The sequence below is a fragment of the Priestia sp. P1_B12_1 genome, from assembly GCF_056406695.1.
Window position 1 is genome coordinate 1 of record NZ_JBFTZR010000013.1, and the last position, 57,671, is coordinate 57,671.

Here is a 57,671-nt window from a genome sequence, read left to right on the forward strand (position 1 = left end):
AGTCATAGTTCCTCTTTTGCAGTCATAGTTCCTCTTTTGCTTCTTATTGTGGCTTTCTTTAGAAATAGAGCCAGTATTAAGAAATCTGAGTCCACTCTAGTAGAATGAAATATGTACAAGTTTATCTGCCAAATCAAGCTTTTATATTTATATAAAATGTAGAAAAATTCTTATTTTGTCGTTAGTTAGAGTGAAATTTAAACCTTTCTAAGAAATTTTGTACCATAGTAAACTAAAGCTATACGTCTGTTTGAAGTTTTCATATAAAACAAGATAAAGATGAACACTTTCAAATTAAAAAAGAGCATAATACCTAAAAATGGGGGTGCATTTCAGGCGAGGTAGCTTTTTATTTTGCTTACCTTTTGACTGGACAAATTATAACCTAATACTATATTTTATATATGTACATGTATATATTTCACTTTTATCAACTATTAAAAGCAGCTATGATCAACCACACATGTAAGAAAAGCCCTCAATTAATTTTGAGGGCTTTTCTTCAATTTGTCGACATATAGAGTAAATAATAAAATTAATCAATTTAACGAGATACTTTATTATTTACTTAACGCAATGTACCATACTATGTTTTCATTCTTTATTAGGTAACTTGCTTAAATTAAATAATTTTTTGCATAATCGTCAAACTAGCCAATTCTATGTGAATCTTAATAGAAAATTATAATTACTTTTAAAATTCACTTACACTTAACCCCCTTTCTTTTTGCCATTCAGCGTAAAACACATCTTCATAATTTTTAATCTGTCTTTTCGTCAATTGACTTTTCAACCATGCTTCATCAAATCCTGCTTCTTTAAGATTATTTATTGCTACCCTTCCATCCATAATGAAAGCAATAGGCAAATTTGTTTCTTTATATTGAACATTCAAATCTTTTTTTGTTGGGGGTCCATAATTATGTTTAGGAACAACACTAATTTGTCCATCTGTTTCTAGAATTACATATTCCGCCTCATATAAAGAGAAAAAACCCTGTTGTCTCATAAGATGTTGCAATTGATTTAAATCAAAATTCTCTTTTTTTAATTGTTTATAAAGTATCTCGCCTTTATATATGATCATTGTTGGTTTCCCTTCCAACATGCCTCTAAGACCTATAAATTTTTGTGATAGTTTAGTGACAATATAAATTAAAATTCCCCAAATGAAGACACTGCACAGAACTTCCCATAGTCCTGCTTCTTTCTCCATTACAGCATCTCCTACGATATTCCCTAGAACTAGAGCTGTAATGAAATCAAAGGGAGTTATCTGAGCAAACTCTATTTTCCCTAAAATTTTCAACATAATAAATAAGGCAATAAATCCCCCGACAAGTTCAATTGCCATATCTTTATACATAAAGACACTCCTATTTATAGTTAGTTTTCTTCTCTATCATTTTGTATTAGAAATGTTAATAATAAACCTATCCATTATATGTTTATAAAGAGAATTCGAACAATAAATAGTAACTCGTGCAAACTACCCAGGAGACATCTAACACTTTGAGAGCCATAGATTTTTAGTTACCATGATGGATCTATCAGAAACTACAGAGGTAAAAAATATAGTTGTTGCATTATATAAAATAATCAAAAGTAACTTAAATCAGATTAAATATACTCCTAAAAGGCATAAAAATAGCAGTTTTCTGCAAATGATATAGTGACAACCAAAAATATCAATTGGAGGAAACTGCTCATGACAGAACATAAAACAAAGCTCACGTCCTCTGAAATAGCCTGCACGTGGACTGGCTATCTGAATGATAGTATGTCCAAATGTATACTTGGTTATTTCTTAAAACATATCGAAGATAAAGAAATTAAATCAATTGTTCAAATGGCTTATGATCTTTCATCCGTTCATTTAGAAAAACTTCGTGCTTTATTTCAAACAGAAGAGATCCCTCTTCCTATAGGATTTACAAATGAACACGACGTGAATAAGGATGCTGGTCGTCTGTACACCGATACCTTTATCCTTACATATGTTAATCACATGGCAAAAGTGGGGATGCTAGCATTTAGTGGATTTCTATCCATGAGTGCTCGAAAAGATATACGATTATATTTTAAAGAAGGCCTCCAAGAGGCCTCCAATCTATATGATGGAAGTTCAGATATCGCTCTTTCGAAAGGGTTATTTGTTCGAGCTCCTTATATTGCTTACCCTACTCAACCGGATACTGTAGACAGCAAAAGTTATCTTAGTGGCTTTTCTTTTTTTAGTAAAGAACGTCCGTTGAATGCCATTGAAATATCCCATTTATATATGAATATTCAAACCAATATCATTGGTAGTAAGCTAAGCCTTAGTTTCGCTCAGACATCTCAAAGAGAAAAAATTCAAAATTGGATGTTAAGAGGGGCCCAGATTTCAGAAAAACATGTACAAATCTTTACCCAAGCGCTTCTCGATAATCATATTCAACCTCCTGTACCACATGATATTGCCATTAGTGACTTAACGACACCTGTTTTCTCTGATCGTCTAGCCATGTTTCATATGAGCTTTTTGAGCGCAGCTGGAACAGGTAACTATGCAACTGCAGCAGCTGCAAGTCAGCGAAGTGATCTTGTTGTTAATTATGAAAGGCTGTCGCTTGAAATTGGAAAATATGCAAAAGCTGGAGCTGATATCATGATTCAGCATGAATGGTTGGAACAACCCCCTGGTACAAAAGATAAGGAACAACTTGCTCAGAAAAAAGAATAAAATTATATATGTAAAACAAACTACTCAAGCTGTTCCAAACATCAGCAGAAAAGTAGTAATATGTAAAATGAAAAAAGGAGAAATGGATTTCCATTTCTCCTTTTCTTACACATTTAGTCAGAAGTATCTTCTTATCGGATATTTTTTCCACCAAGTTGTTGTTCCGCCATTTGYACAAGRCGTTTTGTAATCTCTCCACCTACTGATCCATTTGCACGGGCAGTTGTATCAGCACCAAGATTGACACCAAACTCACTAGCRATYTCATATTTCATTTGGTCAATTGCTTGTTGAGCACCATATACTAATAGTTCGTTTGTGTTRCTATTTTTATTGTTTGCCATTATAAACAACTCCTTTATAGTTTATAACGTTAAGACGTGTAAAAAAAGAATGGTTTATTCATAAGATGAGAAGTTATCTTTAAAAGATGCTTAGTTTGTGAAGATATGTTTAAAAAACAGAAAAATTTATAGGAGCTCATGAACTTTCCCTCAATTGTTAGAAAAAAACACCTAATTGAAGTTGAAGATGGCACAGTGCTCATATTCTACAACACATTGTTAAACAAACCATAATACAAGGGCTCTCGTAAAGTTGAACAAGATAGTAAGCACCTTATAAAAAGGTGTTTTTTTCTTAGTAATTAATTTTCTTATTTTTACAATATGTGGTACATTGGTTTAAAAAGGAAAATGAACAGTATGATAGGTCTTATTAGTGTTATTGTGTTATTTAACTTTATTGCGTTTAAAATGAATAAAAGATTGACAGGAAATCAAATTCTTCATATTTGGTTTTTTACAATCGCTCTTCAAAGTAATTTCGACGTTTTTATAGATCTAAAATATCATGGATACTGGTATTTTACAGAAGGGGAAGATTGGAAAGGAATCCTTGTTCATACGGTGTTACTACCACCTGTGAATATGATGTTTCTGAACTGGTACCCTTTTCGACAATCAATTAGTAAAAAGATCTTTTACTTTATTTTTTGGATACTGGCTATCTTGCTTTATGAAATGATGACATTATTGCCTGAGCCTTGGGGTTACTTCCACTATGGTTGGTGGAATTTATGGCACTCAGCTGTTATTGATCCTTTCCTTTTGCTAACCATATTAGGATACTATAAATTCGTGTGTAAAATAGAGGAGAAATCATTATCAAGAAAGCACTAAAGATACATTATATTAGTTGAATTAAAGTTTTTTTAAGACGCTTTGTGTAGATTGTAAATAAGGATTAACTTCTTAAGAATCAAGAAGTTAACCCTCTTAATTTTTTCATTCATCCTGTTGAGTGATCTAATGACGTATGAATCTCTACTTGAAAGTAAATCTTTACTATAAAAAACCAGAACCACTTCTCTAGTGTAAAAAAGATATAAAAATTAATCTAGTTTACGAAACCCTATTTCTTCTAGAGCCTGTTCTAAGGTTGCTCTGGTTTTTATAGATCTAAACTCAATACCTAAACTAACCATTGTTTGAGCAATTTCTGGACGTATTCCTGTTATCATCGTTTTTGTGCCAATCAGCTGTAGAGCTTTCACAATTTGAAAGATATTATTTGCTACCATGGTATCTACGATAAGAACTCCTGAAATATCAAATATTAAATAATGTAATTGAAGCTGGGCACTTTTTGTTAAAGCAGTTTCTATAATGAGTTGAGCACGATTTGTATCAATTTGGCCAACGATAGGCATAACAGCTATTCCTTTAGCAAGAGGGACCATGGGAACCGATAACTCTTCTAGAGCTGTGTAAGCCAATTTCATTTTCTCACTATTATAAGCTTCGAAAATGTCAACGAAGATATGATTAATTTGATCAATAAAAGGATCGATTATTTTACTCACATCTAGCATAGTAATAGGCGCAAATGTTCTTTGTTGGAGTTCTTCTGTAAAGACATCCCATATAACAGTACGAAACAATGTTACCGACTTTAGAGCCTGACTTAAAGAAACTCCATTCTCAACAGCTACTTTTCCTATATCCATAGCCCATCTTGTTACTTTTTGAGAAACTAGTGATTTTTCCTCGAACAAAGCTTCTCCTAAATACCCTATGATTTCTGCTCGCCATTCTAAAATTTCATATGCTTCTCGGTGAATAAGCTTATGTTTATATTCCGAATCTACAAGATCAGAGAAATTCCTGGCTAACGCTTCTTTATTTTCGATGATTTTCTGTCCTATATAAAGCAATTCATCTTTCATGGATTTCATCCCCCCTTTTATCCCTAATATTGATTCTCTATTTAATAATAATTTATATTATACGGTATAAATTAAGCTAACAGCGAGAAAAGAGTTTTTATATATTTTATACTAAATTTTCCGAGGTACATTATGCAATTAAAGGCTATATACTCTATAGTTTTTTCCAGTTGCTATCATGAGATATTTTTTTAGTAATAAATAAATTTATTCAAAGTAATATGCTTGCAGTATGCCATTTTATTCGCATAAAAAGGTATCTGTGTACTGTGAGGACTTTTTATAAAAAATGAGGATAAACGCTTTCAAGAATACTTACAGGTTAGTTTCACATACTAAAAGAAGACTAAATCTGTAAGGAGATAAGTGAATGGGAACCGAACATAATGTAAAATTGAGCGCTTCTGAAATTGCACAACTTTGGTCGTCTTATATGAATAGTAGCATGTGTCATTGTTTATTTACCTATTTTTCAAAAGTAGTAGAAGATACCCAGGTAAAATCTATTCTAGAGATGGGTTTAAAATTAACAGAAGAACATTTACAAAAACTAACTACCATCTTTCATGAAGAAAAATATCCTGTACCACAGGGATTCGTTACAAATGAAGACGTTAACACCTCTGCTCCAAGGCTGTTTTCAGATAGCTTTATGTTGTACATAAGCTATAGTATGGGGACAATGGCTCTTAATTTTTATGCCGTTGCGAAGACGGTATCTGCACGTGCGGATATAGACGCTTACTTTTCAGAGTGTATTCATGAACTCAGTGAATTTGATAGCTTAACTAAGAATTTATTATTGTCAAAAGGTTTATTTATCCGTTCTCCATACTTGAATCATGTGCAAGAAGTGAACCTTGTTAAGGATCAAACGTTTATGTCTGGTTGGTTTGGTGACAAAAGACCTTTATCAGCAATTGAAATTACACATCTATTTATAAATTTACAAAGGAATGCATTAGGGAAAGCAGTAATGATAGGCTTCAGTCAAGTAGCTCAATCCAAGGAAGTAGGAAAATTTATGGTTCGCGGAAAAGAAATTGCACGTAAGCATACAGAGGTGTTTGGTTCTGTATTAAAAGATAATGATTTGCCTGTTCCTATGACGTGGGATAACGAGATAACAAGTTCAAAAATTGCTCCTTTTTCAGACAAATTGATGATGTTTATGACTACAGCTTTAACTGGTCTTAGTATAGGCTTTTATGGCACTGCGATGGCTACAAGTACAAGGAAAGATTTATCTATCCATTATGTTCGTCTATCTGCGGAAATAGCTAAATATGCAGAAGACGGTGCCAATATTATGATAAATAATGCTTGGCTAGAAGAGCCACCTCTTTCCGAAGATCGCGACAAACTAGCAAATACATGAATAAAGAATAAAGGGTTCTAATTTAAGAATCAGCTCCAAAAGCGTCAACTTAAAATCTCCATCCTTTTTAAATTACGTTAATTTAAAAGCTAGATCATTTGCAGAATCAGTTACCAAAATATAATTTATTAGCAGTGAAATAAAATTTATAAAATAATCATATTTTATGTTTCAACTTTGGGCAAATGGGTAAAGTAATATGAAAAAATTCTAATAAAACTAAATAAACAGCAACTTATCATCATCATAAAAAGAGCTCTCTAATCCTCATCTATTAGAGAGCTCTTTTTATAAATTTTTTTATTCAAATTTAAAGAAATCTTCTGGATAGAGGTGGATTTTGCTCTCTATTTTTAACAAACTGCTCTTTTTCATCAACAAGTACTAAGATATTTCCTTCTTTAACTGAGTGACCATAGTATTCAGCTTCACCTTTAGGAAGACCTATTTCGACAAGTGCTCCTGCTAAACCTCCTACTCCCGCGCCCGTTACAGTGCCTGTTAACACGGCTGCAATTGGTCCTGCAGCAACAATAGGCCCTATTCCTGGAATAGCAAATGCAACAGCTCCTGCCAATAAATCTGTTAGCCCACTTAGAGCCCCACCAGTTAAGACACTTGTTGTAATTCCATCCACCACTTCGGTATCTATTTTTTCTGTCACTCTATCTATCTCTCTACTGTCTTGCCCGATGATGGAGATGTCACCTGTAGCGTATCCTTGATTTTCAAGACCTTCTACAGCTGCAATGGCTTCTTGCTCTGACTTGTACACCCCTATAACTCTCTTTGCATTTCGTTTTATTTTCATCTCCTCCTATTTCTTTTATTCATGTTCCCTAGGTATAAATGTTAAAATTTCTACTTATCATAATCACTACTATAGATAGAGCAAGACTAAAAAACTTTCAATGAATAGATTATCTTTTTTTGCGTTAAGTTAAATATGATTTAATGCATCCTCAACGGTTAAAGAAAAAATTAAACAACTTGAGTCCTTATCAGTATAGAACTCAGGCTGCATAGGTAGCTTTCTTAAGACTGTTTATTTGACAGGGGTCACTCCAGGCTGCTTAGAGTTGCTTTTTTACCCCTATCTACTAGACAGTGGTAACTCCAATATTTATTAGACACTAAGTTAGGCTACTATGATGAATAGACTTTTTCGTATTCAATAGGAGAAAGCTAATATAGGTGAATATAAGGGTTTTATATATAAGTTATAGACTGAAAAACAAGCCTTAATTGAACACTTTTATGTATAATAAACATAGTCTAAAAAAGCAATATCAATTAAATTTAATAAAAAATGATAGAGAGAGGATGATTAAATTCTTATTTTTCTTTTAAAATAATTTAATAGTTGAAAGTAGGAAATCTAATGAGAAAAAAAATGAAAATAGGGCTAGGATTTAAAATTACTTGTGGCTATTTAATAGTTATTTTGTGTTTACTTTTGTCTTTCACTATTTTGAAAAATCAAGTTGCCTCTCTCCAAAAAGATCGAAATTATATTATTAATCATGATATTGAAGTCCACGATCTTACTAATCAAATTGAAAAACATTTATTGGACATGGAAACGGGACAGCGAGGATTTATGATTACAGGAGAGTCAAGCTACTTAGAACCTTATAATAGCGCAAAAGCAAAATGGGGAAATGATTATAACCGGCTTTATAACTTATTATCAGATAATCCAAACCAACAAGAAAAGCTAAAAGAAATCAAAGTAACCATTGAGCACTGGATCCAAACAGCTGGTGAACCAACTGTCTTATTAAAAAAGGAAAATAAAACAAAAGAGCTTCAGGAATTCTTTAAAGTAGACCCTGGTCACCAAGATATGAATAAGATGCGGAAACAATTTGATACGTTTCTTACCACTGAGAAGCAATTAACACAAAAGAGAGCTACTCAATTAGATAACCAAAATCGTACAATCGCATTAGCCATATATGGGCTATTTCTTCTCGTTACCTTGCTCTCAATTATACTCGCAATGTTTATTTCTAAATCTATCGTAGGGACCATTAAAGAGGTTACCCAAACTATTAAGAGCATCGCCTCTTCTAAAGGAGAGGTGAAAGGTAGAATTGTCGTCAACACAAACGATGAAATTAAAGAACTTGGTCTGGCTACCAATGAACTTTTAGACAGTGTTGAAAAAAGGGAATGGGTACAAACTAATCTTGCAGATGTTGTTACTATGTATCAAGGAATTTCATCCATTGATACTTTGGCAGAAAGATTTCTTTCCACTGTTGCAAATATGACCCAATCCTCATTTGGTACATTTTATATCCGTCGAGAAATTGAAAAAGATATTCAATTTACTAAGCAAGCTGCCTTTGCGGATTCAGCTGATCATGAAGTAGGAAGAGAAAGTTTCGCACTAGGACAAGGTTTAATTGGGCAATGTGCTTTTGAAAAACGATTGCGTGTTATAAATGATATTCCTACTAATTATCGTCTTATTACTTCGGGTTTAGGAGAAGTTCCACCTCATAGTATTTTAATTGCACCTATCTTATTTGAAGATGAAGTGATTGCGGTAATGGAGTTGGCTTCATTAACTACATTTACCGTTCTGCAACAAGAGCTTATTAATCAGGTGCTTGAAACCTTTGGTTTAACCATCAATAGTGTTATGACACGTATGGAAATCGCTCAATTACTAAAAGAATCCCAAGCGATGACAGAAGAACTGCAAGCCCAATCAGAGGAACTACAAACTCAATCCGAAGAATTGCAAATGCAGTCTGAAGAGTTACGTACCATTAATGAACAATTAGAAGACCGAACAAGAGATGCAGAAGGAAAAGCAAAAGAATTAGAAATAGCAAAACGTGATCTAGAAGCAAAAGCAGAAGAGCTTATGCTTAGTTCAAGTTATAAATCGGAGTTTCTTGCCAATATGTCACATGAATTACGGACACCACTAAATAGTATTTTGATACTTTCTGAAATGTTGGCAGAAAATCTAGCTAAAATTTTATCCGATGATGAGGAAGAATATGCTCGCATCATTCATTCATCAGGGAAAGATCTATTGGCATTAATTAATGATATTTTAGACTTATCAAAAGTAGAGGCTGGAAAATTAGATGTTTTATTAGGCGAAATGAACCTAAGCGAACTCTCGACTCAACTAGAACGTAATTTCGCCCACATTGCAAATCAGAAAAAGGTAAAGTTCGATATTATAAAAGCAAATGACGTACCTGACCTCTTTCATACTGATGAAAAGCGATTTCAACAAATTATAAAGAATTTATTGTCTAATGCATTTAAATTTACAGAGGCTGGTTCTGTTACAGTTCATATTAAGCGAGTAAATGAGAAACATGTCACTAATATGATGCGTAGAATTGATACGGATTGTTGGTTGGAAGTTTCAGTCGCAGATACAGGGATTGGTATCCCAAAAGAGAAACATGGTCTTATTTTTGAAGCGTTCCAACAAGGTGATGGGGCCACAGTTCGTAAATATGGAGGTACAGGCCTTGGTTTATCTATTTGCCACGAATTTGCAAAACTACTAGGTGGATGGATTACAGTAAGCAGTAAAGTTGGAAAAGGAAGTACGTTTAGTCTTTATCTTCCTAGCCTTTTAAATGGCTTAGTAGATTATGAAAAATTGAATGTTGCATATGAAGAAGTAGCTGCCTCTATTATGGCAGAAATAGAAGTAGAAGCAGATAGTCAGCTTGATGAATCTAATTTTGCTAAACAGAACGAAGAAAATGTATTCCATGGGAAACGCGTGTTAATTGTTGACGATGACCAACGCAATATTTTCGCTTTAAAAGCAGCGTTAGCTAAGCAGGGTATGACCATCATAACGGCTGAGAATGGAATTGAATGTCTTGAAATTATGCAAACTAATGAACAAATTGATCTTATTTTAATGGATATTATGATGCCACAAATGGACGGCTATGAAGCGATGCAAAAACTTCGAAAAGACTTACATGTAACAGACGTACCGATTATCGCTTTAACAGCAAAAGCAATGAAGAAAGATCGTGAAAAATGCTTAGAAGCAGGGGCTTCTGACTATATCAGTAAGCCATTAGATTTGAATCAACTCTTTTCCGTAATGCGTGTATGGCTAGTATAGTAAGTGGGGTATGAACACAATGAATAACAAGCAGCTAGACATAGATCATGAAGTAATCCTAGATAGGAAGACAGATTTAGAACTTGATTTATTGCTTAATACGATTTATCAGTTATCTAGTTTTGACTTTCGACAATATGCCAGGTCCTCTATTTATCGTAGAATTCATAACCGAATGAAAATCGATCGAATTCCAACGATTTCTCGTTTACTTGAGAAAGTCATTCATGAAGAAGGCGTTCTAGAGCAATTGTTAAATGACTTCTCAATTAATGTAACAGAAATGTTCCGTGATCCAAGTTTTTTCCAAGCCTTTAGAACAAAAGTGGTACCTATATTACGTGAGTATCCTGAAATTCGCATTTGGCATGCGGGATGTGCCACCGGAGAAGAAGTATTTTCGATGGCTATCTTATTAAAAGAAGAAGGGCTATTAGATAAGACAATACTTTATGCGACAGATATGAATGAAGAGGTTTTAAAAAAGGCGAAGCAAGGAGCTTTCTCCTTACTCAAAATGAAGACCTATACAAAAAACTATCTACAAGCCGGTGGAACACACGCTTTTTCTGAATACTATCAAACCGATCATTTATATGCATACTTCCATTCAGATTTATTAAAGAATATTATCTTTGCCCAACATAATTTGGTAACGGATCAGTCCTTTAATGAATTTCATGTGATTATTTGCCGTAACGTCCTTATTTATTTCACAACGGAATTGCAAAATCAGGTACAACAATTGTTTCTTGAAAGTTTAGGGGTAAAGGGTTTTCTCGGATTAGGTGATAAAGAGACCTTATGCTTTACAAAAACAATGGCAGATTATACTGAATTTGTACCAAAAGAAAAAATCTACCAAAAAAATTAACAAGAACGCAGAATGACCCATTAGGTTCTTCTGCGTTCTTATTTTGCTTATAAGGTATCTATTTGAGAAACTGGTTGTTAACCTCTGTATTAATGAAGGAGAAGAATTTATTTTATTTTTTGTGAATCAGAGAGTGCAAAGCTTATTAAATATAGGGTTATTTATTCCTTACGTAGTTTAAAGCGAGAATAGGTAATAAAAGACGCTTACTTAATAGTTCTTAATTGACTTATAAAGTTGACCTACATTCTCATTACTGCGTGAAAATTACTTACTACAGGTACATCTTTTATTGAGGAATATGTATGCTCAAATTCTAACTATGTTACATTCAATGCAATTAGTACTATATCTTCTCTATTCATTTTCTCTACACATTGTTTTATCTCTATCTTTGATAATCCCAATGATTACATTTTCATTCTAATCTCTTCTTTTCTTGATCAAAATACATTTGCTATTGAATCAAAAATATGATGTTTTACTAGCCCCACATCACTCGCTTTATAGAAAAACTTCTTATTTGTCGTCAACCAGCGTGATTAATAAAACATCGATTTTCAAAAGTTAGTTTTTACCTTTTCTCTAATAGAAGAAACTCGTCAAAAAAAGCCTTTGCTAAAAGCAGCTAAGGCTTCTTTTAAGTTGACAAGGAACTGTATACCTTCACCTTACGGCAAGATGAGAGTTAATTTCTTCTCTTAATCTTTTACTAGCTACCTACTGTGCAGCTTCACTTGTTTACATAGTAAGTAAGAAGGTTAACTCTTTTCATTCCTTGTTCAATAGAAATTTTTCTAGAGTTACGATAGCGCGGTGCTCGTCGTCTCCATCTATAGTAAGGTTAATTTCTTCTCCTTGTCTAACTGCTAAGGCCATAACCCCCATAATACTTTTCCCAACTACCTTTTTTCCATTTTTTACGATATTAATGTCACTGTTAAAAGACGATGCTTTTCCTACAAATTCAGCGCCAGATCGAGCTTGGAGGCCATGTTGAAGAAGTACGATAACCTTTTTTTCTATCATTGATCCTCACCCTACCCTTCGTAATCTATTTATATGTTGTATTAATTTACAGTAAAGAACTTATTTCCCAAAGTTTATACATTTATTATAAGACCCCAGCTTCTCTTCTTTTATGTGTTTTCATAGGAAGAGGAATACGAGTCTCCGTTTTACTATCAAAGAAGTGAATCTTGTTCATGTCTATAGCTAACTTCATTTGTTGACCTGCTTTCACTTCTGTACGAGCATCCACGCGTGAAACAAAATTTTGATTATTAATTTGTGAGTAAAGTATTATTTCAGCACCCATTAATTCAGCCACTTCTACTTTAATATTTACCGTTGTATTTGGCGAAGCATCAATGAAAACTGGCTCATCATGGAAATCTTCTGGACGAACACCTAAAATCATTTCTTCACCTCTGTATCCTTGCTCACGTAATACTTTCATTTTTCCTTCCGGCACTTCAAGACGTACTGGTCCCATTTGGAAGATCCCCTCTTTTAAGGTACCAGTAAAGAAGTTCATCGCAGGAGAACCAATAAATCCTCCAACAAATACATTTGCAGGCTCATCGTAGACTTCTTTAGGTGCACCTACTTGCTGGACAATCCCATCTTTCATGACAACAAGACGTGTTGCCATAGTCATCGCTTCTGTTTGATCATGCGTAACATAAATTGTGGTGGTTTGTAAGCGTTGATGTAATTTGGCAATTTCAGAACGCATTTGGACACGCAATTTTGCATCTAAATTGGATAAAGGCTCATCCATTAAAAATACTTTTGCATCGCGAACAATCGCACGACCTAAAGCAACACGTTGACGTTGTCCACCTGAAAGAGCCTTTGGTTTACGCTCTAAGTATTGTTCTAAACCAAGGATACGAGCTGCTTCTTGTACACGACGATCAATTTCCTCTTTGGGGAATTTACGTAATTTCAGACCGAATGCCATATTGTCATATACGCTCATATGGGGATATAACGCATAGTTTTGGAAGACCATTGCAATATCGCGATCTTTTGGCGCCATGTCGTTGACACGTTTACCATCGATAAAAAAATCACCTTTTGAAATTTCTTCAAGTCCTGCAATCATACGAAGAGTTGTTGACTTACCACAACCAGATGGACCAACGAAGACAATAAATTCTTTATCTTCAATCTGAAGGTTAAAGTCTTTCACTGCTGTTACATCTTTATCGTAAATTTTATAAATATGATTTAAGTTTAATTCAGCCATCATTTTCTCCTTTGTAGAACAGAATTTTCACGCCTGATATTTGTTAGAATTTTTAGATAATTAAAGTTTTAAAAAATGTTGTGATATAAAGCGAGCACACCTTTCAAAATAAAGATGTTTAAATCCGATTCATACCACAACTAACTTTAAAAAATTACGTATTTTTTAATCTCCTCATCACATTTGTGACAGCGTTTCTTCAATATTTCATGTTATTTTCCTATTATAGATTCTAATATTGATCGAATTTAGACTGAGGTCAACTTTCAAATGGCTGGCTCTTTTATCTCTAAAACAGTACTTACGATTTGTTTAGTTTCATGCGATTCTAAAGCTGCTAGAATAACAGATAAAGATTTTGCTCCTTCTTCTCCTGAAACAGCAGGCTCTTTATCTTCTAAAATAGCCGATATAAACTCTTCAATGACATGTGTATTACTTTGACCGCCTTCATCATTCGATTGAATTTTGCCAAGTTCATAATTGACTACTTCCCCCGTAGCATATTGGATAATCAAAGAATATGTTGGATGATCTTCTAAACGAATAATTCCCTTTTCACCATAAATAATAGTGGAGTTATCTTCTTTGCCTACGTAAGCCCAACTTGCTGCAAGGGTACCAATAATACCACTTTCTGTTTTTAACATACATACTGCATTGTCATCGACATTCGCAAAATCTTTGGCACTCGTTTGTACAAATGCACCGACTTCCACGATTTCTTCACCAAGAAGATAACGAAGTAAATCTGTCTTGTGAACGCCTAAATCTCCCATCGCTCCAATAAATGCTTCATCCTTTTTGAAGAACCAGCTCTCTTTTCCATCTACACTCCATTGTTCAGGACCGCCGTGACCAAATGTGGTGCGGAAACTGTATATTCTTCCAATTTCCCCACTCTCAATGAGCTTACGTGCTTTTTGATGAGAGGAAACAAAGCGTTGATTGTGACCAATCATGAGCTTCTTACCACTTTCTTTTGATGCTTGGATCATAGCCTGGGATTCTTCTTTTGATGTAGCCATTGGCTTTTCACACAATACATGAACATCATTGTTTAAAGCTGCAATTGAAATAGGTGCGTGTAAATAGTTCGGTGTACAAACACTTACGGCATCCACCGTACTACTTGTGAGTAATTCCTCATAATTGATATATGCTTTTGCACCATACTGCTCAGCAACTTCAAGGGCACGCTGTTCGTTTATATCGCAAACTGCCACAATTTCTACTTCTTTATTCATTTTATATTCTGGCAAATGACGATGTTGAGCGATACTTCCACAACCGATAATTCCTACTTTTACTGTTTTCATATTCATTCTCCCCTTGTTTCCCTTAATTTTTCACTGCAATTCGTTCAAGTGGTGTTGCGTTTCCGTATATAGGACGTTTTCTGTCAACTGGCTGTGCCCATTTAACACCATTCATAATGACACGTTGAATATCTTTATTGTGATACGTTGGATACGTTTCATGTCCTGGTCTAAAATAAAAGACTTTCCCATTTCCTCGTTTATATGTACAACCACTGCGGAAAACTTCGCCGCCTTCGAACCAACTTGTAAAGATTAATTCATCCGGGGCCGGAATATCAAAATGTTCTCCATACATCTCTTCACGTTCTAGCTCGATATATTCTGAAATCCCTTCTACAATTGGATGACTAGGATCTGTTACCCAAAGACGCTCTTTTTCATCTGCTTCGCGCCACTTTAAATCACAGCTTGTGCCCATTAATGTTTTGAAAATTTTAGAGAAATGACCCGAATGCAGGACAATTAATCCCATTCCATCTAACACACGTTGCTGTACTTTTTTAACGACTACGTCGTCTACTTCATCATGAGCTAAATGTCCCCACCAAATTAGCACATCTGTTTCTTCTAATACAACATCTGTTAAACCATGCTCGACTTCATCTAATGTGGCTGTTTTCGCATTAAATCCTGCTTCTTGTAAAAATCCTGCAATCGCACCGTGAATACCTTCAGGGTAAATGTCTCTTACAACTGGATTTTTTTGTTCATGTCGATTTTCATTCCATACCGTTACGTTTATCATCATAAAAACTCCTTTTATTTTCTTAAAATAACCTCTTCTACTTGCTAATAGGTAGAAGAGGAAAGTTCATTTAAATTTATAACTATCTATAACATAATTAATAAGTTAATCATTTTCTTTTATTCTCATTTTGAAATTTGATAATCCCTTTACTTACTTAATATTCTTACTTTAATTGAGCCCAACTATTATCCATAGCTTTTAAAACGTCTTCTTTAGATTTTTGACCGCCAATATACTCTTGGAGGTTTGCACCGAATTCCTGTTTCACACCATCCGGGAACTTCATCCATTCCCAAGGGAGGGTTTTCCCATCGTTTGAATACTTCATAATTTCATCACCTAATGGTCCTATGCCTTTTGCGTCTATTGTTTTAAAGGCTGGAACATATTTAAAATCTTCTACTAGTGCTCGTTTACCTTCGTCGGATGTAACCATCCAATTTAGGAAGTCTTTTGCTGCTTTTTTATCAGCCTCAGGTGATTTGTTATAAATGACCCAGCTATTAGGTACGTCAATAGCTAGCTTGTCTGTTTCTGCTTTATTATCACTAAGAGGCATTGGCAGAATTCCTAGCTTCATGTTTGGATTAAGTTTATCAAGCATAGGTTGAATCCAGTTCCCTTGCTGAATCATAGCAGCCTCGCCGTTCGCGAACTTTGTTACCTGTGTATTATAATCTGTTGTCAATGAGCCTTTATTTCCATATTTAACAGTCAAATCTAATAGCTTAAGATATTGTTTGAATTCTTTGTTTCCTTCTATTTTAGTCGTACCGTCATTTAACCCTTTAACGAATGCATTTGAATCTTTTTGGTAGGCAAATGGAATATTAATACCATGTTGTCCTAATACCCACCATTCGCCATATCCCACTGAGAAAGGTGTAATGCCAGCAGCCTTTAGCTTTTTAGCTGCTGCTTCTAGCTCTGAAAGTGTTTTTGGTAATTCTTTAATACCTGCTTTTTTAAATAATTCTTTATTATATGTAAATCCATACCCCTCAAGGTTAGCTGGTTGTCCATAAACCTTACCATCTATTGTCATTGGAATTAATGCACTCTCATAAGCATCTTTTACCCAAGGTTGATCTGATAGATCTTCTAGTTTACTTTTCCATGTTTGAGCTTCTTGATAACCTCCATTTGTAAAGAGATCAGGTGGATTGCCTGACGCAAATTTAGCTTTTAATGCTGAAGCACCATCGGCTCCCCCACCTACTGATTCAACATTAAAGGTTACATTTGGATGTTCCTTTGAATATTGGTCTGTTAGGGCTTTTAACTGATCAGCAATTTCAACTTTAACTTGAAAGATGTCAACCACTACTTTTTCGCCTTTACCATTATTGCTAGCTTTATTCCCGGATGCACTCTCGTTCGAACATGCAGTTGACAAGAGAAGAGATGCAGATAGTATACCTGCTGCTAGGGGGAATTTTTTGATTTTAAAAGACATTTTTATTACCTCCACTTTTTATTTAGATATCTCTACGGCGCATTCTTACTTATGAGACAAGCAATAGAGAGTGTAACCTAGACAGATTACTTAATAGACCCACTTGTAATTCCTTTTACAATATGTTTTTGCATGGCAAAGAAAAAGATTAATAATGGAATAATACTGAGCATTAAAGCTGCCAATGCTAAATCCCACTGCTTTGTATATTGACCAAAGAAGAAGAATGTTGCTAATGGAATCGTTCTTAGTTCTGGATCTTGAAGGACAAGGGATGGTAATAAAAAGTCATTCCAAATCCATAAACTGTTTAAGATAACCACAGTGACTGTAATTGGTTTCAGTAATGGAAATACAATTCTCCAGAATACGCCTAGTCTTGAACAGCCGTCAATGATAGCTGCTTCTTCAAGTTCCACTGGAATTCCCTTGATAAAACCGTGGTATAAGAAGATTGTCATGCCTGACCCAAATCCTAAATACATGATGACCAAGCCCCAGACACTATTTAACATCCCTAGACTCCCTGTCACTTTAACTAAAGGGATCATAATAGATTGAAAGGGAATAACCATCGCTGCGACAAACATCATAAAAATGATATTGCTAATTTTCTTTTTAGTTCGAACAAGCATGTATGCAGCCATCGAACAAAAGAAAACAAGAACGATATTACTAACTACAGTAATAAGTAATGAATTTGAGAATACTTTTAAGAAATTCATTTGATGATAGGCATTGACATAGTTTTGAAATTGTAATACAGATGGTAAAGCTGATGTATTGGATAGTATCTCTGCGAATGGCTTCAATGAGTTTGAGACTAAATAATAAAACGGAACTAAAAAGACAAGGCCAAGCACAATGGCCATTATTTCAACAATAAACGTTCTTCCTGTATATCGATTTCCCATTATGATTCGACCTCCTTCTTCTTTGTGTAAGTTACTTGGATGATGGTAATAGCTGCTACTACGAGGAAAAAGATTAATGCTTTTGCTTCTCCAAGACCGTATCGGTTATTCACGAATGCTTCTGTATAAATATTAAGCGCTAACATTTCTGTTGATTTAAATGGACCACCGTTTGTGAGTGATAGGTTGACATCAAAGACTTTAAATGACCAAGAAATCGTTAAGAATAAACAAACGGTTACCGCCGGGGCAACCATCGGCATCGTAATGTGACGAAGGATCTGCCATCTGTTGGCTCCATCAATTTTAGCCGCCTCAATCAATTCCTGAGGTACATTTTGTAGAGCAGCTGTATAAATAAGCATAATATAACCTGCACCTTGCCATACACTCACGATGACAATTCCCCAAAAAGCTGTTTTTGCATCTCCAAGCCAAGGAAGTTCAAAAAGAGAAATTCCTGTTATCTGTCCAATAGATGCAAAACCTTTCACAAAAATAAATTGCCAGACAAAGCCTAGTAAAAGTCCGCCAATTAAGTTCGGCATAAAAAAGACCGTGCGTAACATATTCCGTGTTTTTAGCATCTTTGTTACAAGCAAGGCCAAGATGAAACCTACAATATTCGTTAAAATAATAGCTACTGCTGTATATTTAGTTGTAATCCAAAACGACTGTTGAAACTGCTTATCCTCTGTAAACAAGTATTTAAAGTTATCTAGCCCAACCCAATTGATCGTTCCGTTTACTCCATTCCAATCTGTAAAGGCATAATATACTCCCGTAAAAAATGGAATTAAGACAATGATAGTAAAAGCTAGCAAAGCTGGTCCTACAAATAAAGTGAATAAACCTAGAGATTTCAAATTTTTCTGATTTTTAATATTAAATAATGATTTCTCTTTCAGCATCTTCTGTTTGCCTACAGAACCTACCTCTATGTCTTGCAATTTACTATGGCTATTCATGTAATTGCACCTCCTATGTATTATTTTAACGGGTTAAAGTATTTATGAAACTGCTTACATTGACTTATAGGGTGGAAAATATTGATCTTGTGGAAAGTATCCCCTGACATAAAATCATTAGTTTTATGGATTCTGGTGCAAATATTACTTTGGTAGAAATATAAGCTTCAATATTCTTTTAGTCTATGAGTTACGATGCTACTCCAAATAATTTATGTGGGAATTCAATTTCACTTTGGACAGACTTCACCCCTAGGTGTAGTTGTCCTTTTCAGTATATGCATTGTTTCTATTCCAGAAATAATGGCTTTTGCTGTTCAAAAAGCTTTCAATCCTAGCATTGAGCGAACTCGCTTTTTAATAAAACGATGGTCTTGTTCTACGATATTATTGAGATATTTCATTTGCCTTGGTTGGATGCCTATAGGTATCTTTTTTTCATTCTTTAACTCTTGAATTGTTGCAATGAAAAATATCAGAATTAATTTTCACAATTAACCTTTCAAATGCTTTATTATAAATTTGTTGAATAACATAAGGATGCAGGATATGCTAGACAGGAAAAAGAAATGATATAATATAATAAAATGAAATGAACTAAAAAATGAGGTGTTTAATATGAAATGGGAAGATGTTCAAAAAGCTTTTCCAAATCAGTGGGTACTTATTGAAGCTATTCAAGCGTACACAAATGAGAAAAATGAACGAATTCTTGAGAAAATTACGCCTATTGACAAATATCCAGAGTCAACTGCAGCTATGAAAGATTATCAAGACTTGCATAAGGAAAACCCTTCTCGCGAATTGTACGTTTTACATACAAACCGTGAGCAACCAAAGATTATTGAAAAAACATGGTCAGGAGTACGTAGGATATGATCTCGTTGAAGATAGAAGATGGATTGCTTTTGTCTTCCATTAAAATTACACACAAGGGGAAGACTTTAAAGCTAGATCGAGTTTTGATTGATACAGGATCTGGAGGAACAATTATTTCAACAGATAAAGCAAGTACAATTGGTATCATCCCTGAAGAAGATGATACTATTTATCGTGTTCGAGGCGTAGGAGGTTCTGAGTTTGTTTATTCTAAAACCCTTGATGAAATAAGTATCGACTCATTGATAGTAAACGAATTTGAAACTGAAATCGGCGCTATGAATTATGGATTTGAGTTAGATGGCATTATTGGTCTTGATTTTTTATTAAAAACCAAAGCTATTATTGATCTAGAGAATCATTCCCTTCATAGTAAAGTATAGTTAGATAATCTACGGTACTTATAACGAGCCATCAATAAATACAATAAGCATTTGATCTGATAAGTGGATATAAAGTAACTAGAAAACAACTCCCCTTATAGTAGGGGAGTTGTTTTCTTTTCCAAGACCACAAAGAATGTCATTGATGAAAAATCTCCTATTTGTCGTCACTAACTGTAAATAATAAAAATTTAACAAAATTGAAATACTTTAGTATTTGCCTAATTGACAAAGTGGATTAAATGAGGTTACTTTCTCTGAAAATAGTCACTGACAATATTTTTTCAAAGTTATATGTATATGAATCTACAAATCTGGCTAGACTACTAACGTATTCCCCCCTATTCCAATAAATCTGAAAAACCTTTGTCTATATGGACAAAGGTTTCTTTTTTAATCACCTACATAAAGTTTAGAAATATTGTATGAGCATGTATTAAACTAAACGATTAGTTTCAAGTAGCAAGCTATTTAGCTCAATTGCAAGATGAAAGGGTATTTTGTAAGACGGGTGATCCTAATTTTTCTGTTTTAGAATTTGAAGGGCGCACCTGTATCTTGACGTTTTTCATCTCTTCCGTAACCCAATCGAACTTCCCAGCCCACGTAACGCCATCTTCTTCAGGTGTAGAATATAATTTAAAACGCCAACTAATGTAACCTGGAATGGTTGCAAACCCTTCATATTGATCATACCTACCATAAGTAGAAAGGTGAGGAAGGTGAACAGCCATTATACTAATGTTTGTTCGAGCAAAGCTAGGTGGATTTAATTGTACTTTATATATTAAGGCTGTACCTTTTGCATTTTTTATATTTTTGTCTACAGGTTCTAATATCAAACTACAAGGCATTTTACTGGCATTAGCTTGATATGGATAAGCAAGTACTACAAACAACAAGACTATAATTAAAATAAGTTTTTTCATGTTATTTCCTCACATTTTTTAGTTACTATCCCCTATTGAATACATATTTATTACGATGAAATCAAAGCAGTATTTACTTCAGGAAAACAGAAGGATAGTAACAACCTAACTGGGCAAAAATACAACAAAATATGAATATAGGGTGAATTATATGACTAAAAGGGCAGTTCGTTTACTGCTGATACTTGGTATCTTGGCTTATGGAACAAATTACGGAACTGCATTTGCCAATTTAACAGAAGAAAGAAATCGACCTGAAAAAGCTTGTAGCAAGGAATTTGAAAAGTATCTTAAAAAACTTGATAATAGGGTGCTAAAAGATATTGTTAAAAGTTATAGCTTAGATTTATCCGGGTTTCAGGAATTCACAAACAGAGAATTAAATTTAAAAGTAGGAGATAACATCAATGACCATTCTGACCAGATCTCATTGCAACACTTGTTTGTCGGAGGTAGCATTGGATCAATGAGATTGTTTTTGGAGAATGGTCTAGAAGGAACAAGAGGATATTTTCTTTATAAGAGAGTTGATGGAAATAACGTATTGAAAGAATTAAATAAAATGGGGAACATTTGGGTTGTTATGACAGTTGATGAAAAAAAAGCAGATAAGCTTGAGCTAAAACCTTTTAATTGGGAAAAATGTGCTGATTAAGTAAGAAAAGGGTGTTGAAAGTGACAATGAATATTTGCCATTACAAAGAGAACAATAAGCTGAACTAAAATTAATCGGAGGCGTACATAAATGAAAAAGTACTTATTCTTATTTTCATTAGCTGTTATTCTTTTTGTTTTCAATAGCAATATAAAAGCTAATGCTTTAACTTTTGATCAACTTCCCAACGGGCAAAAATCTAAACAGTGGACTGTTGAAATAGACAAAGTAAAAGATAGTGATCAACGAGATATAAAGTCTAAAAAAGGTGTGTATCAAACTTATAGTATGACCATTAAAAATAATAAAAATGATGCATCTGATGTGAGAATTGAACTTTTTAGAGATGAAGAAAACACGACTACAAAATATGGAATTGTTAATTCAGAAAGAGAAACATTGAATAGAGATGATAAAGAACCTTTTTACTTTGCGAATTTCCCACTTTCTGAAAAGGCCAAAGAGTTAGAAGTAGTAATCACATGGAAAGAAAAAGGCAGCGATAGAAACTATCAAGAACGATTTACGTTTAGTCAAGATTGACGAATAAACAAATCAAAGACCGTCCATAATTTATAAAATTATAGACGGTCTTTTTTATAGATTACTTCGTAAGCTACATATATAACGAATAGGGCTATGAAAGTAATTCCTATTTCTATAAACGATCCGCAGATTATCCCTTCAACGCATATTTGACCATTATAAAAAGATACGCCCATACTTAACGCCCCCATACTTGCCAGTGTTAAAGTATACGTTTAAGTATTCTTTTTTAGTTAATCTAGAACAGCTTCTAAGAAATAAATAAAAAATTGTATGCTAGTGTAGCATACATGGTATTTCTCATAAGTCATTTGTATGTTTTAGTTTTTTTACAATAAAATGTAATAAACATATGTTACTATAAATTATAAAATACAAGTCTGAAAGGAGAAAAGAAAATATGTGATATTCTCCATATCTTTTCTACATCCAATTGAATATAGGAACTAAAGGAGAGAATAGGATATGGACAATAAATCATCTTTTCGTTTTCTTTGGATCGGTCAATCATTAGCCAATTGTGGGGATGTCTTTTATATTGTTGGTCTAATCACGTTGATTTATGATGTAACAGGATTGGCCACCTATATGGCGTTATTCCCTCTTATCAATACACTATCACGTTTCTTAAGCGGGATAGTAGCTCCTTTATTTCTAGATCGCTTTTCACTAAAATGGTTGCTCGTTGCTTCTCAAATGGGTAAGACCACTCTTCTCTTTCTAATAGGTGGGGTGTCCACATTTATGGACGTAGGATCTATCTTTTTTATCCTTTTCACATGTGTAGCATTCGTTGCATTTTTAGATGGGTGGGCAACTCCCGCACGAAATGCGCTTATTCCACAGTTAGTGTCAAAAGATAAATTAGTGAAAGTAAACAGCTTTTTAAGTACCATTGACGAGTTCATTCAATTAGGAGCATGGCCTATTGGGGGAATTCTTATTGTAGTCATGGGGAGTGGAAATTTAATTACACTTACTTTCTTACTCTTTATCATTGCTACGATATTAATGGGTTTCATTAGAGAACCAGAAAGTCTCATACGTCAGAAGGAAGAAACAAAGCAAGACGTAGAACCTTTAACCAGACGTGATAGTTTAAAAGAAGGTTGGACTACTATCTGGAAAACGCCTTCCTTACGTGCTATTACCATAGTTGAATGTATTGAATCCATAGCAAATGTCGTATGGATTGCGGCTATTATGTACGTTTACGTGGACCAGGTACTTCATGCAAATGAACAATGGTGGGGGTATATAAATACGGCTCTTTCGGCTGGACTTATGATTGGTGGGTTTTTAGGATTAAAATACGCTCATATGATTGAAACACATCTTAAGTTCATCATTATAGGTAGTATGTTTCTAGTAAGTCTTACTAACTTTGCGTTTGGTATTAATTCATCATCTTGGTTAGCGCTTTTAATTCCACTGATATACGGATTCCTAAGTGTTATCAAAGCAACTGCTCAGCAAACAATTGTACAAACAGCCAAAATTAGCGCAAAGAGTCTGTCTAAAGTTTATTCAGCTCAAGATGCAATTGTGTTTGGAACATTTGGTCTGTCGACATTGTTATTAGGTTATTTAACAGACATATTTGGGGCTAGATTCCCATTTTTATTATCAGCAGCTTTTCTATTTTTAGCTGCCATCATCTTAGTCATGAATCAACAGCATTTAAAAATAAATAAGTAAGCAATAAAATAACTCTCTGTTGCTTAACAAATAACAGAGAGTTATTTGTTATAGGTTGCTTTGGAAGCTATATATACCAGTCTTAAATTGCATGTTTAACTGTTTTTTTCAGTTAAGTCGGGTAAGTTAGGGGCATCACTGCCCCCGCCTCCCCTAAGAACCGTGCGAGTCCCTTTCAAGACACATCGGCTCAAGCCTCCCATTGTAGTTCCATTTGCTGTCGTATCCTCATCACACACCATATCGGTAAATAAAACGTACGCCGACGTTCCAAATGGAGGTATACATAACAGTACGTTTCTTTCGTCAGAAGATAGCCACAACCTTATGTTCCTACGAGAGACCAACGAAAAGTTAGCTCCCTTTCGGGCCTATCATGGGCTTGTCCGTAAGGACGATAGTATCCATCCAGTTATACAGTTTCCTGCTTTCCTGTTCTCTTTCGAGATAATGGCATTTGCTTTCTCTCGTATCCTTTACCCTCTGCCACATTGTTTGACTTTGCAGTCATCCTACTGTTTACACAGATGACAAAGGGCTTAACAAGTTTCGCATCTTATAGATACGACGAGGTTAGGTGAGTTCTTTACTCCGGGCAAGATACGGGACGCGTAACAGCAGCTTTATGAATCTGCTTTTCCTCTTGCCAATACCCAGGCAAAGCTGTGCACTATCCTGAGCTAACACTTACGAAGCTTACAAACCTTCACTAATGTTCACCATACTCATCTTCCCCTAGCAGTATTCTGGACCATGCATTTGTCCTCTGTTTCCACATTTCCTCATGCAACCGACAGACTCGTTACCAAGAATGCCGTTTCGGATGGAGATCATCTCTGCGTCTAGATGAGTAGCGTTAGCTACACTGTAAGAAAGCGACTTCTTGTCGCACCATAAAACACCTTATAGGCACAAAAACAAGCTTTAGGTTATCTTAAAGCTTGTTTACTTCTCCTTCTTCCTTATGATGATTTCTATGGAGGAGAAGTATTATTTACTAGCCATTATTTTTCTAACCAATTTCAAATTACCTACAAGAATAAGAAAAATGATTGGGTATACTAGAGCCGAATATAGTATTTTCCAGCCGTTATAATAAAAAAAGTCCGTATTAACTACAAACCATTCAAAAGCAACAGAAAAAAGTGTCCAACTTAAAATGTAAAGTACTTTTCTTCCGAAACCTTTATTAGATGGGTAAAAATTCAAAAATAAAAAACTGATAGAGGGAAAATACATAATAACTGCTAAAAGCGATAACCACTGAAACCCTTTTTGAAAATAACCATACAAATTGTAATGCATATCTAACACTAAATCTGTTGTTATTCCATAAGCATAAGCAAAAACACATGTAGCATATATTTCAATAGGAATTAGTCTTTTAGGTACGAAAAATGAGATTAAATTAAAAACTAAAAAGCACAGAAAGACATACATCATTATTAGCCTTCCACCTTTGATTACTAAATAAATTGGATACAATTAGTATGTCTATTTATAAAATTAAAATGTAAATTAGCCAACAACGAATAAGTTTTCACATCCAGAACAAACTATTGAAGATACCATAAGGTGTCATTGGATAAAGTCATGAGAAAAGCCAACCTTTAGGAACTTAAAGGTTGGCTTTTCTGTTTTTCTAGACTGTATATGATATACAAAGGTAGTTAACATAATGAAAATTCCCGGCAACAATCAATTACTTAAAAGTTTCAACTTATTAGACTAAAATATCAATTATCTTTACAGTAGTTTCCGTTTTAAATTCCATACCTATTCTAATATGTATTCATAAGAAAAAGTTTATTGGAGAAAATAATACAAACTATTAGAGTGTGGAGGAAATAAAGTGGAATAGAAAAAACAGATTAGATTGACCTCAGCAGAAATCGCTCAGCTGTGGGCTCAATACCTTAACGATACTGCAAGCGAGTGTATGTTACTTTACTTTTTAGAAAAAGTGGAAGATGGAGAGATTAAACCTATCATTGAGTACGCTACTCAATTATCTAGTACGAATATACAAAAGGTAAGCACTATGTTAATTGAAGAGAGAAACACACTTCCTCAGGGATTTAAAGTTGAAGACGATGTTAATTTAAAAGCTCCTCGACTCTTTTCGGATACATATGTATTACACTTCATTCATCAAATGGCTAAGATTGGTCTGACAGCTTACTCGGCTAGTTTATCTTCAGCAGTAAGAAAGGATATTACAGAGCATTATAAGAGCTGTCTAACTGAAACAATGACCTTATTTGAAATATCAAAAGATATGTTATTAGCAAAAGGAATATATGTCAGATCGCCTTATTTTCCTAACTTAGATCATATTGATCTTGTTGAGGAGAAAAGCTTTATATGGGATTTCCTTGGAGAAAAAAGACCCCTTACAGCCATGGAAGTAAGTAATCTATATGCTAATACTCAAAGGAATTCTCTTGGTGTTGCTACTCTAATGGGTTTTAGTCAAGTAGCCAAATCAAAGGATGTTACACAATTCTTTATTAAGGGCATCGAAATTGCTAAAAAGCATGTTCAATCGTTTACTGGAAAATTAGCAGAGAGTGATATTCCTGTCTCTGTGTCATGGGCTACAGAGGTAACAAATGTGACAACTCATGTTTTCTCGGAGAAATTAATGATGTTTTATATTGCCAGCTTAAATGCACTAGGTATAGGTTTCTATGGTACTGCTGTCGCTCAGAGCCCTAGAATGGATTTAGGAGTCATGTATAACAAAATGTCTTTGCAAGTACAGTTATATTCGGAAGATGGAGCTAATATCATGATTGAAAACAAATGGCTAGAACAGCCTCCACTAGCTAGTGATAGAAAAGAACTTACAAATAAGAATAATCAATCCTAACTTTGAGCAAACTACTCAAGACGTTCTGCAACGTCGGCCAAACATTGATTATCATTCATGAAACAGAAAAAACAACTGAACGGACCCAGTTGTTTTTTCTGTTTTCAAGCTGTATATCATATACAAAGGTAGTTAACATAATGGATTTTCTCAGCATAAAAAACCTCTATGTAAAGTAGGTACTAGAGGTTTTTTTCATGATTTAAACTTCAGAAAGTCCATTTGCAAGAGTTAATAAAAATATAAAAATAGACAATATAGTGAAAAATATTCCATTAGATATAATACTAAACCACATAAAACTTGGTTTTTTAGTTCTTACTCCTAAAATTAGAGAAACAATGAACCCCATATCTATGAACAAATATATCCATACAGTAGTGGTTAAATCGCCAATAGAATTAGGAAATGATCTAGATAAAATAAAAACGATAAAAACAGCTGCTAATAAGCAAAGTGTTAATAAAATAGGCCTAACTTCTTTGTTAATGTTCATTTAAACAACCTCCCAAGCAAAGAAAATAATACCATATAAAACCGCATTATAAAATATGTATACGATATACAAAGTTAGTTAACATAATCACTCTTCCAGAAGACATGAAAAAAGAGAACCCCCAGCCCCAAGGGTTCTAAGAAGTTCTCTTTTATGCAGCTTTTTATACATCCTTGATATAACTACGTTCTGTGGATAGTTGAAAGAAACGAGAAAGCATAAAAAGTGCACCTTTTATACATATGCTGAACCTATAAAAAATAGTATTTATTGAACTTTCTTCTCCATATGTAAATATACTTGACATAGTAAATCTTTAAGGATTAAAAGTGTATCTTCTGATGAATATTTGTATTTGATCATTATTTCTTGGACCATTCCATAAATTTTTTCATAATAGTGAGGGCAATCAACCTTATCCTGATATTCGTTAAGTATTGGATATAGTTTAGACCAATCAAGTGTGTAATTACCTGAATTATTTATAGTTACTTCTACAGATGTAGGCGTTGCCTGGTTCTCACGCAATAAATAATCGCAAGTAACATTTAATACTTCAGCTAACTTCCCTAATTTAACCGATTCAGGATATGCTAAATTAGATTCCCATTTTAAAATTGTTTGTCTCGTTACTTCCAACGTTTCGGCTAGTTGATCTTGGGTTAAATTCATTTCTCTTCGTGCTTTAGCTATCTTTTCTCCTCTATTCATCCATTCCCCTCCTTTCAAGTTAAGATTAATTTTATATCGTACTCATAAAAGGGTAAACCAACCTGACGTTTCTAAAAGCAACTTTAAGTTGCTTTTAGAATTTGCTAACTAGTAATTATAAGTTCGCAAAAGTATACATTTACGAACTTTTCTTTCAAATAGAAAATCTATCATTTTTATCGTTCGTTTAAGTTTTAAATTTAATTACGAACGATCGTTAAAAAATGCACACTTTTTCGAACGTTTTGGTAGAGAAATAAGGAGATACATATAAAACGTTGTAAAATGTAAATTAGATAAACGCCATATTCGTCATCATTAAGTGTAAATGGGAAAATCGTAAAAGTACCAAAGATAAGTTAATATATACTTTAAAAACTTCCTAATTCTAGTAAAGTAAAAAAGGAGTTTTCTACCCTAGCATGGGAACTTAAAGAATGTATTTTTGATTTTTTATGTGCATATTATTCTTCAAATCTGGTCAGACTGATTATGTATTCTCATATTCCTTCGTCATACTTGAAAATCCTTTGCTGATAAGCAAAGGATTCTTTCTTTGTTTCCTTCTTACGTTTAATTATTAATTACTTTAAGAGAACTTACCTTTATTTTATCTAATCATTTTTACATATAAATCCCTACCATATCAGCTTCATAGCGTAATTCCTCTGTTCTAGCAATAAAATTTATTTTGTTAAAATTTTTTGAAAGTTATTACAAATAGAATATTTAGTTTGTAAAATTCACTTTTTTGATTAATAATTAGTCTATCTAATATATAAGAGGTGATGAAAATGGTAACAGAAGGTTTAATTCCAACTACCTTAGTTAAAAACTTAAGTGCATTACCAACACCTTGTAATGATGTTGTCTACTACCCTACTCACTTAACTGTCTTAGGAATTCAAGAGGAATACTCTGTTTTCCAAGCTTCCAGTCGTAAAAGTGGACTAGCTTATATAGCTGTTACTCATCCTGATACAACTAAATTTATATTGGCTGGATCTAGAAATTCAATGTATGAATTATATCAAGTTATTCCTTGGCCTGAATATAAAATATCGAATGGAGAATTTACATTTCACTACAAAACAGCTCCCTCATTACGAACGTTGGAAGATTATTTTAATAATCTTAAGAACCAATAATTTATTATATGAAAGATAGCAGAGGAAAATCTTATTTCAAATGAATATCACTAACAAAGACCGTCTATTATCTATATTGTATAAGGCGGTCTTAACTGTATTTATGCTTTATGATTATGATGAAAAGAAAGACTTTCCGTGAATATAGATAATAGTTAACTTATTTTAGATATTAAAGTCTGTTCTGTTTTTAATACCTAAAAGTTAACTCATTCATTAATCTATTCAGAGCAATTTGTAAAATTTCATACTCTGTATATTCTTTTTTTAGTTTTAAATCTCTTAGCTTTCCTTGGTTCAACAAGTTTTTAATCCGATTGCACAAATCAATTTCAGCATCTAAGAGTTTTACTTCTTTTATGGCTTCTGCTTGTTTAGACATCAAATCAGCTCCTTTTGAATTCACAAAAATATTCTCCTATTCTAAAAAGGAAAATTTCTTTGGGGGTTGAATGAAATTTTTCTGTGGTTCTACTCTTATAAAAGTAGACTTTCTAAAAAGTTATTTATATAAAATGATCTTAATTTAAAAATAATGGCCGATTTACTTTCCTTCATACTACATTTTTACGAACATTATAAAATACAATAAAATTTATATTCTGTTATTTTAGAACCTTGCATATACAAATTGATAAGTTTATCAAGATCTTGGCTACACTGGATTGTTTTTTTATTTAAAAGTCCATGATTCATACCTAAATTCACTAATTCTTTTCTCTTGTTAAGAATACACTCTGATAGATAAATCCTTTGACTTAATTCGCTGATTTTCGTTAACATTGTCTCTTTTCACCTCATTAGTATTTGTTAATCTCTAAAGTATCGTGTGGATTATGAAATAGAGACAACAAAATTAGTATGAATAAGAACAGATAAAATGAAAATAGTTTCTACAAAACATATCAAAACATTACAAAATAAGACGATTTTTTCTATAGATAATACTCGTGCTTAATTAATAAGCTGACTTATTTTTCCCTAGACCTACTATTCGTGTCAAAGACAAAAAGAACAATGACTGCACTTAATAAAGAGATTTAGACATGTGAGGAAGTTTATATATCTTTACTTTTGTTTATATTACGATCAGATCCATAATAAATGAAGTGAGATCACTCAACTTTTCCTTATCACTAAGAAACTTCAAAAAATAGCAAAAACATGTTCAGGTATAGACGTTTGATTATCTATATTGCTGTCAAAAAATAATATAAAAAATCAAAATGAGGGTCGTCATAAAAGAGATTCAAGCGGATATTATTGTATTGAATATGTCATTCTTGGTTACAACTCAGTATAAAAATAATCTAGAAACATTTATTGGTGCGAGAATTTAACATCGAACTCATTCTAGGCATCCTCATAATAAGAAAACAATGAAAAGTAATACTAGATAAAAGCGACATCTTGTCACACCACAATGAATTCTATAGAAACCAAAAAAGCTTAATCCAAATTGGATTAAGCTTTTAAGCTGCAATATTTTTTTATAATATTTATACGCAATGATTTTTAATTATATCTATTAATTCTTTAAATGAATATTTGCCTAGAAACATATCTACTGTTAAATCCTCTGCTTGTTTTTGTTCCATTTTAAGTTTAATACCATTTAAACGTAAAAAGATAACCATAGCAGCTAAGCTGGTGCGTTTATTTGCATTTTCAAATGAATGGTTTTTTGCCACTGATTCAAATAAAGCAGCTGCCTTGCTATATATATCGGGATAAGCATCTTCACCAAATACTGTTTGTTGGGGACGAAATACAGCAGATTCTAGTAAAGATTGATCTTTAACTCCTATTCGTTCCTTTTCACTGTACATCAAAATCATGCGCTTATTAATTTCAATGACTTCTTTTATAGATAAATATCGAATATTCATCGATCTTTTAGATTCCTAAATGCATCATCATAGTTATTTAAAGCATATTGAAAAGCATCGTCAAATGTTGCTTTTTCTTGTTTATTATCTACAAGCTTCTCTACATAGTCTTTTACTAACTTTAGTTTATTCTCAGGAAGCTGATTTATAAGATTATATAATTCATCTTTTGAAATAGCCATTTTTTCACCTCTTCGGATCATTTATATATATTATTGCATATTCATAATTAAATTCAAAATGTACCATTAGATATTCTTTTTTTGTTTATTAAAAGTCTGCAGCAACCTAGATATCAATCTTGCTATACGATTATAGATTATGGAATTTATACACCATTATTTAATATAATAAAGGAAATTCTTAATTATTTTTCTAAATACATGCAGAAAAATTCGCTATTTGACCTCAATAAGTGTAATAGATATCTTTTATGATTGTGACGAAAAAGCTTTATATTGCTTTCCAGTCAGCCGAGATATCATGCACTACAATCAAAATAGTTAGGTTCCCTAATAAATCAGTATATGTATTCAACCTGAAAATTAGGAGAAATTAAATCTTTATTCTCTAAATCCCACTCAAAAATTAAAATTGCAGTTTGTATGGATTTATGTGAAAGAAGCCGTTTACCATTTTTAATAATTAAACTTTCAGCTTCCCAAAAGTTAACTGTTTCATCTTCTCCAGTACGATTACAAACGAATAAAGGCAGTCCTGTATCTATTGATCTTTGTTCCCACTCGCCATTTGGGCCACATAACCCTGGTCCCCAAGAAGATGGGGCAACTAGGATTTCTGCTCCTTTCGCTAATAATTCGTCTGCAATATTTTTTGTATAAGCGTCTGCACATATTAAAATACCAATGTTAACAGTCCCCGCCTTTATTGGTTCAATAAAGTTACCTGATGTAGACCAATCATCTATAATACTTGTAAACTTCCTTTGTCTTCCTATTAAATTCCCATCTTTGTTTATAACAAATACTGAATTATAAAGCTTTCCATCTTTAGATCTTTCAGGGCAACCAAGTACTACATTAGTATTTATAGACTTAATTAAGGACAAAAAATTGGTCATCCATTCATCCGGTTGCTGACTAATCCAATCAGTTCCAATCTTTCTAGAAAATTGTAATCCACTAACGGCTAATTCTGGCGTTATAATCAAATCTACATTTTTATCTGCTGCTTGCTTAACTGCTTTTTCAATAAGATTTTGATTATATTCAATATTACCAACGATAGGCAATAAATGTAGTAAAGCTATTCTTATTCCCTTCATCATAACTTCCCTTCGGTTTAAATATTTAAATTATTCTCTTCATTTAATATAGTACCATTATGCTACCTTATTAAGGGTACTGATTTTCACAAGGCCGATTGCTGAATTATCATAGCCAATCTGAGTTAATTAGTAATCTATATTTTATACATCTTTAGTTAACATAATCTCGCAATCATAATATATATAGTACAGGCAAATAAAAAAAGAGAAATAATTCTCAATTATGAGGAAAATAAAGAGAAATAGTTTAGTCTCTTTTTAACGTGGAAGTTACAAAATATAATAAAAATTAATATGAGGAATGTAAAATGACAACTAATAAAAATAATGACAAAATGAACCGTGAAGAGGATGAAAGAAAGGATGAAAAAGCAAACAACAAACATAATAATGATTAAGTGTTTGTCAAATTGAATTATTCTGTTTTTACGCTGTATATCCTATATATGTTTAGTTAGCATAATCAACATTAATAGAAGCCAAATCCCTTATACATAAAGAATTTGACTTCTATTTTTATCAAAAAATGATTAATATGTTTATTTAATAACAAAAATCAAATTCATTCGGTTTGATTATTTAAACAAGAATATGCAGTAACTATTATCATGTTAGTAGGATATCATTTAATAAAGCTAGTTCTACTTTGAAAGGATCGTTAATTTTTCTAAGCTCACAATAACCAGAACTATAAATATGAATAATCTTAAATCTTGTGCCACGATATAAAACTTCTTTATTAATTGACATATTTACCCTCCCCATACATTATTATAGTGTACTCAACATATTAATCATTTTTTATTCAAAGCTCACTTGGAATAAAATTAAGTTACTATTCCCTTTTTGACATAGGTCAAAACATAAATTTAAAATATTTTTATTTGTATACATCTTTTTTATTGCGTTAGGCACACTACCCGAGATGGATGAATCATCATTCTATAACTAGCTCCATATAACCAGAAAAAACAACTGATCGGACCCAGTTGTTTTTTTCTAGTTTTAAGCTGTATTTCTTATACATGTTTAGTTGAAATAATACCTCTTTCAGGGACCATTCATATTGATTAAGTAACAATATGAATTAGTAGTATTCACATCTAGTTAACAGGGGCAGATTCTGGATGCTAATTAATTTATATAAAATAATAAGAACCTCTTTTGCAACCACGATATTTCTTCTCTATTTTACAATACAGAAAAGATATTAAATATAACAAAAGTAAATTAATGTAATATTCTACGTTGAATTTAATAGAGTAATTAATAGATAATATTCCCCTCTTAGATATGTCCGATGTATATATAATTTCCAAAGGAGGGAAAATTCCCTACGAAGAAACAGGAAAAGGTTCAGCTACCAGAAAAATTTTTCATTATCTCCTATAAAGATCCTATTATGATCATTCCTCTGTGTAATTAACTCTATAATGATTTCTTTTATCCTTCCTTTCATGTATAATCCCCCTTATTCTCAGTACTATCATTATAGGAATTTGCATGACCTAGCAAGCTAGAATATATTCTATTTTGAAGATCTATTTTATTTCACCTCTGTTTCCACATTTCTTCATCCAAATCATAGACCGTTTCACTTTAGATGGAGATCATCTTTGCGTCTAGATGAGTAGCCTTACCTACACTGTAAGAAAGCAACTCCTTATCTCATCGTAATCAACGTTAATGGAAACAATTTTTATTATAATTGAATTCGGCTTCAAGGCCTTGAACTAACTTATTCGTAAATGTGAGTATCAAGCAATTCGATTCAATCAAAGTCTGCTTTGTTTGTAATAGCTATTTCTGTTCCCCTAGTTGCCTTTCTAACTGAATAACTCGAGAATCTGTTTCCATACATACAAGATAACCTACATCATCTTTCCAATTAATTTTACATGTAAATAGACCAAAAAAAGAATGATGCACTTTTAATATTAGATTCACTTTTATCTCTCCATTAGATAAAGGTTGTAAGAGCAATTTCTGAGCTTTAGAGTGATCACCTATATGAACAATATCTAAAAAATGCTTTGTAGGTTGAAAGAGATTAGTGACCTGTTGTGAATAATGAAGAATTTCTCCTTGAGCATTAAGCATAAAATAAGAAACGGGTATTAAATCACTTCTGTTATCTTTCATATTTATCCCTCCTGTATTTTTATTAAAAAAGAATTTTATCCATTTATTTATTACATAAGGATTTCTTTATGAACGTTTTTATTACAAATCGTTCATGAACTCGATAATAAAAGCAAATGTGATAAGATTAGATAATAAAATAAATGTAAATTATTTCTTTTAAATATTCGTCTCATTGGAATGGAGGACTTTAATCTATGACAATCACTGAAATCAAAGAGATGATAACTAATTTACTATATTATGAGGATAGTGAAATTAGCCATGTCATCGCGGATAGGTTTAAAATAAGTTACTCTAAACCGTTACAAAGTTTTCAAATATACGATATAAAAAACAAAAAGATGATTGTTTATCAGGAAGTAGAATTAGCTTCCCTGGCTTTATATAATCTTCTATATCCAAACAAGTCATAAATAACTATTCTTTCCGTTATTTTATGGAATTCTTCATCAATTAATTTAACCATCTAGAACCTTCTTCAATAGAAGAATATCTTTTCTAATCTCACATTTAACTGTAGGTATTTCACATTGTTCAATCTCTTTTACTAGAAGATAAAGTTTTCTTTTAAATAACAACTGCTCGTTTTCATCATTCATAGTCATAAACTCCTAGCTTGTTTATTCGAAGAGAAGAAGTAATTTATTTAACTCATACAGTGTTCCCTCTAACTTACAATTCAAACAGGGCTATAGTGTGGTAAATTATATATATTCATCATCATTTGAAGAAAAAGGCAGCCACTACTATGATGGCTGCCTTTGTTGAGAAAAATTTATAACTGGAGGAATTAAGCGCAGTATGATTTCCATTTCTTTTGTATATTTAGTTTTACTCTCACTTTACAAATTATTCCTTCACAAATACTGCGTACAATATAAGAAAATAGGTTTTTACACATTGAAATTTACACTACTTTAAAGAAAAAAACTTACATTTATAGGTAATATAATTCTAAATGTCCTGATTCTACTGTGACTACAGCAGGGCTTTCTATAGGTTTTCCACTTAATGTATTCTTTACTTTATCTAGAATACTTTGTTCCCTATTTAAAAAGGGGAAACCAACTGTCTCTAAAATCTCATTCACAATTGATTGCTCTTCTAGTCTTTGATTACTTGTAAGAGGTGACTTCAACCAGATCTCAACTCCGTTTTTCCCTCTAACTGCAATTGGAAAATCCATTACATGATCTGTGTATCGTTCTGGAGCTCGTCTCCTATAAGACAAATTCTTATCCCCATCAACTAAAAAGTAAACGGATTCAACTTCATCAATAACTCTTTCTAGATAAAATTTTAAAAAACCTAATGTATCCCTCGAGTCGTTTAATTCGGTAAATACTAGCCTTTCTCCATAATGATAAACTCTAGCACTTTTAAAAGTTCGTTCCATAGGGTTTTTTAAATAATCATCGAATACGCTTCCTCCAGCCTCTATTTTAGGAGTCCCTCTCTTCATATCAATATATATAATAGAGTTTCCAGTTACTATATGTTCTGCATTTTCAATACCTAAATCTTCTAATATAGCTATAGATCCCCTTGGTCCTTCTCCCGCATAACCACAGTTAAGGCCACTTGTTCTAAATTCGTCTCCGTATTTATCTCTAGCTATGAAGTGTGGAACCTCCTCGATATTATAAAGCCCTAAAACATGAGGGTTAGAATTGTACTTATAAAAGCCTTGTAAGATAGCGTCTGTACTATTTTTATAAATAAAAAATTCTACGGGTTCAAACGTTCTTAATTCTTTCCATGCTTGCAATGCTCTTCTCGTTACCCCATCATAATTTTCTTTTACAATTGTACCTTGCATCCTCTCCTACACTCCTTTTATATTTATTACTAAATATTTTAACAACCTTTGTGTCAAATCTCAGCATTTAATTGACTATTTGATCTCTTTACTCCTTCAGGACTTAACACGATATTTCCTTCATAAACTTTGTTATTATTACTAATTTGTTCTAAAACCGCATAATCCCGATCAACTCTATACTCTTCAATCATAATTTATCTACCTTTAGTACTACTTCCTAAGGGAAGATAATACCTTGCATGCTATATAAAAACGATATCTTGTCACACTATAATGGGTTCTACAGGAATAAAAAAGCTTAATCCAATTTGGATTAAGCTTTAAGTTATAATAATTATTTTTAACGGTTATACGCTATTTACACCACTTTCTACCATAGCATGGTCCCAGCTAGGGAAAAAATAAAGGGCATTTTTCATTAGTTTTGGATGCGTTTGCTTTACTTTTTTCTTATTTAGAGATTGACCATTTGTTCCTAAGTACCGGATTTGGGCTTTGACTTCTTCGACCGTCATATCGACTTGCATAAAATCACTCCCTTTATCAAGTTGATTCTAGCATTCCCTTCTTTTAGATAAGTAAAACATATGCTTCTAGAACTAGCTTATATTTATTTATACTTAATACAAATTATAAAGAATAACTATAGCAAAGACTCCTCATCTTGTATGATATTTCCTGCAAGGATTTTTTCTCCAGAGTATAAGGTATTTTATACATCACTGAATTAATAAGCTTTTGACACTTTGACAAATGACTTATACTGAATTAAAAACTGTACAATTTAAGCTTTGCTTCCAACTCTAAACTCTATCTCATGCTTTAGAATTTCCGCACCTTTAGGGCTTAATACGATCCCCTTTGCATATTCCCTATTTTGAGAAGTGAGTTTACCTGTAATGACACATTCATTGTAAGGCTTATATTTCTTTAGAATAATTTGATCCCCATTAACAAAGATTTCGAGAAGGTCTTTTTCTTTAATAGCAAAAATCTTCCTTAGCTCAATTGGAATAACAACTCTTCCTAATATATCTACTTTTCGTACAATACCTGTTGATTTCATTTTAAGCTCTCCATTTCTTAATAATCTTGCACCAATATTTGTATATCACTTTATTCTGAAGGTGCCATAGGTCCCTCAACACCTGAATCAAGTTCCCAAATTTCTTTTGCAGTTGCTAGGTCATAGACAAAAAATCCAACCGTGAATAAAGTCACGATAATACTACAAAATACTTTTCTATTTACTTCACAAAAAAATGTATTATAAGATTTTAAAGGTGATTGTTCTTAATTAATATACTTTCGATTTCATTAGTATCTTTTAAGAATATTACCTTATCATCAAAATCACTTAACATCTCTAATATTTCCGGCTTGCTTTTATTTTCAAAATATGAATTCCACTCAAACATCTTTTTCAATACCAACCTTTTGTAAAAAGAACCTTTTTACTATCCGTATATTCCGTTTTGAATAACTTGTATCTAGAAAAATAATCAAATCTGCATTCTTAAAACTTTGAAAAACCCACTTATGATGAATCCCTTCTACAATCCAAGATTCGGAACTGATTATAGTGTTTAAATATTGATCTCTTTCCTCTTCACTTCTCCTAATATCTCCTGTTTTAGCTCTTTTCCAAACAACATTGTCCAACTCATAAAATGGGATATTTAGTTGTGAAGACAATTTTTTTGCTAATGTTGTCTTTCCACTTCCGACGGAGCCTATAATATGTATTTTATAGGGAGATTTAATTTCCAAAGATATCACCACTGAACAAATAGTTATAAAATAGAATTCTTTATACAACCGTTGGATCCCTTTACAACACCTAAATTACAGTAGATAATACTGTATAACCTATACATTAGTAGTTAACATAAAACCGATTTCTGGAACCAATAAAAAAAGAACCCATGTACAACATCAAGGGTTCCAAACATGGTTAAATTTAATGTTTATACATTATTGGTTTATCAACGTTTTGAGCTTTTTACGAATGCTCCGTACTGCAAAAAAAGAAGCCATTTATACAGAAAAGTCTCTTTTTAAATCTATCCTAGCAGCAGGGTTTTATTCTGGCTCCGAAATCTACTCTTACCTAAATAAACTATCATTTTACTTCTAATCAGTTAATTTGATTAACAAAACAGCATTATTTTGGGGTGAGAGGAATTATCTCTTTTAGTTTCTTCGTTCCCCTTTCGCTTAACAAAATAGTTAATCCGATAATCACAAGTCCTGTACATAACAAATATAAATTATGATACCCTATCAAACTTGAAAAAAATCCGAACCCCAGGAAGCCAAACACATTTCCTACTTGTGTCGTATTCATATATAGCGCCGTTGCCGAACCGGGTTCATCTGGAATAAAGTCTTGAAAGTATGACACAGCAATGCCCGCAGTTATGGAAACCTGTGCAGCACTTAATATTTGAATCGGATAAATTTGCCACGGTTCTGTGACTAAAAATAGAAGTCCATAGTAAAAAACTGAAATACCAAATCCCAAGCGTATCAACAACCGACTACCGATTTTTGTGGCTAATACCCCCACTGCAATCATAAATGGAACCTCAAATACTGGAGGGACGCTCACAACTAGACCTACTTGTTTTTCTGTCCCGTTAAGTACTTTCGTAATAAATTGTGACATGTTTAAATTGGCCATAGAAGCAGCCATCGCCATACACGTCATGGCAATAATGTTCTTTAAGATATGAGATTGAACAATAAATTTACGCAGAACCACAGGAGCTGGCTTGGCTTCCACTTCAATTTTGATATCCTTTAATAAAAAGGCTAACGCAATCGCTGCTAGTAGATATCCTCCGGATACACATAAAAAGAGTCCCTTAAATCCGAGCGCATACAATACCCAACCTGCAACTGCTGGGCCCACTGTCCAAGAAAGAGCAAAGAACGCCCGGAAAACATTCATTACAAAAGGCGTCTCCTTTTCTTCTACGGTGCTTTGTTTTAATGCTTCTCTTGTAAATGCCCATAATTGAGGTACGATAGAGGCTGCTGTTCCCAGTAAAAAAAAAGCAATAAAAGCAAGAAGATAAAAATTACGGATGAATGCAAATCCAGCGTACCCTAAAATGGCAGCACAAGTAGTGATTAATAACAATTTTTTTCGACTGGGCACGCGGTCTGAGGTTTTGCCAATAATGGTGGTAATAACAACCGCGCCCACTGAAATAATGGTCATGAAGAATCCAAATTGCATATTGCTCATTCCAACTTCGTCAATACCAAACAATGAGGCATAGGGTGCAAAAAAAGAGGTGGCTAACCCAAACACAAAATTCCCTAACAGAAGTACTGGAAACATAGGAATGCTCCATAACATCTCAATGGTTTTTCTTACTCCCTTTCCTTGTGGCATCATCCCACTTCCCTTTTATAAGATAACCATGAATAAAACGCGTTTATAACTCAATGTACCACATATTGTAAAAAAATAGAAAACTTACTAGTTTCAAGCATATTGATCGTATTGTACTTTAGTTTTCCCAAAATATATCTATATACCTAAATAAAAACATGTTATAATGAATTTAACCAATACTTTAATTTCGAAAAAAGGTGCTTTTCCTCAGGAAAAGCACCTTTTTCATTTTAATTAGTTCGGACTTTCAACTAAATATGAAGGTTCTCAACCTATTCTTCTGCAGGCACCTAGAATATGCTATAATCCAAATATCTTTTGATTTCAATGCACATGTTATCTTAAGAGGACAAACTGATTTTAACTAGTTTGGCTTTTCTCTTTACTTATCTCTATTTTTTCTCCAACTGTTTTTTTACATATCTACAACTTGGGGAATGCTCACGTGAAAAAAAGTGGTCCCTTTTATAATGTACTCTTGCTTGACAAGAAGGACAAACAAAAAATCCTATGTTCTCTTTTCCACCTGTAACTTCATGAGCATAAAACTCTCCTGTTGTTTCAAACATGAGTATATGGTTAGCTTTATCTGTCTTTGCTCGCATGATTTATTCTCTCCTTCCATATTATTCTTACTATCTATTTTGGATAGTTATTCATACGGAAACAAATAAAAAAAAACTGTGAGAGTTTATTTAATGCGTATATATCAATTTATTCTCTATTTGGACAGGTTTTTCAAGATCCATCTCCTTTAAGCTAACCTTTTTCGTTGCCAAAATACATCTTTGAGGGTCCAGATTACTTGATCTACAAAGGTTAATGTACGCTTATATCTCTTCCACTCCTTCTCGTAGTTAACCTCAATATGACATCCAAAGAAAAAGAGCCAATCGTCTAATTCAAATATCTTTATAATGGCTTCCTTATGCTTTGTAACAAACCATAGGGAATAAGTATATGCATCTTGTTCAGACCAATGCAGCCCATCGCAATCAATTTGACCCTTTAATAATTCAACCACATAATCTGAATTATAATCTTCAAGCATAATAAAGATACGATCCTCTAAAAAATAAGACTGTTGAAAATGTCGTAATTCATGGGAAATCAAAAAGGCTATATTTGCATAAAATTCATTCCAATCAGAAGAATGCTGAAGTAAGCGCTCTTCTATTAAAAAGATCATATTCTCTGGATATAAACAAAAAGCCTCACTATATGATCCTTCTATCGTTCGCTGAATTTTAGAGTAAAAATGTTCTGAAACATCGATATATAAAGGGAGGTCTTTAAAACCCTCATCGTCTTTTAAAATGTAAATATATAAATCGCTTTCTCTCACTTCTTCAGAAAACAAGTCGCTGAGCTTTTCTAATTGCTGGTCTTTGATGTATCGACTCTTGTTAATAATATTCAAAAAATCTCCCCTTGTATCTACTCTACTTCTATAGTTTTAAGTCTTCTTTAAAGCAATTCTATAGTCATGTTATAAGCTTACTCATTATTTGTTTACAACAAAAGAGAATCTTGTGCCCTTATCAACGCAAGGCTTCCTTTTCTGGTTAACTTTCTTCCTCGTATAGGTTTCCAAGTGAAAAGGCTATAGGGAACCATCTTTCCGTTTCATACATATGATGTAGATTTTCAGCTACTGGATAGCCTGGTATCTTACCATCAAATATATATAATGTACTTGAAACATTCCGCGGGATAATCGTACGATCCACAAACATTAACTCTACGACTGCCTTACAAAAATATTCAGACATCCCTACCCATAGCTTTACGTTTTTATTACTTGGCATATGAATACTGTAATCCCCCAAATAGCTTATGCCTTTTCGTTCTAATATACGTTCGATTTCAGCAAACGAAACGTTTTCATCCCTCTGTGTCAGTAACTCTATAATGATTTCTTTTATCCTTTCTTTCATATATGCTCCCCCTCGTTCTCAGTACTCTCGTTATAGCAAGTTACACCATCTAGTGAGCTAGATTATATTTTGGAGATCCATTTGAGTTTTTACAAATATTCTGTATTATTTAAAACTATATATGAAGTATTAAATCGAAACTTTTTTGTATTTCTCTCTTTTTAACGTGTCAGCATGTCGACTTAGACCCTACTGTTAATATTCCCATGACTGTAAACAGTTTTTCGGAATTATAATGGGTTAATGGAGGTCATTATTGCTAGCCAATACCCATTCAGATATTTCATCAAAAATATTCTGAACTTGTTCTTTATTTAAAACTTCAACTTTTTCCCAAACGTTGGAGAGATATTCCTCTAAGTGAGTAGGATATGAAAGAGATTCAGTAACAAGCGCTTTATAAAATAATCGATTACCTCCTTTATCTACTTCACCTTTACATCTATAGTTTTCAAATTCCCACCCTCTTTTTGTTTTTTTAAAATGATAAAGGTCCTTCCCTCCACCTCGAGGACTGTAAATCTGCATTTTGAATCTAAATGTACTACTCAATTGTAAACACCTCCTCAAAAATATAAATTTAAGTAAGAGACTTTTTATCTTTACCCTTTAAACATATATATTATTTACATCTTTTTTCCGTAATTTTGGTAGTTCTAATTACGTCACTCCCATAGAGCTCAACTCTATTGCGGTACTTATGTTTTTTCAATTTCACGAACGTTATTACTCCTTATGAGAGATAGTATGATAACTGAAAATGCGTATAATGTATGGTGTAAAAGCAGAAAAATACTGCCTCTTCCCAGTTAAAAGAGGCAGTACTTTTCTGTTCGTTGAATGTTAGCCGTTAGGTGACCCTCTATTGCATCTTGGATAGTTTACTCTAAATGTAAAATTTTAATCATTTTATCAAATAAAACCATCTCAGCATACTAGGCTCTTTTAGTAGATAAAGTATTATCTTTTACATACATTTCGTAATGTCCATTTACATAACTAGTTACCTTTAAATTAAGTAAAAGGGCTTTTAGATTAACTAGTTCAGAATCTAATCCGTACTCTCTTGCCATATCTTCAATCTTCTTTTTAATAATTTGTATATTATTTTCTAAATCAGTTACTGTTTTTTCACTGTATTGGCAGGGGACTTCATCTACAACTTCTGTAATTAATTGATTTTTTCCGTCGTATTCTGCTTTCCCTTTAATTGCAGCCTGTTTTCCAATCAATACAGCCTGCTCTTTTATGTCTGATAGAAGAATCATTAAATCAATTCGTTTACTCATAGGTATATCTTGTTTATCAAATATGGAAATAATTTTTGTTTGATAATCATCCATAGTTGTATGTAATTGATATTTTGCTTCTCGAATTACTTCTTCTTGATTTTTAATAAGTATCATTTAAAAATTCTCCTATCATCTTCATATCTATCCCTTAATAAAAAGAAAGAAACAAAACTTCACCAATTAAAGACATGCTTCTTCTAGAATTCCAATCCAGCGTATTACTTTACCCTTTGAGGTGAAAAATAAACATAAAAAACTAATTATTACAGAAGAAATGAATATCTGATTACCAATAACGGTGATTGCGCCAATTGAGGGTGTATATCAAATTCATTTGCATGTTATTCATCCAAATTGGATAAGAACATTTATTCTAAAGTATCTATAGTTAAATTTAAGCCAAGAAGCGCTTGCTCTAGATTTGCTTTTATCGTTATTTTGCTAAAATCAATTCCTAGTTGAATCATTGTCTGAGCAACTTCAGGACGGATACCAATTAAGATCGTCTTTACCCCAAGAAGACCTAAGGCGTCTATAATTTTAAAAATTTGATGAGCGACCATGGTATCTATAATCATCACTCCGGAGAGGTCAAATAGCAAGTGTGATAATTTTAGTTTATTTGCTTTCGTTAATGTTTCCTCTAGTAAAAGTGTTGCTCTTTCCGTATCCACCTCTCCAATGAGAGGGAGTATAGCAATACCTTTGGTGATTGGAACCACTGGTACAGATAATTCAAGGAAGGCACTCTTTGCTCTTTTTAATGTCTCTTGATGAATATTTACATATGTCGAACTAAAAATATAAACAGCTTTATCTAATAAAGGATCAAGAATTGTACTTAATTCAAATACTGTCTCTATAGACATATTATGATTTCTTATCTCTTCTTTAAGCACTTCCCATATAAACTTTCGATAATAAGTTGTATCTTCTAAAGCTTCACTTAAAGAAATTCCTAAATTTGATGCAAATTCTGCTGACTCTTTCCCCCATTTCACTATTTGATCAAAAATTGTTTTTTGATCGGGTTTTAACATGATAGCCATTCCAAAATAATCGATAAAGTTCGCTCTCAATTCAATAATTTCTTCATTTGTAAGGTTGACGTCTTTTACCTCTTTAAGATCAGCTAATCTATTCGTATGTACCATCTGTGCAATTTCATATCTTTTTTCTAAAATTTTTTCTCCTAAAAAATTCAAATTATCCATTTCTAATTAACCTCTATTCTTTAGCCGTTTAGATTGCTATTTTTATTTTTAATTTGCAAAGATAAATTTTTAAAAATTTTCAACCTATCCTCTAGGCTACTTCTCAAGGTAATATTTAAAATTAGTAGAGTAAATGCGAATAAAGATGCCATGAAAAACATAGGTGTAAAAACCAGAAATAAAATAAATACAGCAATCACTGCAATAATGGTGAAGGTTAAAAAATTAAGTATTTTCTTATTTAGTTTATTTGTTTTTTCTAAAAGTTCTTCATTTCTCTTTATATACTCTTTAATTTTCCCTGGACTCTTCGTAATATAGTCCCTCTCTAGTTTTTTATTCATCCTACTAATTCCTTGAAAGACAATAATAATTACGAAGGTTGCGATAAGAGATATAATAACATAGTTTGGCATTTAAATATCCTCCTTCTCCTTTTCAGTTAAATTTATAAAATCAGAAGCACTCAATTTTCCAACGAACAAAGGGAATTCTCTTTAAAACAATAGTTAATTGCTTCACATCGCTCCTCAGCAACACCATATTTTTTATTTATTTAAGAAAATGAATCTCTTTTTACACGTATTCACCGATGAAATACATTTCATTTTTCCTGTCCATCAATAAGTGATAACAAAAAGCAAACTCTGGTTTTCGAATAAACATAATTTGCGATTCAATATCTTGATTGTGGTCAATGACTCTGTTTTCCATTTGAACATGTTGACTATGGAAATACTCTTGATTTTGCATGTATTCTTGAAAGTTTGGGTCATTTGTATAAACACGTAATACGGTATACGTTTCATAAGAAGAATCTTGCTGCATGTCTTTAGTTGACTTTTTAGAGGAGAAGAGAGAGCTTTCACTCTTAAGTTTCAATGCAAACATAACTACTATCCATCCAGATACAAACATAAGAGGATAAAAGAATCCACTATGGGTCAAATTAAATAACTGACACGATACGATTAAAACAACAAAAGCAGTGATAGGGAGCCAATGATCGCTCCAAAATGTTTTTATATTCCTTACTAAAGTTGTTTTTATCTCTTCTACTTGTTCTCTTTTCATATACTCATCCTCCTTTTAAAAAACTAAGCTACACGTCGAACATTCCCATTAAATCGGTCTTTCCAATACTTTGTATTTAGATCACCAACTGATACTCCTTGCGAACTGCTGTCATTAAGAAACTTGCCATCTCCTAAGTAAATGGCGACGTGTCCATTAATTTTATATGTGTCAAAGAAAATGACGTCTCCACGCTTCATTTCACTCGCCTTGACGACTTTACCGCGCTTGATTAACGTATCTGTTGTAGTAGCACTTACTGGGCCTAAATCAACACCGGCTGAACTATATGCCCATCTTACATAGGAACTACAATCAAACTTCCTGGCAGCAATGTCACTTTGATTTCTTCCACCACCCCATACATATGGGCTTTTTCCAACTATAGAAGAACCAACTTGAATCGCCTTTTCAATGGCTGCGGAACCTTTGGCAGAACCACCTTTGATCGAAACAGCTTCAACTGAATCACTCGAATAGGCATTCATAAATCCCATTACGCGTGACACATACCACGTAGCCCTGTTATATGCAAAAACTGCTTTTTGATAATTTCCAGAAGCTCCGCCATTGGCAGCTAGATAATTTGCGGTAGAATACATAGCATCTGTTACGTTCCAAGGATCTGCTTTTCCATCTCCATCCCCATCAACTCCAAATCCCCCATACTTTTTGATGGCTGCTGGACTCTCTAAAATATCCTTTGGAATGCTTGCATTCCCTAGTCTTGTGCCCCCAGGATATCTCCACCCTACCCATGTTTTTGACATGAACTGTCCATGTCCAAGTGCGCCCGCACTAGAAATATTTAAATCTTGACCAAAGTGTGTTTCGACGCGATGAATAGCAGCAATGAGTGTCCAGGGGATGTTATATTTTTCGCCTGCTGCTTTATAAATCGGAATGTATTCTTTCGGTATTTGTCCTTCTCCTATTTTAGATATCTGAATATCTCCAATGTTCACGCCTGCACCGTCAATCTCTGTTACTTCTTCTTGATCTGGTAGAAGGATGCCAAATACACTAACCATAGCCATAGCACTTACGACAACTCCTAATGCTAATAATGCTGCAATAATAGCTAGTAATATCTTAGACTTTCGTTTAGCAGAATGATTTAATTTATGGATTGGCTTAATTCGGTAAGTTGACACGAACCCCCACCACCTTATATCCATTATCTTGTTTTTTAAGTGTTACTAAATACCAGTCTTCCTCTAGTTCTGATTTTCCTTCTACGTCATACACTTTTCCTTGCATAATGACATTCCATTGAATAACGTCTGGGTCATCGTTTGAAACTTCCGTTGTTTCGAGAGTTTCTGGCACGACTTTATCATAAGTTAACGTTCCACGTTCTTTTTGATTTTTATAGTTTTGATACATTTCATCTGACATATAAGGCTTTGCTTTTTCAATATGTTCCGAAGGGTTTTTACCGTTAAAACTAGCAAAGGCTCTGACAAACCCCGTTGCTATTTCTTTTGTACTTTGTAAATCCTCTTTTGTATTTCGTTGGGCCTGGTCGTATGGATTTTCCTTGCCTTCAATCATTACTCCTTTATCTTCTTGTACTGATTCAGAAGAAGGAGCTTGCTCCCCCTCTTGTGAAGAAGAAGCAGGCTTTTCCTTTGCAATAAAGGAACTAATCATAATGCCCAAAAAGACAATGATACTTAGAAACACGAGCATTTTCTTTTGCTGAACACTCATGAAAAGAACCTCCTTTATTCTTGTTGAGATTGGCGTCTCATTTGCTCAATCTCTTTAGAACGGTCTATATGTCCTCTATTTGATTCATTAGCAGCAGAAGCCTGTTCTTTACCCTGCTGTATTTCTTGCTGCACCTGCTGTTGTCTCATTTGCTTATGAAATTGCTGATTTGTTTTTTCAGTTTGAGTTTGTGGTGGTTTTGGCTGTGCCCTTAACGGTGCTTGCTCTTGATTGAATTGTTTAGTTGAAATTTCTCCATTAGCTGGAACTAAACGTCTAGGGTTGTGGATTGGTGCTTGTTGGCTTTCCGAACGTGCTTCTTGTCTTCTCATTTGCTCAATAACTTTACTTGATTGAGAAGAACTTGACTCTTGTTGCGGCTGTACTTTCAATGGTGCTTGATTTTGATTTTCCTGTTGACGCATCTTTTTCGTCACTTGTTCATTCTGTTTTCCAGAAGCAGAAGGATTATTTTTCATAGCTTCTTGTTGTTCCGGGCTTTTAGGTTGTGCTTTTAATGGTGCATTGACTTGGTTTTGTTGCTGTTGTTTGCTCATTTGATCGGATACAGATTGATTATAGTTCGGGTCATTTTCTTTTGCTTTTTTATGAGGGTTTGGAATGACACCATTTTCAGATGATAAATTTCTTTTCCCCTCTTTTTCTTGTCGTCTCTTAAAAGGCATGACATTACGTTTTGGTGTGTCTTCAATTACATTTCCGTTGCTATCAATGGGGTTATTTCGGCGTAAAGCCGGTTTATTACTTTGTCTTGCCATCGCTTTTTCCATATGTTCTCTAGCTCTAGCATCTGTAGTGCCTGGCTGACTAGATAAAGACTGTGAGTGTACGTTATTTCCTAAATAAAATGGCTCTATTCGTGCGTATTGTCGTTGCTGATCTTGATACTTAATAGCATCAACCTTTTCTCTCCACGCTTGTTTTATTTGTTGTTTCTTTTCATCGTAAAGCTTATAGCCAAAAAGCTGTTTTTGAAGAGCAAATATGGCTGCTACAATGATAAGAACGGCAACAATTACTTGACCATAAGTCCAGTTATTTTCACTTGCTACCTTATAGGTAATATTGACGAAGCTAAACATTAAAATTAACAAAACAGTGAGTCCTATACACATCCCCAAAAACCCTACTAGTTTTCCAATAAATTGTTTTGCGAACCTTTGAAACGTTGGAAAAATACTAAGGAATAAAACAAATACCCCTGTAATAGCTGTGAGCAAGAATCCTACACCGTATATTTGAATGAATGTTGCTAAATATCCCACCATTGCTAATATGACAAGGGCTGGGACCCAAATTAACAATGCTAACACAATTCGTTTATTAGTATGTTCTGGTGCAAAAAGAGAATGATTAGCATTTTGTTTAACAAGGGTTTTCCGTTTGCCACTACCAGGTTTTTCATTAAGTAACTGTTTGACTTTCTCTTTACCTTTTTTTATTTGAGTTGGCGAAGCATTATCAGCTTTTCCTCCACCAATCACACCATAATTTGTGGTGCCAAATTCAAGTAACAAGTATGGTTTTACAATTAACAGATCATGCATTAAATTTCTTATTCTTGATACACCATAACGTACTGAAGACGTGTCTTTGTAACTCTGCGTAGCCTGATCTTCTTGCCGATCTTGAATCATTTCTTCCCTTATAGCATCTTCGTTTCCATCACCTAGCGAGTAAGTAGAAGATGTTAAAACAGCCCCAGAGATATAGTTACGCGCTTGATTTAACTGACCTAACAATTGGTCACTATTTTGCACATACGCTGTAAAGACAGCTGATAATAAAGCTGCTACAATCAAACCCGACACTGTAGCTCGATACTTCTTTTGAGCAAATGAATAAACAAGCCATCCAGCTACCATAATCATCATAAAGCTCATAAATTGACCGATTCCATACGTGCCGCCTGTTTCCGAAATAAAAACTGTAATATAGGACAACATACTGTCAATAATATCGAAGGTGAACGCTTGCTCCATTAAGAAAATCCCGAAATTTACAACCACTAAATATCCATACCAGATACCACTTAGTATTTGTTGTTGAAAGGCTGCAATGTTGTTATATACTTTTTCATCCACGTTAAAAATATTAATGGAATCAAACCAACCTTTATCACCTTCATTACTCTCTTTTACATAAACATCGATATCGTAATTCTCCAAAGGCACCTCATTGTATCGGAGCAAAGGTGCATTAGTTTGAGGTAGATCACTTTTAGGCATTAACTCATCCATAACGTTTGGTGCTGCGGCTGATACCGATGACAGAGGACACAAGAGGCATAACACAAACAATAACAGCAGCAGTTTTAAGTGCAGACTTTTTTTCATTTTCCATCCTCCTTATTTTTCAATCGGATCGGGGCTTAATACATCCTTTTCTTGTTGTGTTAACCCGGTTGAGTAGTATTTTCTATGCGCTGCTATTATTCCGTTATTTGTAACGTCACTTTTTAAGGCCCCTCCAACATAGGCATTTGTCAAATATTTATTTTTTTGTTTAGAAACCCCAACTGTTAAATTTTTAACTTCTCCTGTACGAAAATCTTTAAATCGGAATTTATAAATATACTGTTTACCTGGAATAACGTCATATTCTAACACTCCATATTTTTCGATTTTTTGATGTTGATATTGTTCATAGTCACTCGCGATATATTCCTTTGCTACCTTTAAACTCTCATAGCTTTTAAGATTTTCATCCGTAGTCTCCATTTTATAGGCCTTATCTTCTGCACCTCGTTCAATATAAGTCGTATATTTCAGGGCTGTTTTACAAGGTTCAATTTGTTCGCATGTTTTAGGTTTCGGTTCTGTATTTGCTTCCTCTTTCCCACAACTTGCAAGTACACTCACAATAGAAATGATTGAAATAAAGGCTAATATCTTTTTCATTTTTATTCTCCTTTTCTTTAAACCTCTTAAACGGCCTACCCTCCGTTTTATCTAGCAACGGAGGGTTTAACCCTTTTACACCTGGCTTGCTAGCTCTCTGACGTCAATAGATGTGTCAAATGCATCAAATAGATGTTCTTGTAAGATACGAACCTGCATTACGCCTGTTCGTTGATGCAAGTCACGATACAGGCAATAACCCGATTGCATTTTAGGCATCATATCTTCTAAGCCGGCACTATCTTCTAATTTCATAAACTCTTGAATGGTTGCAATCTCTTCTGGTATATCCGTTTTAAAGCAATATGCTGTACCGATTTGACCGCGCATACTGCTTGGAATATCCATTAAATATTGTGTCATTAAATAAATTGGTGAAAACAATGAACGCCCCTCACGGAATAAACGATCAATCAAATGCTCACCTGCCGGGTTTTGGAAGAAGTTCCATGCCTCATCAATCGCCACAACCGTTAATTCATTTTTGAACATCCTTAAAAACTTCATCATGTAGGCTGTAAGACTAAATAGAATTGCAACGGATACAATATTTCCTTCTGTATATTCTTCTGTTGGTGTATCCTTTTTTGGCAACTGCAAATTATCAACTTGTAACACATTAAATTGATTGGCGTAATTTAATACATTTTCGTCATTCATACGCTTTCCAAAGATTAAACGAGCAAGCGATACATCTTCAAATTCCTCTAAAATAGAGGCCAACTCCAATGCCATTGGTCGCTGATCTTCTGGCAAAGCTTCATTTTCCTGTACTAAATTTCGCAACTCATCTTTTACAAATCGAATAGATGGCTCTGCCAATTGCCCAACACGCTTCACAGCTTTTGTCACAATCGAATTTTTCACACTATCGTTTCGAATATTAATATTTAACAAGTAATTAATAATTTCTCTTGAAACATCTACAGCTTCGGCTCGATTATCAAATAGAAGGAATGGGTCTAATTTACCTGCATCTTCATCTTTTGTTGAAAAAGAGATAAAATTAAGTTCACTTCCTAGTTCACCTAATTTTTCATCCCATTTACAAATGTCTTTTCTCTCAGACTTTGGATCTAGAAGAAGGACTTTAGCACCACTCAATACAGCCTCATAAATATCTCGATTGGCAGCCATTGATTTTCCGGAACCCGTTTTTCCTGTATACACGGTTACAAGCGATTGTGTAAGAGCCGCACCCGATGCAGCTAAACCGGGTAATACATAAACAGCCGTACCACTTAAGGTTCTTCCTGCATAATAGCCATATTCATCCCCCAATTCTTGTCGATTTCCAAAGAAGCTAGCCGTTACCGCATTGATGTCTACGTCTTGGATAAATTCAGTTACATAGCGTCTTGAGCCCGGTAAGCATTCAAGCAAGCTTCGCAATTGAAGACCATACGTATTTTGAAGCGTGATTCCCATACCTGCATACTCGTCAATCAAGTCATTGACACGCTGCATTAATTCATCTCGATCAGAAGAACTAACCGAGAAAATAGCACTCATTAAGTAGCCGCCCTCTCGTTCCTTTTCAACGTTGGCAATAATGTTTTCCGCATGTGAAATACCTTGATAAACGTTTGAACCTGCATCCTCTCCGAATGCGTTCAAGTGATTCGCTTGATCTTCTAAATTTGACTTCTTACGACGTAACTTCCGCAACCGTTGATCTGCATCTTGATAACTCATTTTCAAGTTAACACCTACCGCAAAAGGCAATGACCGTATAGCTTCTAACCATCTTGTTTCTGGAAAGTGAATTTCCTCCGGCATCCCCACCATATGCAAGAAAGCAACATGCGTCTGATGGTTATATCCTTTTGCATCTGTTTGATGTAACGTTAAATAGCGACGTGATTTAGGATTTTCAATCCCTGTTAATTGAAGATTCAACACATCATCTTCGGTTTGAATGCGAGCAATGAGCTCTCCCTTTTTATTAAAAATAGGTGTAAAGCGATCTTCCCAATTCTGCCAATTAGGGGGAAAGCGCAATCCTATATTGAAAATCCACGGAATTAATTTTGTCATTCCTTCCGTTGTGACAGGTGTAAAAGAAAAAGGTAAACCCTCCAAAAACTTTGTGACTTCGTTATTGGAACGAGAGATTTTTCGCAAGCGATCTTCTGTTAAATACAAGTGATGATCTCCGCGGATTTTTGCAAATTTAGAGGAAAGCCAATCTTTTAAGGCTTGGTACATTTCCTTGTACGTCATATCCTCTGCCTCGTCATCTAGCGTACTTTTACCTAGTTCAACTCCGATGTAAAATTCATAGCGACGCTCTTCCGCACCTAGTTCATCACTTGTTTTAAGATAATGAAAAACGGATTGAATATGTGAACTGGCAACCACTCGTAAGTTACCTCGAATCATGGATGCGTATTTTTCGCGAATATCATCAATCGATTGACGCGTTGGGACAACGATACATTGAATTTCTCGTTTGATTTCTTTAAACAACCGTTTCAATTCGGAAAAGTGAGCCATTAATTGTGCTTCTGAATCAAAACTTGTATGAAACCCACTAAATTTAAACCATCCTTGTTCCCGTACATCCCTTGTTATGACAACATTTCGCCAAACAGCTACAATGTCATTTTGAATATCCATTTTCATATACACTCCTCACATCATTTTCGATAAATAGGAATTTTGCGTTTGTAGGTAATCTTTTTTGCTTGTTCGACTTCTTCAAATCGAAAAAGCTCTTTTGGCTCCATAAACGTTTTATACTTCACTTGCCAATAACGAAGTATGTTCATATGTTCTTTGGTTTGAGAACCTAAGAGATAACCAAAAAATGTAGGTGCTGCTACACAAACAACAATCACTCGTGCAATTTTATTAGGAATAAAAGGGGTCATAGGAACAACTAAAAGAAGACTTAGGAGAAAGAAAACGAATATCACAATGATTTGAGTAACAGTCACAGAAAAGGGAAGCGAAATGCTTTCCCTTCCCCCTGCTAGCCCTCTCACGATATTTGGAATGGCAAAAATCTTGTTGGTACAATATCCTGTAACACGTCTCATGCATAGACCTCCTTAGCTTGAAAGACCGAAGAATTTTAAAAGCGAATCACCCAACGAAATAATGTTACTTGGACCATAAATAAATACACCAATAATTCCACCGAATACAACAACCATAAGAGCACCGCGATACTTTTTCATGACCAGTGAACCAATAATCGCAAACAGCACTACCCAGATGAAGACGGTTTGCAAAACACTCATAACATTCGTGTCACCTTGACTACTAACACCTTGCAAATTGATATCACCCAACATAAATGATTGTAAAAAAGTTGTAAGCATTTCTTATCCCCCTAAGAGTTTATTTAATTTCGTAAGAAACAGGTTTCATGGTTAGAATTTCGAATTTATCCTGACCGTCACGTTGTATAGAAAATTCGTAGCTGTGATTGCTTTGAATGCCCGTGACAGGCTGTTCTAATTTGACTGAACATCTGACAATATACTGATCTTTAGCCGATTTCTTTTCATAAACAGATGCATTGTTCATGGATTTATAATTCATTAATCCATTTAAAGACTGCGCTTTACTAGAATCTTTAAAAAAGAATTTTGTTTCATCGCTTCGATCTTTTGCTGTATACGTTTTAAAGAAGGATTCTAAAAAACTCTGAACCTCATTATTGACAACCGCATCTGCATTCTTGTTTTCTTCATTCTCTGAAACAGTTACACGTTGATTTGATTTTGGCATGTAGGGTTGCGGTAGATCAATGATGCTATAACCGTTTTTATCTTCATAGACGCGTACCAAATAATAGAGAGTCGCTTGTTTCTCTTCATTCTTTTTCTCGACTTTTTCTTTTCCATCTTTGTCTTTTGATTTCTTTTCCACTTCTTTAGTTGAGGTCACATTGACCTTGATAGATACGTCTGAAATATGGTCATCTTTTTGCTTAATCGAAACCACGTCACTACTGTCATAACGCTGACTACCAGGGATATTGGCATAATCAATTCCAGCATCTTTATCTAGACCGGTTGCTAGAAAGCTCTGTAAAGCTTCTTCACGTTCCTTTTGTTTGTCCTCCCCTGGATCGATGCTTGTGTAATGACGCATAAATTGAGTAGTAAAGTATTCAATAGACTTAATATTTTGAGTATTTTGATTATTTTTAGAACTTTGATCTTGTTGTTGAGCTGACACTTGATCTTCTAAGTCACTAAGAACGAGGTTATGTCGAAAAGCACTAAAGACGCCTAAAGCCACAATCACGATACTTCCAATCATGATCACTCTTCCAATGGTTGTAGCCGTTGAGCGTTTCATACTCGCTCGTTTGATAATGACTTGATCTTTCTCTTTTTGTTTTTCATCTTTCTTCAAGAGATTCGGCATATATTTTTTGGAAGTACTGACCTTGTCTTTCACCTTCTCCTTTATCCCCTCTGACGATTCGTTAGGAGTAGGCTTCTTTTTTTTCTGCCATTTTCTCATTGTCATTCCTCCTTTTTACCAAAGAACAAGAAGACTACAACTGCTATAAGAATAATTGTTCCTGTAACCCCATAACTTGCAACGCTTTGGTTATAGAAAACCGAAAATTGATCTTTTCCGGTTTCCCAAAGTACGTTCGCTTCTGGGAATGTCCGTAGGATAAAACTTCCTACGAGACAAATTCCAGCGATATAAAGAAGGGTTTTAAATAAATTGCGAACCACTAGCTATCCCCTCCTTACAATCCTTTTTTTACATCTGACGAGTTACTAAATACATAATGATAAATGTCCCCAAATGCATCTTTTTTTGTTTCTTCAAGATTAGCTGCTAAAACAGGAACTTTAATGTGTGTTCGTTCTTGAGCTGGAATACTCAAGAGGTCACGCATAGTTTTTTTGGTATTGGTTTCATTCCCTGCAATAAATAAGACCCGCCAATCTAAAATAGGTTCTTCAAATCCAACATGCATATCGTATTTTTCGAGCGTTTCTTTTCCTCGTTTCAAAAAGTCATTGTAACGAATGATTTTCTGAATCGTATTTTGACGTTTAGCCACACTACGTTCTAATTCAACGAACAAGCCAATATTTTGGTCGCTATCTGCCTCGCCCACAACGAGTACGCCGTCTGGTTTGATGACTTCTGATTTGCTCTTTCCATATTGGAATGTTCCTCTTGCTTCTGGAATCCATTCTTTAACCGCAAGCCCTAGTTCTTCTGCTTGTTTGGTATACGATAAAACCAAACGATTTAACATCAATTGGTGCTGGTACCAGGCGGGCACATCCGTTGTCCATTTCTTTTGCCATTTTGAAAAGCCCTGCAACTCTTCTACGATTTCAACACCAAAAGCATCCAGCGTATATAAATTACCCGGCTTTTCATACCCCCGCATTGGAACGGTAAAACTCTTAATATGCTTAGACTCTTCTAGCAGGCGCAAACGATTCATCGCATATTTACGATCTGCGTAATTCGTTAAAATATGCTCAACAATGAAATGAGAGTCAATGTAAATAAAGTCATGTAGTTTGATCAATAGATCTGTATCCTGTTCATTCAGCGTGATATATTTTTTCATTCAGTTTCGCCTCTCCCTTGTCTATAAGAGGAACGTTATTTTCGTGAGTGTGTAAAAAGTCTTCCCTTTTTCACCTAAAACGTTTACTTTTCCTCTTTTCCTTCCGTCTCTATTCATTCTTTTCTGAAGGTTTTTTCTTTCGTAATGATACAATAGGTTGCGGTTCTTGTGGGAACTCTTCTGTTTTTTTCTTTAAAGTGACAGCAGGTTCAATAGATTTAGTCTCTATTTCTTGAACCTGTTCTTTGTCATCTGAAACAGGTTCAACAGAAGCAGCCGTTTCCTCCATCGCTTTTTCTTCTGCCTTTACAGGCTTCTCCCATGAAAGCTTAACCATCGGTTTAAACGGCTGTTTTTGTGTAGGCTTTTCTGATTTCATGGGTGCTGTTTCCTCTACGCGTTTTTTCCTTGAAAGTGTAATAGCTGGCTGGATTGGTTCTGGCTTCACTTCTACTTCTGTCTCTTTTGTAATATCCGGACCAGTTTCAACTACTTTCTCAGAAGCTACATTTTTAGCATCTATAGGCTGTTTCTTTTGCAAGGAAATAGGTGTTTCCGGTTGAGCTTGTAAGGGAGCCCTCGGCTTTTTCTTTTCCTTTGTCGGCTGCTTTTTAGGCACGTATTCTTCACCTTGTAAATAGGCACGAACCATTAAATCAACTTCTGATTTGTGATACCCGTTTTTGGATGCTAATTCTTTTACTTTTTGTGTTGTCCAGGCATTGGCCTTTGCTTCTTCCACTTCATTTTTAAACGTAGCTTTTTGTCCATTCGGCATATAACGATCTAGTGGCGGTAATTTCACCACACATTGAACGATTTCGTTCGAACCATTGATTTGGTCTTGTGTACGAATGACGGTGACTAAATCCGGCAAGCTTGTAAAATAGGACTCTGAAAAAAGAGGTTGATCTCTTTTCGAACCAGGAACACTAAACATCTTACTGGCTGCCGCCGCCCCTTCTGGCCCTTGTCGGCACACAAAGAAGTTACCTTGCACTTCTTTCAACGCATTTTTCAGCTCTTGATCTAATTGGTGCATGGATTGTGTTCCAATCCCTAACGATAACCCTTTTTGACGTTGTTCTGCAATAATGCGAGGCAGTATCGTCATTTTCTCTAATCGTGCGGCTTCATCAAAAACAAATTGATGCATAAGAGGTGTTCCTCCTCTTGTATCCGCAACACGGTAATACAAGTACGTAAGAAATCCACCAATCAATCCAGCTTCTTCTTCACTTAATCCACTAAAGTCATAAAAGATAATGTGGCCTTCATCCATCCATTGAAGGATAGGAAGCGTAAACTCTTTTTGACCGAACATTCTACGTAACAATGGATTCGAGGTAAACGTATCTAAGCGATTAAATAAAGCAATACGACTAGCATCAATTAAGTCTTCGGCTTCATTCCGCCAAAAATCTAACACGTCATAAGCTTCTGGATCATCTTCTAAACGATTCAGAATGCGCTGTCGGAATGAAAAATCATTTATTAATGGTTTTACACCTAAAATCGTGTGACGCTCTCCTGTGTCCAATACAAGCGTTTTGATACAATTCACTAAAAGACGTTCGGTTTGTTTGGCCACTTGGAAGTTTTCACTGATGATCCGCATAATGATTTGTGTCACTCGTTCAGGAGATTCATTTGGAAAACGATGCAATAAATTTAAAGCTGGTGGATAATCCGTATCTTTAAAAGAGATCCAATGCACCTTATTCCAATTAATCTCTGCCCCGTCATGCTCAGCTTTCAACATTTGATTTAATAAAATCATGGCTGTGTTTCTTGCTGGGTCAACAAATGAGAAGCCAGGAGACGTTTTGCCTTCGTTTCCGTGTTTGATAAATGACTGAACATAACTCATTAACACATTATTTAATAACGTTGATTTCCCTGAACCCGTCACACCAAGTAAAGACCAGTGTTTTTGCAAGACACTCATTAAAATTCTTACGGTACGATTTTTAACAAATTGATGATGCTGCACACCAAAATCCACGGAACCTTCTTCATGACTTAGAACATGATCTGGAAGTAATTCCTCCCCACGTTTCGAATGTGGTATCTCTTTCGCGAGCTTCTGCATTAAGTT

Annotated in this window: 61 protein-coding genes and 2 pseudogenes (1 of these 63 running past the window's edge); 13 read left to right on the forward strand and 50 right to left on the reverse strand. The window is 34.0% G+C overall.

All coding sequences use genetic code 11. The features are described 5' to 3' along the window. Nucleotides 1-694: 694 nt before the first annotated feature. Nucleotides 695-1,366: a DUF421 domain-containing protein gene (locus AC1D0Y_RS24940; protein WP_477708039.1), complete on the reverse strand. Its 672-nt coding sequence runs from the start codon at nt 1,364-1,366 to the stop codon at nt 695-697. Between the two features lie 342 nt (nt 1,367-1,708). On the opposite strand from AC1D0Y_RS24940, the gene AC1D0Y_RS24945 reads away from it, so the two are divergent. Further along, the gene (locus AC1D0Y_RS24945; protein WP_477708040.1) at nt 1,709-2,725 is read left to right on the forward strand and encodes a DUF3231 family protein; all 1,017 of its coding nucleotides are present in this window, start codon (nt 1,709-1,711) and stop codon (nt 2,723-2,725) included. Nucleotides 2,726-2,856: 131 nt separating this feature from the next. Here AC1D0Y_RS24945 and AC1D0Y_RS24950 read toward each other — a convergent pair whose 3' ends face one another. Continuing rightward, the gene (locus AC1D0Y_RS24950) at nt 2,857-3,069 is read right to left on the reverse strand and encodes an alpha/beta-type small acid-soluble spore protein (protein WP_328246559.1); all 213 of its coding nucleotides are present in this window, start codon (nt 3,067-3,069) and stop codon (nt 2,857-2,859) included. Nucleotides 3,070-3,429: 360 nt separating this feature from the next. Here AC1D0Y_RS24950 and AC1D0Y_RS24955 point away from each other — a divergent pair, with 360 nt between their 5' ends. Beyond that, nucleotides 3,430-3,906: a hypothetical protein gene (locus tag AC1D0Y_RS24955; protein WP_477708041.1), complete on the forward strand. Its 477-nt coding sequence runs from the start codon at nt 3,430-3,432 to the stop codon at nt 3,904-3,906. A 212-nt stretch (nt 3,907-4,118) separates the two neighbouring features. Here the strand turns inward: AC1D0Y_RS24955 and AC1D0Y_RS24960 are convergent, their stop codons facing one another. Then, the gene (locus tag AC1D0Y_RS24960) at nt 4,119-4,952 is read right to left on the reverse strand and encodes an STAS domain-containing protein (protein WP_477708042.1); all 834 of its coding nucleotides are present in this window, start codon (nt 4,950-4,952) and stop codon (nt 4,119-4,121) included. Nucleotides 4,953-5,322: 370 nt separating this feature from the next. Between AC1D0Y_RS24960 and AC1D0Y_RS24965 the strand changes: the two genes are divergently transcribed. Then, a complete protein-coding gene (locus AC1D0Y_RS24965; protein ID WP_477708043.1) occupies nt 5,323-6,330 on the forward strand; it encodes a DUF3231 family protein in 1,008 nt (335 codons plus the stop codon). Nucleotides 6,331-6,640: 310 nt separating this feature from the next. Here AC1D0Y_RS24965 and AC1D0Y_RS24970 read toward each other — a convergent pair whose 3' ends face one another. Then, nucleotides 6,641-7,141 carry a general stress protein gene (locus AC1D0Y_RS24970; protein ID WP_477708044.1) on the reverse strand — a complete coding sequence of 167 codons (501 nt, stop codon included), beginning with the start codon at nt 7,139-7,141 and terminating at the stop codon, nt 6,641-6,643. Nucleotides 7,142-7,711: 570 nt separating this feature from the next. On the opposite strand from AC1D0Y_RS24970, the gene AC1D0Y_RS24975 reads away from it, so the two are divergent. Both AC1D0Y_RS24975 and AC1D0Y_RS24980 read left to right on the forward strand, forming a co-directional pair. Continuing rightward, the gene (locus AC1D0Y_RS24975; protein WP_477708045.1) at nt 7,712-10,453 is read left to right on the forward strand and encodes a CHASE3 domain-containing protein; all 2,742 of its coding nucleotides are present in this window, start codon (nt 7,712-7,714) and stop codon (nt 10,451-10,453) included. Nucleotides 10,454-10,472: 19 nt separating this feature from the next. After that, nucleotides 10,473-11,327: a CheR family methyltransferase gene (locus AC1D0Y_RS24980; protein WP_477708046.1), complete on the forward strand. Its 855-nt coding sequence runs from the start codon at nt 10,473-10,475 to the stop codon at nt 11,325-11,327. A 771-nt stretch (nt 11,328-12,098) separates the two neighbouring features. Here the strand turns inward: AC1D0Y_RS24980 and AC1D0Y_RS24985 are convergent. From AC1D0Y_RS24985 to AC1D0Y_RS25020, 8 genes and pseudogenes are all read right to left on the reverse strand, one after another. After that, complete coding sequence (locus tag AC1D0Y_RS24985) at nt 12,099-12,356, reverse strand: HPr family phosphocarrier protein (RefSeq protein WP_477708047.1); 258 nt, start codon at nt 12,354-12,356, stop codon at nt 12,099-12,101. An 85-nt stretch (nt 12,357-12,441) separates the two neighbouring features. Then, nucleotides 12,442-13,581, reverse strand: a complete 1,140-nt coding sequence (locus AC1D0Y_RS24990; RefSeq protein ID WP_477708048.1) for an ABC transporter ATP-binding protein — start codon at nt 13,579-13,581, stop codon at nt 12,442-12,444. 266 nt (nt 13,582-13,847) lie between these two features. Then, nucleotides 13,848-14,900, reverse strand: coding sequence for a Gfo/Idh/MocA family protein (locus AC1D0Y_RS24995; protein ID WP_477708049.1), 1,053 nt, complete (start codon nt 14,898-14,900; stop codon nt 13,848-13,850). 22 nt (nt 14,901-14,922) lie between these two features. Next, nucleotides 14,923-15,648 (reverse strand): ThuA domain-containing protein, encoded by a 726-nt coding sequence (locus AC1D0Y_RS25000; RefSeq protein ID WP_477708050.1) that lies wholly within the window; start codon nt 15,646-15,648, stop codon nt 14,923-14,925. A gap of 166 nt (nt 15,649-15,814) precedes the next feature. Then, nucleotides 15,815-17,107 (reverse strand): ABC transporter substrate-binding protein, encoded by a 1,293-nt coding sequence (locus tag AC1D0Y_RS25005; protein ID WP_477708051.1) that lies wholly within the window; start codon nt 17,105-17,107, stop codon nt 15,815-15,817. Nucleotides 17,108-17,193: 86 nt separating this feature from the next. Continuing rightward, a complete protein-coding gene (locus AC1D0Y_RS25010) occupies nt 17,194-18,021 on the reverse strand; it encodes a carbohydrate ABC transporter permease (protein ID WP_047932919.1) in 828 nt (275 codons plus the stop codon). Further along, nucleotides 18,021-18,989, reverse strand: a complete 969-nt coding sequence (locus tag AC1D0Y_RS25015) for a carbohydrate ABC transporter permease (RefSeq protein WP_477708052.1) — start codon at nt 18,987-18,989, stop codon at nt 18,021-18,023. The genes AC1D0Y_RS25010 and AC1D0Y_RS25015 overlap by 1 nt, the downstream gene beginning before the upstream one ends. Before the next feature lie 190 nt (nt 18,990-19,179). Next, a pseudogene (locus AC1D0Y_RS25020) lies at nt 19,180-19,447 on the reverse strand (DDE-type integrase/transposase/recombinase); the annotation flags it as partial. A gap of 160 nt (nt 19,448-19,607) precedes the next feature. Here AC1D0Y_RS25020 and AC1D0Y_RS25025 point away from each other — a divergent pair. Then, nucleotides 19,608-19,868 (forward strand): hypothetical protein, encoded by a 261-nt coding sequence (locus tag AC1D0Y_RS25025; protein ID WP_477708053.1) that lies wholly within the window; start codon nt 19,608-19,610, stop codon nt 19,866-19,868. Beyond that, nucleotides 19,865-20,251 (forward strand): retropepsin-like aspartic protease, encoded by a 387-nt coding sequence (locus AC1D0Y_RS25030; protein ID WP_477708054.1) that lies wholly within the window; start codon nt 19,865-19,867, stop codon nt 20,249-20,251. The genes AC1D0Y_RS25025 and AC1D0Y_RS25030 overlap by 4 nt, the downstream gene beginning before the upstream one ends. A 476-nt stretch (nt 20,252-20,727) precedes the next feature. On the opposite strand, the gene AC1D0Y_RS25035 is transcribed toward AC1D0Y_RS25030, so the two are convergent. Then, a complete protein-coding gene (locus tag AC1D0Y_RS25035) occupies nt 20,728-21,180 on the reverse strand; it encodes a YoqH family protein (protein ID WP_477708055.1) in 453 nt (150 codons plus the stop codon). Nucleotides 21,181-21,331: 151 nt separating this feature from the next. Here AC1D0Y_RS25035 and AC1D0Y_RS25040 point away from each other — a divergent pair, with 151 nt between their 5' ends. The 3 genes from AC1D0Y_RS25040 to AC1D0Y_RS25050 all read left to right on the forward strand — a co-directional run bounded on the left by AC1D0Y_RS25040 (nt 21,332) and on the right by AC1D0Y_RS25050 (nt 24,079). Continuing rightward, the gene (locus AC1D0Y_RS25040; RefSeq protein WP_477708056.1) at nt 21,332-21,835 is read left to right on the forward strand and encodes a hypothetical protein; all 504 of its coding nucleotides are present in this window, start codon (nt 21,332-21,334) and stop codon (nt 21,833-21,835) included. A gap of 90 nt (nt 21,836-21,925) precedes the next feature. Continuing rightward, nucleotides 21,926-22,378 carry a hypothetical protein gene (locus AC1D0Y_RS25045; RefSeq protein WP_477708057.1) on the forward strand — a complete coding sequence of 151 codons (453 nt, stop codon included), beginning with the start codon at nt 21,926-21,928 and terminating at the stop codon, nt 22,376-22,378. Nucleotides 22,379-22,846: 468 nt separating this feature from the next. Next, nucleotides 22,847-24,079 (forward strand): MFS transporter, encoded by a 1,233-nt coding sequence (locus AC1D0Y_RS25050; protein ID WP_477708058.1) that lies wholly within the window; start codon nt 22,847-22,849, stop codon nt 24,077-24,079. Nucleotides 24,080-24,174: 95 nt separating this feature from the next. On the opposite strand, the gene AC1D0Y_RS25055 is transcribed toward AC1D0Y_RS25050, so the two are convergent. Both AC1D0Y_RS25055 and AC1D0Y_RS25060 read right to left on the reverse strand, forming a co-directional pair. Then, nucleotides 24,175-24,402: a hypothetical protein gene (locus tag AC1D0Y_RS25055; protein ID WP_477708059.1), complete on the reverse strand. Its 228-nt coding sequence runs from the start codon at nt 24,400-24,402 to the stop codon at nt 24,175-24,177. Nucleotides 24,403-25,069: 667 nt separating this feature from the next. Further along, nucleotides 25,070-25,522 carry a CBO0543 family protein gene (locus AC1D0Y_RS25060; RefSeq protein WP_274448585.1) on the reverse strand — a complete coding sequence of 151 codons (453 nt, stop codon included), beginning with the start codon at nt 25,520-25,522 and terminating at the stop codon, nt 25,070-25,072. A 427-nt stretch (nt 25,523-25,949) separates the two neighbouring features. Here AC1D0Y_RS25060 and AC1D0Y_RS25065 point away from each other — a divergent pair, with 427 nt between their 5' ends. Beyond that, on the forward strand, nt 25,950-26,951 hold the full coding sequence (locus tag AC1D0Y_RS25065; protein WP_477708113.1) for a DUF3231 family protein: 1,002 nt from the start codon (nt 25,950-25,952) through the stop codon (nt 26,949-26,951). 202 nt (nt 26,952-27,153) lie between these two features. On the opposite strand, the gene AC1D0Y_RS25070 is transcribed toward AC1D0Y_RS25065, so the two are convergent. Further along, nucleotides 27,154-27,447 (reverse strand): hypothetical protein, encoded by a 294-nt coding sequence (locus AC1D0Y_RS25070; protein ID WP_477708060.1) that lies wholly within the window; start codon nt 27,445-27,447, stop codon nt 27,154-27,156. Nucleotides 27,448-27,714: 267 nt separating this feature from the next. After that, on the reverse strand, nt 27,715-28,158 hold the full coding sequence (locus AC1D0Y_RS25075) for a helix-turn-helix domain-containing protein (protein ID WP_477708061.1): 444 nt from the start codon (nt 28,156-28,158) through the stop codon (nt 27,715-27,717). 794 nt (nt 28,159-28,952) lie between these two features. Here AC1D0Y_RS25075 and AC1D0Y_RS25080 point away from each other — a divergent pair. Further along, on the forward strand, nt 28,953-29,306 hold the full coding sequence (locus AC1D0Y_RS25080; RefSeq protein WP_477708062.1) for a hypothetical protein: 354 nt from the start codon (nt 28,953-28,955) through the stop codon (nt 29,304-29,306). Nucleotides 29,307-29,496: 190 nt separating this feature from the next. Here AC1D0Y_RS25080 and AC1D0Y_RS25085 read toward each other — a convergent pair whose 3' ends face one another. The 7 genes from AC1D0Y_RS25085 to AC1D0Y_RS25115 form a co-directional block, all read right to left on the reverse strand. Then, the gene (locus AC1D0Y_RS25085) at nt 29,497-29,712 is read right to left on the reverse strand and encodes a hypothetical protein (protein WP_477708063.1); all 216 of its coding nucleotides are present in this window, start codon (nt 29,710-29,712) and stop codon (nt 29,497-29,499) included. Between the two features lie 170 nt (nt 29,713-29,882). Beyond that, complete coding sequence (locus AC1D0Y_RS25090) at nt 29,883-30,089, reverse strand: Spo0E family sporulation regulatory protein-aspartic acid phosphatase (RefSeq protein WP_477708064.1); 207 nt, start codon at nt 30,087-30,089, stop codon at nt 29,883-29,885. Between the two features lie 716 nt (nt 30,090-30,805). Then, a complete protein-coding gene (locus AC1D0Y_RS25095; protein WP_477708065.1) occupies nt 30,806-31,195 on the reverse strand; it encodes a type II toxin-antitoxin system death-on-curing family toxin in 390 nt (129 codons plus the stop codon). Next, nucleotides 31,192-31,377, reverse strand: coding sequence for a hypothetical protein (locus tag AC1D0Y_RS25100; RefSeq protein ID WP_477708066.1), 186 nt, complete (start codon nt 31,375-31,377; stop codon nt 31,192-31,194). Before AC1D0Y_RS25100 ends, AC1D0Y_RS25095 begins: the two co-directional genes overlap by 4 nt. Before the next feature lie 338 nt (nt 31,378-31,715). Further along, nucleotides 31,716-32,483 (reverse strand): carbon-nitrogen hydrolase family protein, encoded by a 768-nt coding sequence (locus AC1D0Y_RS25105; RefSeq protein WP_477708067.1) that lies wholly within the window; start codon nt 32,481-32,483, stop codon nt 31,716-31,718. A 606-nt stretch (nt 32,484-33,089) separates the two neighbouring features. Next, a complete protein-coding gene (locus tag AC1D0Y_RS25110; RefSeq protein WP_477708068.1) occupies nt 33,090-33,233 on the reverse strand; it encodes a hypothetical protein in 144 nt (47 codons plus the stop codon). Nucleotides 33,234-34,283: 1,050 nt separating this feature from the next. After that, on the reverse strand, nt 34,284-34,625 hold the full coding sequence (locus AC1D0Y_RS25115; protein ID WP_477708069.1) for a hypothetical protein: 342 nt from the start codon (nt 34,623-34,625) through the stop codon (nt 34,284-34,286). A 197-nt stretch (nt 34,626-34,822) separates the two neighbouring features. Between AC1D0Y_RS25115 and AC1D0Y_RS25120 the strand changes: the two genes are divergently transcribed. Next, a complete protein-coding gene (locus AC1D0Y_RS25120) occupies nt 34,823-35,041 on the forward strand; it encodes a hypothetical protein (protein ID WP_477708070.1) in 219 nt (72 codons plus the stop codon). A 45-nt stretch (nt 35,042-35,086) separates the two neighbouring features. On the opposite strand, the gene AC1D0Y_RS25125 is transcribed toward AC1D0Y_RS25120, so the two are convergent. From AC1D0Y_RS25125 to AC1D0Y_RS25250, 26 genes and pseudogenes are all read right to left on the reverse strand, one after another. Next, nucleotides 35,087-35,227: a hypothetical protein gene (locus AC1D0Y_RS25125; RefSeq protein WP_477708071.1), complete on the reverse strand. Its 141-nt coding sequence runs from the start codon at nt 35,225-35,227 to the stop codon at nt 35,087-35,089. A gap of 338 nt (nt 35,228-35,565) precedes the next feature. Beyond that, complete coding sequence (locus tag AC1D0Y_RS25130) at nt 35,566-36,447, reverse strand: hypothetical protein (RefSeq protein WP_477708072.1); 882 nt, start codon at nt 36,445-36,447, stop codon at nt 35,566-35,568. A gap of 53 nt (nt 36,448-36,500) precedes the next feature. Continuing rightward, a complete protein-coding gene (locus AC1D0Y_RS25135) occupies nt 36,501-36,641 on the reverse strand; it encodes a hypothetical protein (RefSeq protein ID WP_477708073.1) in 141 nt (46 codons plus the stop codon). 156 nt (nt 36,642-36,797) lie between these two features. Further along, nucleotides 36,798-36,977 carry a hypothetical protein gene (locus AC1D0Y_RS25140; protein WP_477708074.1) on the reverse strand — a complete coding sequence of 60 codons (180 nt, stop codon included), beginning with the start codon at nt 36,975-36,977 and terminating at the stop codon, nt 36,798-36,800. 257 nt (nt 36,978-37,234) lie between these two features. Further along, nucleotides 37,235-37,516 carry an AbrB/MazE/SpoVT family DNA-binding domain-containing protein gene (locus AC1D0Y_RS25145; RefSeq protein ID WP_477708075.1) on the reverse strand — a complete coding sequence of 94 codons (282 nt, stop codon included), beginning with the start codon at nt 37,514-37,516 and terminating at the stop codon, nt 37,235-37,237. A gap of 211 nt (nt 37,517-37,727) precedes the next feature. Next, nucleotides 37,728-38,214 (reverse strand): annotated as a pseudogene (locus AC1D0Y_RS25150) (AAA family ATPase). Between the two features lie 400 nt (nt 38,215-38,614). Then, complete coding sequence (locus AC1D0Y_RS25155) at nt 38,615-39,853, reverse strand: sugar efflux transporter (RefSeq protein WP_477708076.1); 1,239 nt, start codon at nt 39,851-39,853, stop codon at nt 38,615-38,617. Between the two features lie 395 nt (nt 39,854-40,248). After that, nucleotides 40,249-40,461: a hypothetical protein gene (locus tag AC1D0Y_RS25160; RefSeq protein WP_477708077.1), complete on the reverse strand. Its 213-nt coding sequence runs from the start codon at nt 40,459-40,461 to the stop codon at nt 40,249-40,251. A 149-nt stretch (nt 40,462-40,610) separates the two neighbouring features. Then, on the reverse strand, nt 40,611-41,276 hold the full coding sequence (locus tag AC1D0Y_RS25165) for a hypothetical protein (protein ID WP_477708078.1): 666 nt from the start codon (nt 41,274-41,276) through the stop codon (nt 40,611-40,613). Between the two features lie 145 nt (nt 41,277-41,421). Then, the gene (locus AC1D0Y_RS25170; RefSeq protein ID WP_477708079.1) at nt 41,422-41,793 is read right to left on the reverse strand and encodes a hypothetical protein; all 372 of its coding nucleotides are present in this window, start codon (nt 41,791-41,793) and stop codon (nt 41,422-41,424) included. 240 nt (nt 41,794-42,033) lie between these two features. Beyond that, nucleotides 42,034-42,345, reverse strand: a complete 312-nt coding sequence (locus AC1D0Y_RS25175) for a hypothetical protein (protein ID WP_477708080.1) — start codon at nt 42,343-42,345, stop codon at nt 42,034-42,036. A gap of 383 nt (nt 42,346-42,728) precedes the next feature. Then, nucleotides 42,729-43,199, reverse strand: coding sequence for a hypothetical protein (locus AC1D0Y_RS25180; protein ID WP_477708081.1), 471 nt, complete (start codon nt 43,197-43,199; stop codon nt 42,729-42,731). A gap of 254 nt (nt 43,200-43,453) precedes the next feature. After that, entirely contained in the window at nt 43,454-44,299 is an 846-nt protein-coding gene (locus tag AC1D0Y_RS25185; protein WP_477708082.1) for an STAS domain-containing protein, read from the reverse strand. Nucleotides 44,300-44,319: 20 nt separating this feature from the next. Beyond that, complete coding sequence (locus AC1D0Y_RS25190) at nt 44,320-44,715, reverse strand: hypothetical protein (protein ID WP_477708083.1); 396 nt, start codon at nt 44,713-44,715, stop codon at nt 44,320-44,322. Nucleotides 44,716-44,875: 160 nt separating this feature from the next. Beyond that, entirely contained in the window at nt 44,876-45,373 is a 498-nt protein-coding gene (locus AC1D0Y_RS25195) for a hypothetical protein (RefSeq protein WP_477708084.1), read from the reverse strand. Between the two features lie 23 nt (nt 45,374-45,396). Next, on the reverse strand, nt 45,397-46,527 hold the full coding sequence (locus AC1D0Y_RS25200) for a bifunctional lytic transglycosylase/C40 family peptidase (protein WP_477708085.1): 1,131 nt from the start codon (nt 46,525-46,527) through the stop codon (nt 45,397-45,399). Next, complete coding sequence (locus AC1D0Y_RS25205) at nt 46,508-47,086, reverse strand: hypothetical protein (protein ID WP_477708086.1); 579 nt, start codon at nt 47,084-47,086, stop codon at nt 46,508-46,510. Before AC1D0Y_RS25205 ends, AC1D0Y_RS25200 begins: the two co-directional genes overlap by 20 nt. Nucleotides 47,087-47,100: 14 nt before the next feature. Continuing rightward, on the reverse strand, nt 47,101-49,443 hold the full coding sequence (locus AC1D0Y_RS25210) for a CD3337/EF1877 family mobilome membrane protein (RefSeq protein ID WP_477708087.1): 2,343 nt from the start codon (nt 49,441-49,443) through the stop codon (nt 47,101-47,103). Between the two features lie 12 nt (nt 49,444-49,455). Beyond that, nucleotides 49,456-50,007: a hypothetical protein gene (locus tag AC1D0Y_RS25215; protein WP_477708088.1), complete on the reverse strand. Its 552-nt coding sequence runs from the start codon at nt 50,005-50,007 to the stop codon at nt 49,456-49,458. A gap of 75 nt (nt 50,008-50,082) precedes the next feature. Next, nucleotides 50,083-52,626 carry an ATP-binding protein gene (locus tag AC1D0Y_RS25220; RefSeq protein WP_477708089.1) on the reverse strand — a complete coding sequence of 848 codons (2,544 nt, stop codon included), beginning with the start codon at nt 52,624-52,626 and terminating at the stop codon, nt 50,083-50,085. 20 nt (nt 52,627-52,646) lie between these two features. Further along, nucleotides 52,647-53,048, reverse strand: a complete 402-nt coding sequence (locus AC1D0Y_RS25225; RefSeq protein WP_477708090.1) for a hypothetical protein — start codon at nt 53,046-53,048, stop codon at nt 52,647-52,649. 12 nt (nt 53,049-53,060) lie between these two features. Beyond that, nucleotides 53,061-53,333, reverse strand: coding sequence for a hypothetical protein (locus AC1D0Y_RS25230; RefSeq protein WP_050691499.1), 273 nt, complete (start codon nt 53,331-53,333; stop codon nt 53,061-53,063). A gap of 19 nt (nt 53,334-53,352) precedes the next feature. Continuing rightward, complete coding sequence (locus AC1D0Y_RS25235; RefSeq protein WP_477708091.1) at nt 53,353-54,489, reverse strand: conjugal transfer protein; 1,137 nt, start codon at nt 54,487-54,489, stop codon at nt 53,353-53,355. 2 nt (nt 54,490-54,491) lie between these two features. Then, nucleotides 54,492-54,713: a hypothetical protein gene (locus tag AC1D0Y_RS25240; RefSeq protein WP_477708092.1), complete on the reverse strand. Its 222-nt coding sequence runs from the start codon at nt 54,711-54,713 to the stop codon at nt 54,492-54,494. Between the two features lie 14 nt (nt 54,714-54,727). Further along, nucleotides 54,728-55,573 (reverse strand): replication-relaxation family protein, encoded by an 846-nt coding sequence (locus AC1D0Y_RS25245; protein WP_477708093.1) that lies wholly within the window; start codon nt 55,571-55,573, stop codon nt 54,728-54,730. Between the two features lie 109 nt (nt 55,574-55,682). Then, nucleotides 55,683-57,671 carry the 3' portion of a TraM recognition domain-containing protein gene (locus AC1D0Y_RS25250; protein WP_477708094.1) on the reverse strand. It continues 1,077 nt past the right edge of the window, so 1,989 of the gene's 3,066 nt are visible here — the last part of the coding sequence; its start codon lies beyond the right edge, outside the window; its stop codon occupies nt 55,683-55,685.

Excerpts from the sequence above, each read along its gene's own strand:
- AC1D0Y_RS25220 (WP_477708089.1), bottom strand. The coding sequence starts at position 52,626 with ATGGATATTCAAAATGACATTGTAGCTGTTTGGCGAAATGTTGTCATA.
- AC1D0Y_RS25180 (WP_477708081.1), bottom strand. The coding sequence starts at position 43,199 with ATGATACTTATTAAAAATCAAGAAGAAGTAATTCGAGAAGCAAAATAT.
- AC1D0Y_RS25105 (WP_477708067.1), bottom strand. The coding sequence starts at position 32,483 with ATGATGAAGGGAATAAGAATAGCTTTACTACATTTATTGCCTATCGTT.
- AC1D0Y_RS25185 (WP_477708082.1), bottom strand. The coding sequence starts at position 44,299 with ATGGATAATTTGAATTTTTTAGGAGAAAAAATTTTAGAAAAAAGATAT.
- AC1D0Y_RS25130 (WP_477708072.1), bottom strand. The coding sequence starts at position 36,447 with ATGCAAGGTACAATTGTAAAAGAAAATTATGATGGGGTAACGAGAAGA.
- AC1D0Y_RS25110 (WP_477708068.1), bottom strand. The coding sequence starts at position 33,233 with ATGTCAATTAATAAAGAAGTTTTATATCGTGGCACAAGATTTAAGATT.
- AC1D0Y_RS25145 (WP_477708075.1), bottom strand. The coding sequence starts at position 37,516 with ATGAAATCAACAGGTATTGTACGAAAAGTAGATATATTAGGAAGAGTT.
- AC1D0Y_RS25040 (WP_477708056.1), top strand. The coding sequence starts at position 21,332 with ATGACTAAAAGGGCAGTTCGTTTACTGCTGATACTTGGTATCTTGGCT.
- AC1D0Y_RS25095 (WP_477708065.1), bottom strand. The coding sequence starts at position 31,195 with ATGAATATTCGATATTTATCTATAAAAGAAGTCATTGAAATTAATAAG.
- AC1D0Y_RS25135 (WP_477708073.1), bottom strand. The coding sequence starts at position 36,641 with ATGATTGAAGAGTATAGAGTTGATCGGGATTATGCGGTTTTAGAACAA.
- AC1D0Y_RS24940 (WP_477708039.1), bottom strand. The coding sequence starts at position 1,366 with ATGTATAAAGATATGGCAATTGAACTTGTCGGGGGATTTATTGCCTTA.
- AC1D0Y_RS25100 (WP_477708066.1), bottom strand. The coding sequence starts at position 31,377 with ATGGCTATTTCAAAAGATGAATTATATAATCTTATAAATCAGCTTCCT.
- AC1D0Y_RS25015 (WP_477708052.1), bottom strand. The coding sequence starts at position 18,989 with ATGAATAGCCATAGTAAATTGCAAGACATAGAGGTAGGTTCTGTAGGC.
- AC1D0Y_RS25115 (WP_477708069.1), bottom strand. The coding sequence starts at position 34,625 with ATGAAAGATAACAGAAGTGATTTAATACCCGTTTCTTATTTTATGCTT.
- AC1D0Y_RS25205 (WP_477708086.1), bottom strand. The coding sequence starts at position 47,086 with ATGAGTGTTCAGCAAAAGAAAATGCTCGTGTTTCTAAGTATCATTGTC.
- AC1D0Y_RS25080 (WP_477708062.1), top strand. The coding sequence starts at position 28,953 with ATGGTAACAGAAGGTTTAATTCCAACTACCTTAGTTAAAAACTTAAGT.
- AC1D0Y_RS25125 (WP_477708071.1), bottom strand. The coding sequence starts at position 35,227 with ATGAATGATGAAAACGAGCAGTTGTTATTTAAAAGAAAACTTTATCTT.
- AC1D0Y_RS25155 (WP_477708076.1), bottom strand. The coding sequence starts at position 39,853 with ATGCCACAAGGAAAGGGAGTAAGAAAAACCATTGAGATGTTATGGAGC.
- AC1D0Y_RS25025 (WP_477708053.1), top strand. The coding sequence starts at position 19,608 with ATGAAATGGGAAGATGTTCAAAAAGCTTTTCCAAATCAGTGGGTACTT.
- AC1D0Y_RS24990 (WP_477708048.1), bottom strand. The coding sequence starts at position 13,581 with ATGGCTGAATTAAACTTAAATCATATTTATAAAATTTACGATAAAGAT.
- AC1D0Y_RS25245 (WP_477708093.1), bottom strand. The coding sequence starts at position 55,573 with ATGAAAAAATATATCACGCTGAATGAACAGGATACAGATCTATTGATC.
- AC1D0Y_RS25060 (WP_274448585.1), bottom strand. The coding sequence starts at position 25,522 with ATGATGTATGTCTTTCTGTGCTTTTTAGTTTTTAATTTAATCTCATTT.
- AC1D0Y_RS24980 (WP_477708046.1), top strand. The coding sequence starts at position 10,473 with ATGAATAACAAGCAGCTAGACATAGATCATGAAGTAATCCTAGATAGG.
- AC1D0Y_RS25140 (WP_477708074.1), bottom strand. The coding sequence starts at position 36,977 with ATGCAAGTCGATATGACGGTCGAAGAAGTCAAAGCCCAAATCCGGTAC.
- AC1D0Y_RS25050 (WP_477708058.1), top strand. The coding sequence starts at position 22,847 with ATGGACAATAAATCATCTTTTCGTTTTCTTTGGATCGGTCAATCATTA.
- AC1D0Y_RS25225 (WP_477708090.1), bottom strand. The coding sequence starts at position 53,048 with ATGAGACGTGTTACAGGATATTGTACCAACAAGATTTTTGCCATTCCA.
- AC1D0Y_RS25170 (WP_477708079.1), bottom strand. The coding sequence starts at position 41,793 with ATGAAAGAAAGGATAAAAGAAATCATTATAGAGTTACTGACACAGAGG.
- AC1D0Y_RS25035 (WP_477708055.1), bottom strand. The coding sequence starts at position 21,180 with ATGAAAAAACTTATTTTAATTATAGTCTTGTTGTTTGTAGTACTTGCT.
- AC1D0Y_RS24970 (WP_477708044.1), bottom strand. The coding sequence starts at position 7,141 with ATGAAAATAAAACGAAATGCAAAGAGAGTTATAGGGGTGTACAAGTCA.
- AC1D0Y_RS25195 (WP_477708084.1), bottom strand. The coding sequence starts at position 45,373 with ATGAAAAGAGAACAAGTAGAAGAGATAAAAACAACTTTAGTAAGGAAT.
- AC1D0Y_RS25000 (WP_477708050.1), bottom strand. The coding sequence starts at position 15,648 with ATGATAAACGTAACGGTATGGAATGAAAATCGACATGAACAAAAAAAT.
- AC1D0Y_RS25045 (WP_477708057.1), top strand. The coding sequence starts at position 21,926 with ATGAAAAAGTACTTATTCTTATTTTCATTAGCTGTTATTCTTTTTGTT.
- AC1D0Y_RS25070 (WP_477708060.1), bottom strand. The coding sequence starts at position 27,447 with ATGAACATTAACAAAGAAGTTAGGCCTATTTTATTAACACTTTGCTTA.
- AC1D0Y_RS25030 (WP_477708054.1), top strand. The coding sequence starts at position 19,865 with ATGATCTCGTTGAAGATAGAAGATGGATTGCTTTTGTCTTCCATTAAA.
- AC1D0Y_RS25120 (WP_477708070.1), top strand. The coding sequence starts at position 34,823 with ATGACAATCACTGAAATCAAAGAGATGATAACTAATTTACTATATTAT.
- AC1D0Y_RS24985 (WP_477708047.1), bottom strand. The coding sequence starts at position 12,356 with ATGATAGAAAAAAAGGTTATCGTACTTCTTCAACATGGCCTCCAAGCT.
- AC1D0Y_RS25210 (WP_477708087.1), bottom strand. The coding sequence starts at position 49,443 with ATGAAAAAAAGTCTGCACTTAAAACTGCTGCTGTTATTGTTTGTGTTA.
- AC1D0Y_RS25160 (WP_477708077.1), bottom strand. The coding sequence starts at position 40,461 with ATGCGAGCAAAGACAGATAAAGCTAACCATATACTCATGTTTGAAACA.
- AC1D0Y_RS25075 (WP_477708061.1), bottom strand. The coding sequence starts at position 28,158 with ATGAATAGAGGAGAAAAGATAGCTAAAGCACGAAGAGAAATGAATTTA.
- AC1D0Y_RS25215 (WP_477708088.1), bottom strand. The coding sequence starts at position 50,007 with ATGAAAAAGATATTAGCCTTTATTTCAATCATTTCTATTGTGAGTGTA.
- AC1D0Y_RS25010 (WP_047932919.1), bottom strand. The coding sequence starts at position 18,021 with ATGGGAAATCGATATACAGGAAGAACGTTTATTGTTGAAATAATGGCC.
- AC1D0Y_RS24995 (WP_477708049.1), bottom strand. The coding sequence starts at position 14,900 with ATGAAAACAGTAAAAGTAGGAATTATCGGTTGTGGAAGTATCGCTCAA.
- AC1D0Y_RS25005 (WP_477708051.1), bottom strand. The coding sequence starts at position 17,107 with ATGTCTTTTAAAATCAAAAAATTCCCCCTAGCAGCAGGTATACTATCT.
- AC1D0Y_RS24965 (WP_477708043.1), top strand. The coding sequence starts at position 5,323 with ATGGGAACCGAACATAATGTAAAATTGAGCGCTTCTGAAATTGCACAA.
- AC1D0Y_RS24960 (WP_477708042.1), bottom strand. The coding sequence starts at position 4,952 with ATGAAAGATGAATTGCTTTATATAGGACAGAAAATCATCGAAAATAAA.
- AC1D0Y_RS24975 (WP_477708045.1), top strand. The coding sequence starts at position 7,712 with ATGAGAAAAAAAATGAAAATAGGGCTAGGATTTAAAATTACTTGTGGC.
- AC1D0Y_RS24955 (WP_477708041.1), top strand. The coding sequence starts at position 3,430 with ATGATAGGTCTTATTAGTGTTATTGTGTTATTTAACTTTATTGCGTTT.
- AC1D0Y_RS24945 (WP_477708040.1), top strand. The coding sequence starts at position 1,709 with ATGACAGAACATAAAACAAAGCTCACGTCCTCTGAAATAGCCTGCACG.
- AC1D0Y_RS25235 (WP_477708091.1), bottom strand. The coding sequence starts at position 54,489 with ATGAGAAAATGGCAGAAAAAAAAGAAGCCTACTCCTAACGAATCGTCA.
- AC1D0Y_RS25230 (WP_050691499.1), bottom strand. The coding sequence starts at position 53,333 with ATGCTTACAACTTTTTTACAATCATTTATGTTGGGTGATATCAATTTG.
- AC1D0Y_RS25190 (WP_477708083.1), bottom strand. The coding sequence starts at position 44,715 with ATGCCAAACTATGTTATTATATCTCTTATCGCAACCTTCGTAATTATT.
- AC1D0Y_RS25090 (WP_477708064.1), bottom strand. The coding sequence starts at position 30,089 with ATGTTAACGAAAATCAGCGAATTAAGTCAAAGGATTTATCTATCAGAG.